General features: G+C 63.8%; 54 protein-coding genes (2 of these 54 running past the window's edge). 36 read left to right on the forward strand and 18 right to left on the reverse strand.

Features of this window, described 5'->3' with window-relative positions; genetic code table 11:
* Together LOY22_RS05400 and LOY22_RS05405 are read right to left on the reverse strand one after the other, a co-directional pair.
* Window positions 1–368 carry the 5' portion of a murein L,D-transpeptidase family protein gene (locus tag LOY22_RS05400; protein WP_045196533.1) on the reverse strand. 190 nt of this gene lie to the left of the window's left edge, so only the first 368 of its 558 coding nucleotides appear in the window; its start codon is at window positions 366–368; its stop codon lies off the left edge, out of view.
* 21 nt (window positions 369–389) lie between these two features.
* On the reverse strand, window positions 390–944 hold the full coding sequence (locus tag LOY22_RS05405; RefSeq protein WP_045196535.1) for an NUDIX hydrolase: 555 nt from the start codon (window positions 942–944) through the stop codon (window positions 390–392).
* Window positions 945–1,078: 134 nt separating this feature from the next.
* On the opposite strand from LOY22_RS05405, the gene LOY22_RS05410 reads away from it, so the two are divergent.
* The 5 genes from LOY22_RS05410 to purT all read left to right on the forward strand — a co-directional run bounded on the left by LOY22_RS05410 (window position 1,079) and on the right by purT (window position 4,250).
* Window positions 1,079–1,678, forward strand: a complete 600-nt coding sequence (locus tag LOY22_RS05410; protein WP_010220257.1) for a CoA pyrophosphatase — start codon at window positions 1,079–1,081, stop codon at window positions 1,676–1,678.
* A 43-nt stretch (window positions 1,679–1,721) separates the two neighbouring features.
* A complete protein-coding gene (locus LOY22_RS05415; RefSeq protein ID WP_045196537.1) occupies window positions 1,722–2,246 on the forward strand; it encodes a gamma carbonic anhydrase family protein in 525 nt (174 codons plus the stop codon).
* Complete coding sequence (locus tag LOY22_RS05420) at window positions 2,246–2,449, forward strand: DUF1289 domain-containing protein (RefSeq protein WP_045196539.1); 204 nt, start codon at window positions 2,246–2,248, stop codon at window positions 2,447–2,449. Before LOY22_RS05415 ends, LOY22_RS05420 begins: the two co-directional genes overlap by 1 nt.
* A 63-nt stretch (window positions 2,450–2,512) precedes the next feature.
* The gene (locus tag LOY22_RS05425; protein WP_093386864.1) at window positions 2,513–2,980 is read left to right on the forward strand and encodes a VUT family protein; all 468 of its coding nucleotides are present in this window, start codon (window positions 2,513–2,515) and stop codon (window positions 2,978–2,980) included.
* Window positions 2,981–3,068: 88 nt separating this feature from the next.
* Window positions 3,069–4,250, forward strand: a complete 1,182-nt coding sequence (gene purT / locus LOY22_RS05430) for a formate-dependent phosphoribosylglycinamide formyltransferase (RefSeq protein WP_258596748.1) — start codon at window positions 3,069–3,071, stop codon at window positions 4,248–4,250.
* Between the two features lie 59 nt (window positions 4,251–4,309).
* Here the strand turns inward: purT and LOY22_RS05435 are convergent, their stop codons facing one another.
* From LOY22_RS05435 to LOY22_RS05445, 3 genes are all read right to left on the reverse strand, one after another.
* The gene (locus LOY22_RS05435; protein WP_093386854.1) at window positions 4,310–5,614 is read right to left on the reverse strand and encodes an MFS transporter; all 1,305 of its coding nucleotides are present in this window, start codon (window positions 5,612–5,614) and stop codon (window positions 4,310–4,312) included.
* A gap of 267 nt (window positions 5,615–5,881) precedes the next feature.
* Entirely contained in the window at window positions 5,882–7,096 is a 1,215-nt protein-coding gene (locus LOY22_RS05440; RefSeq protein WP_093386849.1) for a transporter associated domain-containing protein, read from the reverse strand.
* A gap of 13 nt (window positions 7,097–7,109) precedes the next feature.
* Window positions 7,110–7,922: an inner membrane protein YpjD gene (locus LOY22_RS05445; RefSeq protein WP_408980936.1), complete on the reverse strand. Its 813-nt coding sequence runs from the start codon at window positions 7,920–7,922 to the stop codon at window positions 7,110–7,112.
* A gap of 196 nt (window positions 7,923–8,118) precedes the next feature.
* Here LOY22_RS05445 and ffh point away from each other — a divergent pair, with 196 nt between their 5' ends.
* From ffh to LOY22_RS05475, 6 genes are all read left to right on the forward strand, one after another.
* Window positions 8,119–9,495: a signal recognition particle protein gene (gene ffh, locus LOY22_RS05450; protein ID WP_038996825.1), complete on the forward strand. Its 1,377-nt coding sequence runs from the start codon at window positions 8,119–8,121 to the stop codon at window positions 9,493–9,495.
* Between the two features lie 238 nt (window positions 9,496–9,733).
* Complete coding sequence (gene rpsP / locus LOY22_RS05455; protein ID WP_028942918.1) at window positions 9,734–9,985, forward strand: 30S ribosomal protein S16; 252 nt, start codon at window positions 9,734–9,736, stop codon at window positions 9,983–9,985.
* 5 nt (window positions 9,986–9,990) lie between these two features.
* Window positions 9,991–10,527: a ribosome maturation factor RimM gene (rimM, locus tag LOY22_RS05460; protein ID WP_093386845.1), complete on the forward strand. Its 537-nt coding sequence runs from the start codon at window positions 9,991–9,993 to the stop codon at window positions 10,525–10,527.
* A gap of 3 nt (window positions 10,528–10,530) precedes the next feature.
* Entirely contained in the window at window positions 10,531–11,283 is a 753-nt protein-coding gene (gene trmD, locus LOY22_RS05465) for a tRNA (guanosine(37)-N1)-methyltransferase TrmD (RefSeq protein ID WP_045196554.1), read from the forward strand.
* A 43-nt stretch (window positions 11,284–11,326) separates the two neighbouring features.
* The gene (gene rplS, locus LOY22_RS05470; RefSeq protein ID WP_038996821.1) at window positions 11,327–11,677 is read left to right on the forward strand and encodes a 50S ribosomal protein L19; all 351 of its coding nucleotides are present in this window, start codon (window positions 11,327–11,329) and stop codon (window positions 11,675–11,677) included.
* 95 nt (window positions 11,678–11,772) lie between these two features.
* On the forward strand, window positions 11,773–12,180 hold the full coding sequence (locus tag LOY22_RS05475; RefSeq protein ID WP_045196557.1) for an acyl-CoA thioesterase: 408 nt from the start codon (window positions 11,773–11,775) through the stop codon (window positions 12,178–12,180).
* 74 nt (window positions 12,181–12,254) lie between these two features.
* Here the strand turns inward: LOY22_RS05475 and LOY22_RS05480 are convergent, their stop codons facing one another.
* On the reverse strand, window positions 12,255–14,051 hold the full coding sequence (locus tag LOY22_RS05480) for a sodium:proton antiporter (protein WP_093386840.1): 1,797 nt from the start codon (window positions 14,049–14,051) through the stop codon (window positions 12,255–12,257).
* Between the two features lie 76 nt (window positions 14,052–14,127).
* Here LOY22_RS05480 and xerD point away from each other — a divergent pair, with 76 nt between their 5' ends.
* From xerD to LOY22_RS05510, 6 genes are all read left to right on the forward strand, one after another.
* A complete protein-coding gene (xerD, locus tag LOY22_RS05485) occupies window positions 14,128–15,024 on the forward strand; it encodes a site-specific tyrosine recombinase XerD (RefSeq protein WP_258596750.1) in 897 nt (298 codons plus the stop codon).
* Between the two features lie 150 nt (window positions 15,025–15,174).
* Window positions 15,175–15,903, forward strand: a complete 729-nt coding sequence (gene dsbC, locus LOY22_RS05490; RefSeq protein ID WP_045193700.1) for a bifunctional protein-disulfide isomerase/oxidoreductase DsbC — start codon at window positions 15,175–15,177, stop codon at window positions 15,901–15,903.
* A 79-nt stretch (window positions 15,904–15,982) separates the two neighbouring features.
* Complete coding sequence (locus LOY22_RS05495) at window positions 15,983–17,287, forward strand: homoserine dehydrogenase (protein ID WP_258596751.1); 1,305 nt, start codon at window positions 15,983–15,985, stop codon at window positions 17,285–17,287.
* A 105-nt stretch (window positions 17,288–17,392) separates the two neighbouring features.
* Entirely contained in the window at window positions 17,393–18,802 is a 1,410-nt protein-coding gene (gene thrC, locus LOY22_RS05500; RefSeq protein WP_045193698.1) for a threonine synthase, read from the forward strand.
* An 89-nt stretch (window positions 18,803–18,891) separates the two neighbouring features.
* Window positions 18,892–22,488 carry a transporter substrate-binding domain-containing protein gene (locus LOY22_RS05505; protein WP_408980937.1) on the forward strand — a complete coding sequence of 1,199 codons (3,597 nt, stop codon included), beginning with the start codon at window positions 18,892–18,894 and terminating at the stop codon, window positions 22,486–22,488.
* Between the two features lie 84 nt (window positions 22,489–22,572).
* Entirely contained in the window at window positions 22,573–23,793 is a 1,221-nt protein-coding gene (locus LOY22_RS05510; protein WP_258596754.1) for an EAL domain-containing protein, read from the forward strand.
* Window positions 23,794–23,800: 7 nt separating this feature from the next.
* Here LOY22_RS05510 and LOY22_RS05515 read toward each other — a convergent pair whose 3' ends face one another.
* A complete protein-coding gene (locus tag LOY22_RS05515; protein WP_045193697.1) occupies window positions 23,801–24,463 on the reverse strand; it encodes a response regulator transcription factor in 663 nt (220 codons plus the stop codon).
* Between the two features lie 138 nt (window positions 24,464–24,601).
* Here LOY22_RS05515 and LOY22_RS05520 point away from each other — a divergent pair, with 138 nt between their 5' ends.
* Window positions 24,602–24,898, forward strand: a complete 297-nt coding sequence (locus LOY22_RS05520; RefSeq protein ID WP_093386810.1) for a DUF3509 domain-containing protein — start codon at window positions 24,602–24,604, stop codon at window positions 24,896–24,898.
* 159 nt (window positions 24,899–25,057) lie between these two features.
* Here LOY22_RS05520 and LOY22_RS05525 read toward each other — a convergent pair whose 3' ends face one another.
* Together LOY22_RS05525 and LOY22_RS05530 are read right to left on the reverse strand one after the other, a co-directional pair.
* Window positions 25,058–25,945 (reverse strand): TIGR02285 family protein, encoded by an 888-nt coding sequence (locus tag LOY22_RS05525; protein ID WP_093386805.1) that lies wholly within the window; start codon window positions 25,943–25,945, stop codon window positions 25,058–25,060.
* 44 nt (window positions 25,946–25,989) lie between these two features.
* Window positions 25,990–27,189 carry a CaiB/BaiF CoA-transferase family protein gene (locus LOY22_RS05530; RefSeq protein ID WP_093386800.1) on the reverse strand — a complete coding sequence of 400 codons (1,200 nt, stop codon included), beginning with the start codon at window positions 27,187–27,189 and terminating at the stop codon, window positions 25,990–25,992.
* Window positions 27,190–27,319: 130 nt separating this feature from the next.
* On the opposite strand from LOY22_RS05530, the gene LOY22_RS05535 reads away from it, so the two are divergent.
* The 3 genes from LOY22_RS05535 (at window position 27,320) to LOY22_RS05545 (ending at window position 30,847) form a co-directional block, all read left to right on the forward strand.
* A complete protein-coding gene (locus LOY22_RS05535; protein ID WP_045193694.1) occupies window positions 27,320–27,859 on the forward strand; it encodes a YaeQ family protein in 540 nt (179 codons plus the stop codon).
* A 54-nt stretch (window positions 27,860–27,913) separates the two neighbouring features.
* Window positions 27,914–29,623: a single-stranded-DNA-specific exonuclease RecJ gene (recJ, locus tag LOY22_RS05540; protein WP_093386795.1), complete on the forward strand. Its 1,710-nt coding sequence runs from the start codon at window positions 27,914–27,916 to the stop codon at window positions 29,621–29,623.
* A gap of 117 nt (window positions 29,624–29,740) precedes the next feature.
* Entirely contained in the window at window positions 29,741–30,847 is a 1,107-nt protein-coding gene (locus LOY22_RS05545; protein ID WP_258596763.1) for an NADH:flavin oxidoreductase/NADH oxidase, read from the forward strand.
* A gap of 85 nt (window positions 30,848–30,932) precedes the next feature.
* Here LOY22_RS05545 and LOY22_RS05550 read toward each other — a convergent pair whose 3' ends face one another.
* The 8 genes from LOY22_RS05550 to ydcS all read right to left on the reverse strand — a co-directional run bounded on the left by LOY22_RS05550 (window position 30,933) and on the right by ydcS (window position 38,921).
* Window positions 30,933–31,265: a type II toxin-antitoxin system HicB family antitoxin gene (locus LOY22_RS05550; protein WP_093386790.1), complete on the reverse strand. Its 333-nt coding sequence runs from the start codon at window positions 31,263–31,265 to the stop codon at window positions 30,933–30,935.
* The gene (locus LOY22_RS05555) at window positions 31,262–31,516 is read right to left on the reverse strand and encodes a type II toxin-antitoxin system HicA family toxin (protein WP_093386785.1); all 255 of its coding nucleotides are present in this window, start codon (window positions 31,514–31,516) and stop codon (window positions 31,262–31,264) included. Before LOY22_RS05555 ends, LOY22_RS05550 begins: the two co-directional genes overlap by 4 nt.
* An 85-nt stretch (window positions 31,517–31,601) precedes the next feature.
* A complete protein-coding gene (locus tag LOY22_RS05560; protein WP_258596766.1) occupies window positions 31,602–33,464 on the reverse strand; it encodes an FAD/NAD(P)-binding protein in 1,863 nt (620 codons plus the stop codon).
* A gap of 13 nt (window positions 33,465–33,477) precedes the next feature.
* Window positions 33,478–34,902 (reverse strand): gamma-aminobutyraldehyde dehydrogenase, encoded by a 1,425-nt coding sequence (locus tag LOY22_RS05565; RefSeq protein ID WP_045193689.1) that lies wholly within the window; start codon window positions 34,900–34,902, stop codon window positions 33,478–33,480.
* 18 nt (window positions 34,903–34,920) lie between these two features.
* A complete protein-coding gene (locus LOY22_RS05570; RefSeq protein WP_045193687.1) occupies window positions 34,921–35,727 on the reverse strand; it encodes an ABC transporter permease in 807 nt (268 codons plus the stop codon).
* On the reverse strand, window positions 35,717–36,655 hold the full coding sequence (locus LOY22_RS05575; protein WP_258596768.1) for an ABC transporter permease: 939 nt from the start codon (window positions 36,653–36,655) through the stop codon (window positions 35,717–35,719). Before LOY22_RS05575 ends, LOY22_RS05570 begins: the two co-directional genes overlap by 11 nt.
* A gap of 1 nt (window position 36,656) precedes the next feature.
* Window positions 36,657–37,697: an ABC transporter ATP-binding protein gene (locus LOY22_RS05580; protein ID WP_093386765.1), complete on the reverse strand. Its 1,041-nt coding sequence runs from the start codon at window positions 37,695–37,697 to the stop codon at window positions 36,657–36,659.
* Between the two features lie 72 nt (window positions 37,698–37,769).
* Complete coding sequence (gene ydcS, locus LOY22_RS05585; protein WP_045193682.1) at window positions 37,770–38,921, reverse strand: putative ABC transporter substrate-binding protein YdcS; 1,152 nt, start codon at window positions 38,919–38,921, stop codon at window positions 37,770–37,772.
* A 152-nt stretch (window positions 38,922–39,073) separates the two neighbouring features.
* Between ydcS and LOY22_RS05590 the strand changes: the two genes are divergently transcribed.
* The 15 genes from LOY22_RS05590 to LOY22_RS05660 all read left to right on the forward strand — a co-directional run bounded on the left by LOY22_RS05590 (window position 39,074) and on the right by LOY22_RS05660 (window position 55,112).
* Window positions 39,074–39,793 (forward strand): tellurite resistance TerB family protein, encoded by a 720-nt coding sequence (locus LOY22_RS05590; protein WP_093386762.1) that lies wholly within the window; start codon window positions 39,074–39,076, stop codon window positions 39,791–39,793.
* A 130-nt stretch (window positions 39,794–39,923) separates the two neighbouring features.
* Window positions 39,924–41,546, forward strand: coding sequence for a methyl-accepting chemotaxis protein (locus LOY22_RS05595; RefSeq protein WP_045193679.1), 1,623 nt, complete (start codon window positions 39,924–39,926; stop codon window positions 41,544–41,546).
* Window positions 41,547–41,553: 7 nt separating this feature from the next.
* Window positions 41,554–42,084 (forward strand): chemotaxis protein CheW, encoded by a 531-nt coding sequence (locus tag LOY22_RS05600; RefSeq protein WP_045193678.1) that lies wholly within the window; start codon window positions 41,554–41,556, stop codon window positions 42,082–42,084.
* Complete coding sequence (locus LOY22_RS05605; protein ID WP_093386751.1) at window positions 42,081–43,355, forward strand: protein-glutamate O-methyltransferase CheR; 1,275 nt, start codon at window positions 42,081–42,083, stop codon at window positions 43,353–43,355. Before LOY22_RS05600 ends, LOY22_RS05605 begins: the two co-directional genes overlap by 4 nt.
* The gene (locus LOY22_RS05610) at window positions 43,352–44,017 is read left to right on the forward strand and encodes a chemotaxis protein CheW (RefSeq protein ID WP_045193675.1); all 666 of its coding nucleotides are present in this window, start codon (window positions 43,352–43,354) and stop codon (window positions 44,015–44,017) included. The genes LOY22_RS05605 and LOY22_RS05610 overlap by 4 nt, the downstream gene beginning before the upstream one ends.
* Window positions 44,014–46,299 (forward strand): hybrid sensor histidine kinase/response regulator, encoded by a 2,286-nt coding sequence (locus LOY22_RS05615; RefSeq protein ID WP_213602237.1) that lies wholly within the window; start codon window positions 44,014–44,016, stop codon window positions 46,297–46,299. Before LOY22_RS05610 ends, LOY22_RS05615 begins: the two co-directional genes overlap by 4 nt.
* Window positions 46,296–47,309, forward strand: a complete 1,014-nt coding sequence (locus LOY22_RS05620; protein WP_258596774.1) for a chemotaxis response regulator protein-glutamate methylesterase — start codon at window positions 46,296–46,298, stop codon at window positions 47,307–47,309. The genes LOY22_RS05615 and LOY22_RS05620 overlap by 4 nt, the downstream gene beginning before the upstream one ends.
* Before the next feature lie 51 nt (window positions 47,310–47,360).
* Window positions 47,361–48,365, forward strand: coding sequence for a PleD family two-component system response regulator (locus tag LOY22_RS05625; RefSeq protein WP_045193671.1), 1,005 nt, complete (start codon window positions 47,361–47,363; stop codon window positions 48,363–48,365).
* 153 nt (window positions 48,366–48,518) lie between these two features.
* Window positions 48,519–49,614 (forward strand): peptide chain release factor 2 gene (gene prfB, locus LOY22_RS05630; RefSeq protein WP_143013309.1). Its coding sequence is split into 2 segments (ribosomal slippage): window positions 48,519–48,590 and window positions 48,592–49,614, totalling 1,095 coding nucleotides; the frame shifts between segments, so codons are not numbered across the junction.
* 93 nt (window positions 49,615–49,707) lie between these two features.
* Window positions 49,708–51,210, forward strand: coding sequence for a lysine--tRNA ligase (gene lysS / locus LOY22_RS05635; protein ID WP_045193670.1), 1,503 nt, complete (start codon window positions 49,708–49,710; stop codon window positions 51,208–51,210).
* 100 nt (window positions 51,211–51,310) lie between these two features.
* Window positions 51,311–52,015 (forward strand): TetR/AcrR family transcriptional regulator, encoded by a 705-nt coding sequence (locus LOY22_RS05640; protein ID WP_045193669.1) that lies wholly within the window; start codon window positions 51,311–51,313, stop codon window positions 52,013–52,015.
* 28 nt (window positions 52,016–52,043) lie between these two features.
* Entirely contained in the window at window positions 52,044–52,589 is a 546-nt protein-coding gene (locus tag LOY22_RS05645; protein ID WP_045193668.1) for a hypothetical protein, read from the forward strand.
* Window positions 52,590–52,613: 24 nt separating this feature from the next.
* Entirely contained in the window at window positions 52,614–53,891 is a 1,278-nt protein-coding gene (locus LOY22_RS05650) for a flavohemoglobin expression-modulating QEGLA motif protein (protein ID WP_045193667.1), read from the forward strand.
* Window positions 53,863–54,786 carry an alpha/beta hydrolase gene (locus LOY22_RS05655; RefSeq protein WP_093386731.1) on the forward strand — a complete coding sequence of 308 codons (924 nt, stop codon included), beginning with the start codon at window positions 53,863–53,865 and terminating at the stop codon, window positions 54,784–54,786. The genes LOY22_RS05650 and LOY22_RS05655 overlap by 29 nt, the downstream gene beginning before the upstream one ends.
* Entirely contained in the window at window positions 54,783–55,112 is a 330-nt protein-coding gene (locus LOY22_RS05660) for a hypothetical protein (protein WP_093386728.1), read from the forward strand. The genes LOY22_RS05655 and LOY22_RS05660 overlap by 4 nt, the downstream gene beginning before the upstream one ends.
* A 107-nt stretch (window positions 55,113–55,219) precedes the next feature.
* Here the strand turns inward: LOY22_RS05660 and LOY22_RS05665 are convergent, their stop codons facing one another.
* Window positions 55,220–55,758 carry the 3' portion of an OmpA family protein gene (locus tag LOY22_RS05665; protein ID WP_045193663.1) on the reverse strand. 250 nt of this gene lie beyond the right edge of the window, so only the last 539 of its 789 coding nucleotides appear in the window; its start codon lies beyond the right edge, outside the window; it ends in the stop codon at window positions 55,220–55,222.

Consider the following 55,758-nt stretch of genomic DNA (forward strand, 5'->3'; position numbering starts at 1 on the left):
CGGGCGGCGTCGGTGATATTCGGGTAGGACACGTGCATGGCCAGGTTGTAGCGGTCGCTCTGCTTGCGCCAGTCGATCCAGTAGAAGCCTTCGGGGGTGCGCTTGTCGCCTTCGCGCAGCTTGGCGCCCTTGGGTTGCTTGCCCAGGGAGATGCGGTAGGTTTTCAGCGGCGTGCCGGCGCTGATCAGCTGTAAACGACGTTCGGACTTGATCACCAGGATCTTGTCGATCAGCGCAGGCTTGGGCGCTTGCGGTTGCAGTGGCGAAGGCGCGGTCTGGTCGACCGGCCGGGTGATGATGGTTTCGGTGAAACCCGCCTGGGACATCGAAGCCACACTGAGGCAGAAAAGGGCAAGCAACCAGCGCATGAAACGATATCCCTGAAAAAGCTAGGTGTTGGGTGACGAGACGAGCATGGGTGACAGGCATTCATTGCCGATCGGAAAGCGCTGCTCGATGCGGTCACGATAATAGCATTCTAGGGTACGACTGACGGTGCGGAAAGCCAGCTCGTCCCACGGGATTTCACTTTCGTCGAAAAGCCGCACTTCCAGGCTCTCGACGCCGACGGCAAAGTCCAGGTCGGCAAGCTCGGCGCGAAAGAACACGTGCACCTGGTTGATGTGCGGCAGGTCGAACAGTTGGTAGAGGCTCATGCCGCCTACGCGGGCGCAGGCTTCTTCATCGGTTTCCCGGCGCGCGGCCTGTTCGATGGTTTCGCCGTTCTCCATGAACCCGGCGGGCAAGGTCCAGTAGCCCCGGCGCGGTTCGATGGCGCGGCGGCACAACAGCACCCGGCTGCCCCAGGTCGGCAGCACCCCGGCGACAATGTTGGGGTTCTGGTAATGAATGGTCTGGCAGTGATCGCAGACATAGCGCAGGCGGGTATCGCCCTCGGGAATACGCTGAATCACCTGATTGCCGCACGCACTGCAGAATTTCATGCTTTTATTCCTGTTAGGTGCGCCTATCTTGGCGCCACTGTCCCTGCGGCCGCAAGCCGGATCGTCGCCGGGACTTGGGCGGCCCGCGGCTTTGGTGCATCATGCACGACAGGCTTTGGAATCGAGAGAGAGCAATGCTGGACGAGCTACTTCGCCGCGTGAGCAGTCATACGCCGAGTACCCTGGAGACGGACCGACGTTTTCCCGAGGCCGCTGTGTTATTGCCCATCACCCGCAGCGAAGAGCCGGAGCTGGTGTTGACCCTGCGCGCCAAGGGCTTGTCGACCCACGGCGGCGAGGTGGCCTTCCCCGGTGGTCGCCGCGATCCGGAAGACCCCGACCTGATCTTCACCGCCCTGCGTGAAGCCGAAGAAGAAATCGGCCTGCCGCCGGGCCTGGTGGAGATCATCGGCCCGTTGAGCCCGCTGATCTCGCTGCATGGGCTGAAAGTGACGCCTTTCGTCGGCCTGATTCCGGATTTTGTCGAATACCAGGCCAACGACGCCGAGATCGCTGCGGTGTTCACCGTGCCGCTGGAGTTCTTTCGCCAGGACCCGCGTGACCATACCCACCGTATCGATTATCAGGGCCGCAGTTGGTACGTGCCCAGCTACCGCTATGGCGAGTACAAGATCTGGGGGCTGTCGGCGATCATGATCGTCGAGCTGGTCAACTTGCTTTACGATGCCAACATCAGCCTGCATCAGCCGCCTGAACGCTTTACCCCCATTTGAGCGGGACCACCCGCTAGCCACGCCGCACCGTGAGGATCCACGCATGAAATACCGTCTGGGCGACCTGCGGGTCGAAACCCATCCGCGCAGCTGGGTTGCGCCGACTGCCACGCTGATCGGCAAGGTACGCCTGCAGGCCGGCGCCAACGTCTGGTTCGGCGCGGTGTTGCGCGGCGATAACGAGCTGATCGACATTGGCGAGAACAGCAACGTCCAGGACGGCACGGTGATGCACACCGACATGGGCTCGCCGCTGACCCTGGGCAAGGGCGTGACCGTCGGCCACAACGCCATGCTTCACGGCTGCACGGTCGGCGACCACAGCCTGGTCGGCATCAACGCGGTGATCCTCAACGGTGCGCGGATCGGCAAGTACTGCATCATCGGCGCCAACGCGCTGATCCCCGAAGGCAAGGAAATACCTGACGGCTCGCTGGTGATGGGCTCGCCGGGCAAGGTGGTGCGCGAACTGACCGAGGCGCAAAAGAAGATGCTCGAGGCCAGTGCCGCCCACTACGTGCACAACGCCGAGCGTTATGCCCGCGACCTGGCCCCGCAGGAGGATTGATGAGCACGCCTGAACGCCCGGTGGCCTCGCCCTGCGTGCAGATCTGCGCGCTGGATGACGCCGATATCTGCACCGGCTGCCAACGCAGCGCCGCTGAAATCACCCGCTGGGGGCGGATGGACAACAGCGAGCGGCGCCAGGTGCTCAAGCTGTGCCACGAGCGCGCGGTCGCGGCCGGGCTGATCTTCAGCGTCGGCGCATGATCCGCCGCTTGGCCGCCGGCAAGCGCTGCAGTACCCTGTAGCGCTTACCCAGCGGTCGATCCCATGTTCTTTCTGATTGCCTATATCAGCAGCGTAGTGCTGATCAACTACGCCTTCTCCAGTGCCCCGCACCTGGACGTCATCTGGTCCGCCTGGGGCGGGCTGGTGTTCATCCTGCGCGACATGGTCCAGACCCGCTTCGGCCACGGCGCGCTGCTGGCCATGCTGGCGGCCCTGGTGCTGTCCTACATCACCTCGGAGCCGGCCATCGCCCTGGCCAGCGCCACTGCCTTCGCGGTGTCCGAGCTGATCGACTGGCTGGTGTTCACCATCACCAAGCGGCCGCTGCACGATCGCCTGTGGCTGAGTTCGGCGCTGAGCATCCCGATCGACACCTTTATCTTCTTCGGCATGATCGGCGCCCTGACCCCGGCCGTGGTCGGCACCGCCATGGCCTCGAAATTCGCCGGGGTTACCGTGGTCTGGCTGGCCATGGCCTGGCGCGCGCGCAAGCGGGTGGTCACCGGCTGAGCACGGTTCATGTAAAATGGCGCTCCTTTTCACCGGGTTGCACCGAGTACGGGGCGGCCCAGGATGTTCTTCCCTCTGAGGACCTGAAATGACCCGTATCGGAACCCCATTGTCGCCGACCGCGACCCGCGTACTGCTCTGTGGCTGCGGCGAGCTGGGCAAGGAAGTGGTGATCGAGCTGCAACGCCTGGGTGTTGAAGTGATTGCCGTGGACCGTTACGCCAATGCCCCGGCCATGCAGGTGGCCCATCGCAGCCACGTGATCAACATGCTCGACGGCGCCGCCCTGCGGGCAGTGATCGAGGCCGAGAAGCCGCACTACATCGTCCCGGAAATCGAAGCCATTGCCACCGCGACCCTGGTCGAGCTGGAAAACGAAGGTTTCACCGTGGTGCCGACCGCCCGCGCCGCGCAATTGACCATGAACCGCGAAGGCATCCGTCGCCTGGCCGCCGAAGAGCTCGACCTGCCGACCTCGCCGTACCATTTCGCCGACACCTTCGAGGAATACGCCAAGGCCGTCGACGACCTCGGCTTCCCGTGCGTGGTCAAGCCGGTGATGAGTTCGTCGGGCAAGGGCCAGAGCCTGCCGCGCAGCACTGACGACGTGCAAAAGGCCTGGGACTATGCCCAGGAAGGCGGGCGTGCCGGCAAGGGCCGGGTGATCATCGAAGGCTTTATTGATTTCGACTACGAAATCACCCTGCTGACCGTTCGTCATGTCGGCGGCACCACCTTCTGCGCGCCGGTCGGCCACCGTCAGGAGAAGGGCGATTACCAGGAGTCCTGGCAGCCGCAGGCGATGAGCCCGGTGGCCCTGGCTGAATCCGAGCGGGTGGCCAAAGCGGTGACCGAGGCGCTGGGCGGCCGCGGCCTGTTCGGTGTCGAGCTGTTCGTCAAAGGCGACCAGGTGTGGTTCAGCGAAGTCTCGCCACGCCCGCATGACACCGGCCTGGTGACCCTGATCTCCCAGGACCTGTCGCAGTTCGCCCTGCATGCGCGGGCGATCCTGGGCTTGCCGATCCCGCTGATCCGTCAGTTCGGCCCGTCGGCGTCGGCGGTGATCCTGGTGGAAGGCCAGTCGCAGCAGACCGCCTTCGCCAACCTCGGCGCTGCCCTGAGCGAGCCGGATACCGCCATTCGCCTGTTCGGCAAGCCTGAGGTCAACGGCCAGCGGCGTATGGGCGTATGCCTGGCTCGCGACGAGTCGATCGAAGCCGCCCGGGCCAAGGCCACCCGTGCTTCGCAGGCGGTCAAGGTAGAGTTCTAAGCAATCGCGGGGCAAGCCCGCTCCTACACCGGTAGGAGCGGGCTTGCCCCGCGATGATTCTACAGCTCCGAGTGGCGCGTCTCTTTCAGGCACAACACCGCAATCAGGCTCAGCACAGCTGCCGCCGAGACATAGCCGCCGACCCAGCTCAAACCGCCCATGGCCACCAGCTTCTGGGCAAAGAACGGTGCAGCCGAGGCGCCGACGATCCCGCCTAGGTTGTAGGCTGCCGACGCCCCGGTGTAACGCACGTGAGTGGGGAACAGCTCAGGCAGCAAGGCGCCCATCGGCGCAAAGGTCACGCCCATCAAAAACAGCTCGATGGCCAGGAACAATGCCACCCCCGTGGTCGAACCCGAGGTCAGCAGCGGCTCCATGGTAAAGCCCGAGGCAATGGCCAGCACAGCGCCGACAATCAGCACCGGCTTGCGCCCGTAACGGTCGCTGAGCCAGGCCGACAGTGGCGTGGCCAGGGCCATGAACAGCACCGCGAAGCACAGCAGGCCGAGGAAGGTCTCGCGACTGTAACCCAAGGTCGAGACGCCATAGCTGAGCGAGAACACCGTCGAGATGTAAAACAGCGCATAGCACACCACCATGGCCGCCGCGCCCAGCAGGGTGGGGGCCCAGTACTGGGCGAAGAGCTCGACCACCGGCATCTTCACCCGCTCGTGGCGAGCCACGGCCTTGGCGAAGACCGGGGTTTCTTCGAGCTTCAGGCGCACATACAGGCCGACCATCACCAGCACGGCGCTGAGCAGGAACGGAATGCGCCAGCCCCAACTGCGGAATTGCTCATCGGTCAGCAGCATGGCCAGGGTCAGGAACAGGCCGTTGGCCGCCAGAAAACCGATCGAAGGGCCTAGCTGCGGGAACATGCCGAACCAGGCGCGCTTGCCCTTGGGCGCGTTCTCGGTGGCCAGCAACGCCGCGCCGCCCCATTCACCGCCAAGTCCAAGACCCTGGCCGAAGCGCAACACGCAAAGCAGGATCGGCGCCCAGGCGCCAATGCTGTCGTAGCCAGGCAGCACGCCAATCAAGGTGGTACACACACCCATCAGCAGCAAGGATGCGACCAGGGTCGATTTACGGCCGATACGGTCGCCAAAGTGACCGAACAGCGCCGAACCCAGGGGCCGGGCCAGGAAGGCGATGCCGAAAGTAAGGAACGCCGAGAGCATCTGCGCGGTGCCGGAGGTCTGCGGGAAGAACACCGGGCCGATCACCAGCGCCGCCGCAGTGGCGTACACGTAGAAGTCGTAGAACTCGATGGCGGTGCCGATGAAGCTGGCGGTGGCAACCCGTGCCGGCGAGTTGCCGGGGCTGGCCTGGGCGGTTTCGGGGTAGGTGCTGCTGGTGGTCATGCGATTATCCCTGTCAGTCGAGAGCTCCATGGGCATCGCCGCCGGCCGGGTACGAACAGGCAGGCACGGGCGTGCGCCGAAGCGAATTGTTATGGTCGCGTGACGAAACATACGCCCGTTGGGGATGGGGGCGGGCGCGGGCAAGGCTCGGGGTGTGAGCCAGTACCGCTGGTGCGCGCAATGTTCAGTCAGGCTGACTGGCCGTGTGACGCCGGTGCGGGTAGCGGGCGAGACGGCTGGGGCTGGGTAAGCGTGTGGCCAGTATAGCTAGCGCTTGAGCGTCCAGACCAGTATGCGGCTGGCACAATTGTCCTCGGTTTCGAGGATTTCCAGGCGATAACGGCCGATTTTCAGGCACACGGCGCTTGCCGGGATGCTTTCCAGGGCTTCGGTGACCAGGCCGTTGAGGGTCTTCGGCCCGTCGCTGGGCAGGTGCCAGCCCAGGGTGCGGTTGAGCTCGCGGATCGACACGTTGCCTTCGATGACAAAGCGCCCGTCGGCCTGGGGGTGGATATGCGGGTTGTCGAGGCTGTGTTCGTCTTCGAACTCGCCGACGATTTCTTCGAGGATGTCTTCCAGGGTAACGATGCCCAGTACTTCACCGTATTCGTCGACCACCACGCCCAGGCGCCGCTGCTGTTTGTGGAAATTCAGCAATTGCAGCTGCAACGGGGTGCTTTCCGGCACGAAATAGGGTTCGTAGCAGGCCGCCTGCAGGGTTTCGCGGGTCAGTTCGGCCTTGGGCAGCAGGTGGCTGATCAGCTTGGTATTGAGGATCGCCTCCACCTGGTTGATATCGCTGTGGTAGACCGGCAGGCGGGTGTGGCGGCTGATGATCAACTGCTCGATGATTGCCTCGATCGGCTCGTCGAGGTTGATGCCGTCGACATCGTTGCGCGGCACGAGGATGTCGTTGACAGTGATTTTGTCCAGCGCCAGCAGGCTTTCCGGCAGGTTCAGGCGCTGGTCGGCATCCGGCTCGTCGGCGGCGTAGCTGTCGCTGTCGTCGTTGTCGTGCAGCGCTACCGCATGGCTTTGCACCCGGAACGGGCGCAGCAGCACCCGCGCGCAGCCATCGAGCAGCCAGGCTACCGGCTGCAGCAGTTTGAGCGGCACTTTGAGCAAGCTGTTGCCCAGGCCGATGAAGGCCTGCGGATTGCGCCTGGCCAGCTGTCGCGGCAGGTATTCGGCAACGATCAAAAGTACGGCGGCGGCGCCCAGGCCGGCCAGCCAGAAACCGTGCTCGCCGCTGTAGCGCTGGCCCATCAGGCAGGCCAGGGCCAATACCAGCAGCTTGCCCAGGGTCGAGCACAGCACCAGGGCCTGAGGGGTTACGGCAAGTTCGGGGTGCTCGCCGGTCTGCGGGTTGCGCCGGCCACCGTTGAGTTGCTGCTGGGCGGCGTCCACTGCGGTGAACAGCGCCGACCACAGCAGTGCCAGTGCCAATACGCCGAGTAGCGGTCCTAACGGCAGAGCGTCCATTTACCTGTGCCCGTCAGATATGCAGGATGAATTCGCGTACCAGCTTGCTGCCGAAATAGGCCAGCATCAGCAGGCAGAAGCCGGCCAGGGTCCAGCGGATCGCCTTGTGCCCGCGCCAGCCGAGGCGGGTGCGGCCCCACAGCAATACGCTGAAGACGACCCAGGCCAGGCACGCCAGCAGGGTTTTATGCACCAGGTGCTGGGCGAACAGGTTGTCGAGGAACAGCCAGCCGGACAGCAGTGACAGCGACAGCAGGCCCCAGCCGGCCCAGAGGAAGCCGAACAGCAGGCTTTCCATGGTTTGCAGCGGCGGGAAGTTCTTGATCAGCCCGGAGGGGTGCTTGTGCTTGAGCTGGTGATCCTGCAACAGCAGCAGCAGGGACTGCACCACGGCGATGGTGAACATGCCATAGGCCAGGATCGACAGCAGGATATGCGCGAGGATGCCCGGCTCTTCGTTGATCAGCGGCACCGTGCCCGACGGCGCGAACTGGGCGATCAGCGCCGTGGCCATGCCCAGCGGGAACAGCAACAGCAGCAGGTTCTCCACCGGGATGCGCAGGCAGGCCAGCAGGGTCAGGGCGATCACCGCGGTGGCGATCAGGCTGGCGGCGCTAAAGAAGTCCAGGCTCAGGCCCAGGGGCGTGAGCAGTTGCCAGAACAGCGCAGTGCCCTGGGCAATGACCGCCAGCGCGCCAAGCAGGCCGAGCAGGCGTTTGTCGGCCTTGGTGCCCTGGGCCAGGCGTGAGCCTTGATAGAAGGTCGCGGCGGCATACAGGCAGGCGGCGATGAGATTGGGTAGCAAGCTGGGTGACAAGGGGAGCATAAGTCCTGTTAGGCAAGCCCGAAAGGGACTGAGTTTGGCATAGATCGCGCCCGCCTAGGAAGACTGCCAGCCGACGGCATGGTGTGCGCTGGGCCAAGTCTTCGTTATAATCGCCGGCCTGCCCCTGCCCAAGGCCGGCCGAATACGCCAGAGGCAGCTGATAAACCTCGGTTCTACAGAGCCCGAAAGGATCACCATGTTTGAAAACCTGACCGACCGTCTGTCACAGACGCTGCGCCATGTCACCGGCAAGGCCAAGCTGACCGAAGACAACATCAAAGACACCCTGCGTGAAGTGCGCATGGCGTTGCTCGAGGCTGACGTCGCCCTGCCGGTGGTCAAGGATTTCGTCAACAAGGTCAAGGAGCGTGCGGTCGGCACCGAGGTGTCGCGCAGCCTGACCCCGGGCCAGGCGTTCGTGAAGATCGTCCAGGCCGAGCTTGAAGGCCTGATGGGCGCCGCCAACGAAGACCTGGCGCTCAACGCCGCACCGCCTGCGGTAGTGCTGATGGCCGGTCTGCAGGGCGCGGGCAAGACCACCACTGCCGGCAAGCTGGCGCGCTTCCTCAAAGAGCGCAAGAAAAAGACCGTGATGGTGGTCTCGGCCGACGTCTACCGTCCGGCGGCGATCAAGCAGCTGGAAACCCTGGCGGGCGACATCGGCGTGACCTTCTTCCCGTCGGATATCAGCCAGAAGCCGGTGGCCATCGCTGAGGCGGCGATCCGCGAAGCCAAGCTCAAGTTCATCGACGTGGTCATCGTCGACACCGCCGGCCGTCTGCACATCGACGCCGAAATGATGACCGAGATCAAGGACCTGCACGCTGCGGTCAAGCCGATCGAGACGTTGTTCGTGGTCGACGCCATGACCGGCCAGGACGCCGCCAATACGGCCAAGGCGTTCGGCGATGCGCTGCCGCTGACCGGGGTGATCCTCACCAAGGTCGACGGTGACGCCCGTGGCGGTGCCGCGCTGTCGGTGCGCGCCATTACCGGCAAGCCGATCAAGTTCATCGGTATGGGCGAGAAGAGCGACGCGCTCGAGCCGTTCCACCCCGACCGTATCGCTTCGCGCATCCTGGGCATGGGCGACGTGCTCAGCCTGATCGAGCAGGCCGAACAGACCCTCGACAAGGACAAGGCCGACAAACTGGCCAAGAAGCTGAAGAAGGGCAAGGGCTTCGACCTCGAAGACTTCCGCGACCAGCTGCAACAAATGAAGAACATGGGTGGCCTGGGCGGCCTGATGGACAAGCTGCCGAGCATCGGCGGTGTCAACCTGGCCCAGATGGGCAGCGCCCAGGGCGCCGCCGAGAAGCAGTTCAAGCAGATGGAAGCGATCATCAACTCGATGACCCCGGCCGAGCGCCGCGACCCTGAGCTGATCAGCGGTTCGCGCAAACGCCGTATCGCCCTTGGTTCCGGCACCCAGGTGCAGGACATCGGCCGTCTGATCAAGCAGCACAAGCAGATGCAGAAGATGATGAAGAAGTTTTCTGCCAAAGGCGGCATGGCCAAGATGATGCGCGGCCTGGGTGGCATGATGCCCGGCGGCGGCATGCCCAAACTGTAACCCTATTCGCATCGGCGGCCTGGAAACGGGCCGACGATCGGACTCCCGCCCCGGCGGGAACAACGCAGCCTTTATATAGAGGCTGTACGAAGCGCAGATCTGCAGGCTGTCCTTTTTACCTGGCGTAAAAAGGCATTTGCAAAAGTCCGTGTATTCCTTGAGAATATGCGGCCTTTCGGGCACCCGTGTGCCCGCTGTGCATTATGATTTGCAGCACCGACTACAGGAACGATGTTCAATGCTAACCATCCGTCTTGCCCGTGGTGGCTCTAAAAAGCGCCCATTCTACACCCTGACCGTGACCGACTCGCGTAACCCGGTTACCGGTTCGCACATCGAGCAGGTTGGTTTCTTCAACCCTATCGCTCGTGGCCAGGAAGTTCGCCTGTCCGTTAAACAAGACCGCGTTGCTCACTGGCTGAGCGTTGGCGCACAGCCATCCGAGCGCGTTGCAAAACTGCTGAAAGATGCTGCTAAGGCTGCTGCCTGAATAGTATGAGCGCGACGCCAGAAAAAGCTGATGACCTGATCGTCGTTGGCAAGATTTTTTCGGTTCACGGCGTTCGCGGCGAGGTAAAGGTCTTTTCCTTTACCGATCCGATTGAAAACCTGTTGGATTACCGTAACTGGACGCTTCGGCACGAAGGGAAGGTAAAACAGGTCGAGCTGGTCAGTGGCCGTTCCACTCAAAAGGACCTGGTCGCCAAGCTCAAAGGCCTCGACGATCGTGATGAAGCCCGTCTTCTGAGCGGTTATGAGATTTGTATCTCGCGTAGCCTTTTGCCCAACCTGTCTGCCGACGAGTACTACTGGTACCAGTTGGTGGGTCTGAAAGTCATCAATCAGGACGAACAGCTGTTCGGCACGATTGATCACCTGTTGGAGACCGGCGCGAACGATGTAATGGTGGTCAAGCCCTGCGCGGGCAGCCTGGATGATCGAGAACGCCTGTTGCCCTATACCGAGCAATGCGTGTTGAAGATCGACCTGGTTGCAGGCGAAATGAGGGTCGAATGGGACGCGGACTTCTAAGCAATGGCCAGCCTGCGCGTAGACGTCATCACGCTGTTCCCCGAGATGTTCTCGGCCATCAGTGAGTACGGCATTACCAGCCGCGCGGTGAAACAGGGGTTGTTGCAACTGACCTGCTGGAACCCGCGGGACTACACCACAGATCGTCACCATACGGTAGATGATCGGCCGTTTGGCGGTGGTCCGGGCATGGTGATGAAGATCAAGCCTCTGGAAGACGCCCTGGTGAATGCCAGGCAGGCAACCGGAGAGGCGGCAAAGGTGATTTACCTGAGCCCACAAGGCCGCAAGCTGACTCAGTCGGCGGTCAAAGACCTGGCGAAGCACGAATCGTTGATTCTGATAGCCGGTCGATATGAAGGCATCGACGAGCGCTTTATTGAAGCTCATGTCGATGAAGAGTGGTCGATTGGAGACTATGTCCTGTCTGGCGGCGAGCTGCCGGCGATGGTCCTGATCGATGCGGTTACACGACTGCTGCCTGGAGCTTTAGGGCATGCGGACTCGGCGCAGGAAGATTCCTTCACCGATGGTCTGCTTGATTGCCCGCACTACACCCGACCTGAGGTGTATGCGGATCAGCGTGTTCCCGACGTGTTGCTTAGTGGCAACCATGCACACATCCGGCGATGGCGTTTACAGCAGTCCCTTGGGCGGACCTATGAACGACGCGTCGATCTTCTGGAAAGTCGCTCACTTTCTGGAGAAGAGAAGAAGCTGCTGGCGGAATACCTCCGTGAGCGGGACGATAGTTAACGTATCGATGGTAAATCCAGCTGATTTACCTTAGGAGCACAGCATGACCAACAAAATCATTCTTGCACTCGAAGCAGAGCAGATGACCAAAGAGATCCCGACCTTTGCCCCGGGCGACACCATCGTCGTTCAGGTGAAAGTGAAGGAAGGCGATCGTTCGCGTCTGCAGGCTTTCGAAGGCGTTGTCATCGCCAAGCGTAACCGTGGTGTGAACAGTGCTTTCACTGTTCGCAAGATCTCCAACGGTGTTGGCGTTGAGCGTACTTTCCAGACCTACAGCCCGCAAATCGACAGCCTGGCCGTGAAACGTCGTGGTGACGTGCGTAAAGCCAAGCTGTACTACCTGCGCGACCTGTCCGGTAAAGCCGCTCGCATCAAGGAAAAACTGTCCTGAGGACAGCTTGACCGGTGGCTACGGCCACCATGCGAAAAAAGCAGCCTTCGGGCTGCTTTTTTGTTGTCTGAAATTTATCGTCCAATGTGAAGCCCATGACCTCCAGAGAGCAGGAAATCGAGCGGCGCACCGAACTGTCGGTGACCCGCGTGACCAAGGCGGTATTCCCGTCCACCACCAACCACCACAACACCCTGTTCGGCGGCACCGCGCTGGCCTGGATGGACGAAGTCTCGTTCATTGCTGCCACGCGTTTCTGCCGCTTGCCGCTGGTAACGGTGTCGACCGACCGTATCGACTTCAAGCACCCGATTGCCGCCGGCTCCATCGTCGAGCTGGTCGGGCGGGTGGCGACAGTGGGTAACACCAGCCTCAAGGTCGAGGTTGAAGTGTTTGTCGAAAGCATGAGCTGCGACAGTCGCGAAAAGGCCATCCATGGCCTGTTCAGCTTTGTCGCCATCGATGAAGACAAGCGCCCGGTGCCGGTATTGCCCGGGTTCTGACCCTCCTGTAGGAGCGGGCTTGCCCCGCGATAATGTGTAGACTTCACCGGCCTTATCGCGGGGCAAGCCCGCTCCTACTGCGGCTGAATCAACGCCACCAGTGTCCACCCAGGCCCGGGCTTGAGCAGGCTGTCGGGCCCGAACACATGCACCCAGCCACTGCCATCGCGGGCAAACAACGGGTTGGCCCGCTCGCCATGCAGCGCCTGGTAGTCCGCCCAGCCGAATGCCTCGGTCAGGTGCGTGCTGTACAGCTCGGCGCCATTGTTCAGTAATCCGGCCAACTGCCCGTAGGTCAGCGGCTGGCTTCCCAGTGTCTGCCCGCGGTGCTCATCGCTGGCGCGGTGCTTGTCGCTGCGCTTGGCCTCAAGGCCACTGGCCAGGACAAACAGCCGCTGCGGGCCAAAGTCGTGGCGAAAGCGCGTGCAGGCCAGGGTGTTGAGCTCACCTGCCGGTGACAACCCGAGCAAATGCCCCAGGCCTACCAGGTCCAGGTGGGCATCGGCATGCTGCGAGGCGGGGTGGCCGAAGTAGGTTGGCAAGCCATCCATGCGTGCCGCGCGGATGTTCTCCCAGCTGGAATCGGCCAGCAGCACCCGGCAATCGAGCTGTTGCAAAGCCTTGGCCACAGCGCGGGCCGGCGGGTTGGCGCCGACGATCAAAAAACCGCTGGGGGCAGGTTCGGCAACCTTGAGCAGGCGTGCCAAGGGCCGCGAAGTGGCGCTCTGCAGCACCACGGTGCCGATGATCACCGCGAAGGTCAATGGCACCAGCAGCAGTGCGCCTTCATGCCCGGCTTCATCCAGGCGGATGGCAAAGATCGCCGACACCGCGGCGGCAACGATGCCGCGCGGGGCGATCCAGGCCAGCAGGGCGCGTTCGCGCCAGTTCAATTGCGAGCCGAAGGTCGACAGCGCGACGTTAAGCGGCCGGGCCACGAACTGAATGATCAGCAGCAGGGCCAGCACCGCCGGGCCCAGGCCGATCAGGGCATTGAGGTCCAGGCGCGCGGCCAGGAGGATGAACAGCCCGGAGATCAGCAGCACGCTGAGGTTCTCCTTGAAGTGCAAAATCTGTCGGACATCCACGCCCTTCATGTTGGCCAGCCACATGCCCATGAGGGTGACCGCCAGCAGGCCCGACTCATGCATCACCTGGTTGGCACCAATGAAAATCCCCAGCACCGCCGCCAGCGACGCCAGGTTGTGCAAATACTCCGGCAGCCATTGGTGACGCATCACCTGGCCGAGCAGCCAGCCGCCGGCCACGCCGAACGCGCTGCCGCAGACAATCACCCCGGCAAAGGTCACCAGGCTATGGCTCAGGCCGTCGCCGGCGGCGCTGGCGATGATGAAGCTGTAGACCACCACCGCCAGCAGCGCGCCAATCGGGTCGATAACGATGCCTTCCCAGCGCAGGATGTTGGCGATCGTTGCCTTGGGCCGTACCACCCGCAGCATCGGCACGATCACCGTCGGCCCGGTCACCAGGGTCAGGGTGCCGAACAAGGTTGCCAGCAGCCAGTCGAAGCCCAGCAGCCAGTGGGTGGCCAGGGTGATTACCAGCCAGGTCGACAGCGCGCCGAGGGTGACCATGCGCTGCACCACGCTGCCGATGTCTTTCCATTGCGACAGGTGCAGGGTCAGGCTGCCTTCGAACAGGATCAGCGCCACCGCCAGCGACACCAGCGGCATCAGCAATGGGCCGAACAGTTCCTGCGGGTCGAGCCAGCCGAGCAACGGGCCGGCGAGAATGCCGCTGAGCAGCAGGAAAAGGATCGCCGGCAGCTTCAGGCGCCAGGCCAGCCATTGGCAGCAAAGCGCTGCCAGACCTATCCCGCCAAATGCCAGCAATATCTGTTGTTCGTTCATTCGGGCTCCCTATGCCGGCAGTGTTATGGAAGACTAGCGGCAATTCGTCGTTTTCGTCGCTTGCCGCAGAGTTGTCATGCCCGCTATTGAACATCCGCTTATCGATCAGTTCCTGGACGCCCTGTGGCTGGAGAAGGGCCTGGCCGACAACACCCGCGATTCCTACCGCAGCGACCTGGCGCTGTTCAACGGCTGGCTCACGGAGCAGGGCGTCGAGCTGCCCGATGCCGGGCGCGAACTGATCCTCGATCACCTGGCCTGGCGCCTGGAGCAGGGCTACAAGCCACGCTCGACCGCGCGTTTTCTCTCCGGGGTGCGAGGCTTCTATCGCTACCTGTTGCGGGAAAAACTGATCGGCATTGACCCGACCCTGCAGGTGGAAATGCCGCAACTGGGGCGGCCATTGCCCAAATCCCTGTCGGAAGCTGACGTCGAAGCCTTGCTGCAGGCACCGGACCTGAGCGAGCCGATCGGCCAGCGCGACCGCGCCATGCTTGAAGTGCTGTATGCCTGTGGCTTGCGTGTCACCGAACTGGTCAGCCTGACCCTCGATCAGGTCAACCTGCGCCAGGGCGTGCTGCGGGTGATGGGCAAGGGTAGTAAGGAGCGCCTGGTGCCCATGGGTGAAGAGGCGGTGGTGTGGATTGAGCGCTACCTGCTTGACGGCCGTAACGAACTGCTCGGCGGGCGTCCCAGCGATGTATTGTTCCCCAGCCTGCGCGGCGAGCAGATGACCCGTCAGACCTTCTGGCACCGCATCAAGCACCAGGCGCTGGTGGCCGGTATCGACAAGAGCCTGTCGCCGCACACCCTGCGCCATGCCTTCGCCACTCACCTGCTCAACCACGGCGCCGACTTGCGCGTGGTGCAGATGCTGCTCGGCCACAGCGACCTGTCGACCACCCAGATCTACACCCATGTGGCCCGCGCGCGGCTGCAGGAACTGCATGCCCGGCATCACCCGCGCGGCTGAGCGCTGATCGAACATTGCGTGCATCGCCCGCAGTCGGTCTGTGCTGGCATCTGTGGTAGGCTTGTGCGGTTTGCATCAAGGGCCGTGTAATCGCCGTGGTTTAAGCACGTGCGTCCAGCTTCCGGCCCCCGTCCGCCCTCAGGAGTTCCCATGCGCGTGACCCAGATTTTCGCCGCCGCCGCCCTGGCGCTGGTCAGCACCTTTGCCGCTGCCGCCGACAACGCCGAGCAGGCGATCCGCAAGACCCTGCAGTCCCTGGAACTGGGCGTGCCGGTCGATAGCGTTGCCAGTAGCCCGCTCAACGGCCTGTATGAAGTCAAGCTTGAAGGCGGCCGCGTGCTGTACGCCAGCGCGGATGGCCAGTTCGTCATGCAGGGCTACCTGTTCCAGATCCAGGACGGCAAGCCGGTCAACCTGACCGAGAAGACCGAACGGCAGGCCATCGCCAAGACCATCAATGCCATTCCAGCGGCCGAGATGGTGGTTTATCCTGCCAAGGGCGAAACCAAGTCGCACATCACCGTGTTTACCGACACCACCTGCCCGTACTGCCACAAGCTGCACGCCGAAGTGCCTGAGCTCAACCGTCGCGGTATCGAAGTGCGCTACGTCGCCTTCCCGCGTCAGGGCCTGGGTTCGCCGGGTGACGAGCAGTTGCAGGCGGTCTGGTGCTCGAGCGACCGCAAGGCGGCGCTGGACAAGATGATCGACGGCAAGGAAATCAAGGCCGCCAAGTGCGCCAACCCGGTCGGCAAGCAGTTCGCCCTGGGCCAGTCGATCGGCGTCAACGGCACGCCGGCCATCGTCCTGGAAAACGGCCAGGTGATTCCGGGCTACCAGCCGGCGCCGCAAGTGGCCAAGCTGGCCCTGGCCAAGTAATTCAATCGCAAGCCGTTGCCTTGGGGTGACGGCAGTTTCACGATCGGCTGCCAGCCGGTCGTTTCATGGGGAGTTCACAGTGAAACCGGTCAAAGTAGGCATCTGTGGGTTGGGGACCGTCGGTGGCGGTACCTTCAATGTACTTCAGCGTAACGCCGAGGAGATCGCCCGCCGTGCCGGGCGTGGTATTGAAGTGGCACAGGTTGCCATGCGTTCGCCAAACCCGAATTGCCAGATTACCGGTACCCCCATTACCGCTGATGTGTTCGAGGTCGCAACGAACCCGGAAATCGACATTGTCATCGAGCTGATCGGCGGCTACACCATTGCCCGCGAGCTGGTGCTCAAGGCCATCGACAACGGCAAGCACGTGGTCACCGCCAACAAGGCGCTGATTGCCGTGCACGGCAACGAGATCTTCGCCAAGGCCCGTGAGAAGGGCGTTATCGTCGCCTTCGAAGCGGCTGTGGCCGGTGGCATCCCGGTGATCAAGGCGATCCGTGAAGGCCTGTCGGCCAACCGTATCAACTGGGTGGCCGGGATCATCAACGGTACCGGCAACTTCATCCTCACCGAAATGCGTGAAAAAGGCCGTGCGTTCCCCGACGTGCTGGCCGAAGCCCAGGCCCTGGGTTACGCCGAAGCCGACCCGACCTTCGACGTCGAAGGCATCGATGCCGCGCACAAGCTGACCATCCTGGCGTCCATCGCCTTTGGTATCCCGCTGCAGTTCGACAAGGCCTACACCGAAGGCATCACTCAGCTGACCACCGCTGACGTCAACTACGCCGAAGCGCTGGGTTATCGCATCAAACACCTGGGCGTGGCCCGCAGCACTGCCAACGGTATCGAGCTGCGTGTGCACCCGACGCTGATCCCGGCCGACCGCCTGATCGCCAACGTCAACGGCGTGATGAACGCCGTGATGGTCAACGGTGATGCTGCCGGTTCGACCCTGTTCTACGGTGCTGGCGCCGGCATGGAGCCTACCGCTTCGTCGGTGATTGCCGACCTGGTCGATGTGGTTCGCGCCATGACTTCTGATCCGGAGAACCGCGTACCGCACCTGGCCTTCCAGCCTGACTCGCTGTCGGCCCACCCGATCCTGCCGATCGAAGCCTGCGAAAGCGCCTACTACCTGCGCATCCAGGCCAAGGATCACCCGGGCGTGCTGGCCCAGGTGGCGAGCATCCTTTCCGAGCGCGGCATCAATATCGAATCGATCATGCAGAAGGAAGTCGAGGAACAGGACGGCCTGGTGCCCATGATCCTGCTCACTCACCGAGTGATCGAGCAACGCATGAACGACGCCATCACCGCCCTGGAAGCCTTGCAGGATGTGGTCGGCAACGTCGTGCGTATCCGCGTCGAACAACTCAACTGACAACTGCGGCAAGCGGCAAGCGGCAGGCGGCAAGATCACAGCGGGACTGCGGTGACTTGCAGCTTGAAGCTTGAAGCTTGAAGCTCAAACCGAAGGTTTGCAAAAATGCGCTACATCAGTACCCGCGGCCAGGCACCGGCCCTGAACTTTGAAGACGTGCTGCTGGCCGGTCTTGCCAGCGACGGCGGCCTGTACGTGCCGGAAAACCTGCCGCGTTTCACTCAGGAAGAAATCGCTTCCTGGGCCGGCCTGCCCTACCACGAGCTGGCCTTCCGGGTGATGCGCCCGTTCGTCACCGGCAGCATCGCCGATGCCGATTTCAAGAAGATTCTCGAAGAAACCTACGGCGAGTTCGCCCATGCCGCGGTTGCACCGCTGCGTCAGCTGAACAGCAACGAATGGGTGCTGGAGCTGTTCCATGGCCCAACCCTGGCGTTCAAGGACTTCGCCCTGCAACTGCTCGGCCGCCTGCTTGATCATGTGCTGGCCAAGCGTGGCGAGCGCGTGGTGATCATCGGCGCCACCAGTGGTGATACCGGTTCCGCCGCCATCGAAGGCTGCCGCCGTTGCGACAACGTCGATATCTTCATCCTCCACCCGCACCAGCGCGTGTCGGAAGTTCAGCGCCGGCAGATGACCACCATCTTCGGCGAGAACATCCACAACATCGCCATCGAAGGCAACTTCGACGACTGCCAGGAAATGGTCAAGGCCAGTTTCGCTGACCAGGGCTTCCTCAAGGGCACCCGCCTGGTGGCAGTGAACTCGATCAACTGGGCGCGGATCATGGCCCAGATCGTTTACTACTTCCATGCAGCCCTGCAGTTGGGCGGCCCGGCGCGTTCAGTGGCGTTCTCGGTTCCGACCGGCAACTTCGGCGACATCTTCGCCGGCTACCTGGCGCGCAACATGGGCCTGCCGATCAGCCAGCTGATCGTCGCCACCAACCGCAACGACATCCTGCACCGCTTCATGAGTGGCAACCAGTACGTCAAGGAAACCTTGCACGCAACCCTGTCGCCGTCCATGGACATCATGGTTTCGTCGAACTTCGAACGCCTGCTGTTCGACCTGCACGGTCGCAATGGCGCGGCTATCGCCGGGCTGATGGACAACTTCAAGCAGGGCGGCGGTTTCAGCGTCGAACAGGATCGCTGGACCGAAGCGCGCAAGCTGTTCGATTCGTTGGCGGTCGATGATGCGCAAACCTGCGAAACCATCGCCGACGTCTTTGCCCAGACCGGTGAGGTGCTCGACCCGCACACCGCGATCGGCGTCAAGGCCGCACGCGAGTGCCGCCGCAGCCTGGACACGCCGATGGTGGTGCTGGGCACTGCGCACCCGGTCAAGTTCCCGGAAGCGGTGGAGAAGGCCGGTGTCGGCAAGGCTCTGGAACTGCCGGCGCACCTGACTGACCTGTTCGCCCGCGAAGAGAAGTGCACGGTACTGGCCAATGACCTGAAAGCCGTTCAGGCCTTCGTCAGCCAGCACGGTAATCGCGGCAAACCGCTCTGATCGACTGATCGGCACAACAAAGCCCGTCTCTGACGGGCTTTTTTATTTCTACACTGGCAATGGTTTGCAGCAACGGATCAAGGGTATCAATGAGCACCGGACATCGACGCACAACAGGGCTGTTGCTGGCCTGCCTGTTCTGGCTGGGTATCGGGCCCTGGGCCCAGGCCGCCCAGAGCCTGCCCTTTACCCTGGTACCGCCGTTCACCGAGCTTGGGCCGATGCCATTGACCGCGGCCCAGCAACAATGGCTGGGCCCGGCGCGGGTGTTGCGGGTCGGTATCTCGTTTGCCGACTACGAGCCGGTGGACATCACCATCGACCGCAACCGCTACCAGGGCATCAGCGCCGACTACCTGAGCCTGGTTGCCGAACGCCTGGGGGTGAAAACCCAGGTGCTGGCCTTCGCCAAGCGCGAGGAGGCGATCGAGGCCTTGCGCCATGGCGACATCGATGTCCTGACCAGCGCCAACGGCTTTGAACGCAGCGTGGCGGGCCTGGCGTTCTCCGACGATTACATTCCGGACCGCTCCATGGTCGTGGTGCGTGGCGGCGCGCCGGTGCCGCCAAAGTCGCTGGCGGGGAAGAAAGTGGTCCTGCTCGACGGTTATGCCGACACCCGGGTCATGCACCAGGTTTATCCCGACAGCCAGGTGCTGCTGGCGCCCAACCTCAGCAGTGCCCTGGAGGCGCTCAATCAGGGTGAAGTGGATGCGTTTGTCGGCAACGAGATCATCATCCGTGCCTTCAACGCGCTGCGTCCGTACCTGGGCCTGCAGGTGGTCGGCCCCAGCGCCTTGCCGCCGATTGGCTTCGCCTTTGCCGTGCGTGCCGAAGACCGGCTACTGCAGGAGATGTTCAACCAGGCGCTGGCCAGTATCGAGGAGTCGGTGCGCCGCGAAATTCTTGGCCGCTGGACCTCCGGCCTGGGCTCGGACGTGGCTCATCACCGGGTCGAGCTGAGCGTCGCCGAGCGCCGCTGGATCGCCAGCCATCCGCGGGTGACCGTGGTTGGTAGCCAGTATCCGCCTTACCTGTTCCGCACTCGCCAGGGCGCCTGGGTGGGGCTTAACAGCGATGTGCTGGCGACCATTGCGCAGATGACGGGCCTGCAGTTTGACTATGCGCCGTCCGAATCGATTGCCCAGAGCCTGGAGCTGCTCAGGAGCGGGCAGGCCGACTTGAGCACAACCCTCAGTGAAACCGCGGAGCGCCGCGAGTTTCTCGGGTTCACTCATTCCATTGGCGGGCAGAGCTGGGTGTTCATCGTTCGTGCGCCGCAACTGGGCCTGGCGTCGCTGGACGAACTGGCCGGGCAGACCCTGGCACTGCCGGCGCAGCATGCGCTGGAGAGCACCCTTCGCGAGGATCACCCGGGTATTCGCCTGTTGTTGGTGGACTCGCTGGAGCAAGCCCGGGAAAAGGTCCGCAACGGCGAAGCCCTGGCCACCATCGACAGCGAAATCGGCGCCTACAGCGTGATCGGCAACGACCCGGTGCTCAAGGTCGGGCGTGGAGTCGAGGGCAAGTGGGCACCGGACCGGTTCTCGGTACGGCGTAGCGCTCCGGAGCTGGAAAGCATCCTCAACAAGGCCCTGGAAGCCTTCCCGGTCGCCGAGTTGCGTGCCGTGCGCATGAAGTGGCTGGGCGCGCTGGCGCCGCCAGCGCCGGCCTGGCAGCGGATTGCGCCGTGGATCTACTGGACCGTGGCGGCGGCGGTACTGTTCGGGCTGGTGTCGCTGGTCTGGAGCAGTCGCTTGCGCGCGCAGATCAACCAGCGGCAGAAGGCCGAGCAAGCCCTCAACGACCAGTTGGCGTTCAAGCGCGCACTGCTCGACGGAATCCCCAACCCGATCTACGTGCGCGACCTGGAAGGGCGGCTGATCACCTGCAACAAAAGCTACGAACAGGCCTTCTCGATGCGCCTGGAAGATGTCAAGGGCCGGCGGCTGACAGACATCGATGTCATTCCCGAGGCGCTGGCCAGGCAACTGCATGCCGATTACCTGAGCCTGCTCGAAGATCCGCAACCGGTGTTCGCGGACCGCTGTATCGAGTTTGAGGGCCAGCGCACCGATGCCTACCAGTGGACCGTGCCGTTCTACAGTGCCGACGGGCAGCTGCAAGGCCTGCTGGGGGGCTGGATCGACATCACCGAGCGCAAGCAACTGGAGGTGGCGCTGGTCGAAGCCCGGCAGCAGGCCGAGCAGGCCAACCAGGCCAAAAGTACCTTTCTGGCGACCATGAGCCACGAGATTCGCACGCCCATGGCGGTGATCATCGGCCTGCTCGAACTTGAGCGGGAAACCACCCTGGACCGCGGCGAGCAGCCGTCCCGGCGGCTGGAAACCGCCCATCAATCAGCCCGTGAGCTGATTGCGCTGATCGGTGACAGCCTCGACCTTGCCCGGATCGAGGCCGGCAGCCTGCAGCTCGAGCCCCAGGCCCGGGCACTGGCGCCATTTCTCAAGGCTATCGTCGAGCAGTTCCAGGCCCAGGCCCTGGCTCAGGGCCTGGACTTGCGCCTGCAAATTGCCAGCGAAGCAGAAGGGGTGTACTGGTTCGACCCGCTGCGCTTGCGCCAGGTGCTGACCAACCTGATGGGCAACGCCCTGAAATTCACCCACCTGGGCCTGGTAGAGCTTCAGGTCAGCCGCACGGGCTGCGACAGTTTGCAGGGCATTGGCTTGCGCCTGTGTGTGCGTGACACCGGCATCGGTATCAGCAAGCAACAGCAGAGCGCGCTGTTCCAGCCCTTCGCTCAGGCAGGCGCGGGTGCCGAATATGGCGGCTCGGGCCTGGGCCTGAGCATTTGCCGGCAGTTGGTCGAGTTGATGGGCGGCAACATTGCCCTGCGTAGCGTGCCGGGCAAAGGTACCGAGGTCAGTGTCGAGCTGACCCTCGAAGCGCTGGCTGCCGAGCCTGTAGCGCCAGCGCCGACGCGTGGGCTGGCGGGCGGGCCGGCGCGGCGGATTCTGGTGGTTGATGACCTTTCGGCCAGCCGCTTGGTGCTCAGCCAGCAACTGGAATTCCTTGGCCATGAGGTGCTGGCTGTGGAGAACGGCCAGAGTGCTTTGCAGGCCTGGCAGGACGGCGATTTCGACCTGGTGCTCAGCGATTGCAACATGCCGGTGATGAACGGTTATGCGCTGGCCCGTGGCATCCGCCGCCTGGAACGCGACAGCCAGCGCCCAGCGATCGCCATCGTTGGCTGCACCGCCAACGCTATGAAAGAGGAGCGCGCCCGCTGCCTGGAGGCCGGCATGGATGAATGTCTGGTCAAGCCGGTTGCGCTGGCCCAGCTTGTCGCGGTGATCGACAGGCTGGCCGCGCGGCCCAGCTTCAGGATGGATACCCTGCAGAAGATGACCCAGGCCAACAATGCGGTACTGCGGCGCATGCTTGAGGAGTTGCGCAAAAACCTGCGGGAAGAGTCCGCTTTGCTCGCCTCTGCCGTCCAGACCCAAGGCTGGGAAGCCATTGGCGTGGCATTGCACCGCCTCAAGGGCGTCGCCTGCCTGATTGATGCGCTGCCCCTGGCGCAGGCGTGCGCGCAACTGGAAAAGGCCAGCCAGGTGCGCTCGACGCAGGCTGCCGACCCGGGATGGGCAGCATTGCAGGCGGCAATCGACCAGTTGAATCAGGACATTGAACAAGAGCTGTGGAAAATGTCACCTCAACTTTAGGACATGTCCTATGGGCGTCCTAGGTCAATTTTCCTAGAGTTGCACAGTGCTGTCGTTCAGATCGGCTACTGCGGGGAAATTTTCATGCGCTCACTGAAGGTTTTGATTCTCGAGGATCATCCTTTCCAACTGATGGCCTTGCATCAGATGCTCAATGCCAATGGCGTCTTCGATGTGCTGACGGCAGAGTCGGTCGACGGCGCACGGCAGACGCTGTCCCGGCGCGGACGGGTCGATATCGCCATCTGCGACCTGCACATGGACGGCCAGGACGGCCTGGAACTGATCCGTCACCTGGCTGACAGCGGCCTGGCGGCGGCCTTGATTATCCTCAGCAGCGCCGAACGTGGCGTGCTCGATAGCGTCGCCGACCTGGCCCGGCAATTGGGCTTGCGGGTGCTCGGCAGCCTGCAGAAGCCGGCTTGCAGCGTGTCGCTGCACAAGTTGCTGCGCCGCTACCTCGACGAGCCCGGCGATTCGCCCCAGGCGCTCGCCGCACCGGCCCATGCCGAGCTGTTGGCCATGTCGCCCGCCGAGTTGGCGCAGAGCCAGGCGCAGTGGCAGGCCCATTACCAGCCCAAGGTGGGTTTCGACGGTGCCCTGGTCGGGGTGGAGGCGTTGGTACGTTGGCAACACCCAAGCCTTGGCTTGCTTAGCCCGGCGCAGTTCTTCCCCTTGATTGAAGGCGCCGGGTTGCTGGAGGCACTCAGCTGGCACGTACTCGACCAGGCCCTGGCATTCAGTGCCCAGGCCAGGCTCGCCAGTGGCCAGCCATTACCCGTGGCGGTCAACATCGCCCCGCTGATGCTCACCCGCGATGATTTCGCCGCGCAGGTCGTCGCGGCCCTCAAGCGCCATGACGTGCCGGCCAGCGCCCTGACCCTGGAAGTCATCGAAACCCATGGCTGCCAGCTCGACAGCAACCAGCTCGAAGGGCTGCTGCACCTGCGCATCCAGGGCTGCCAACTGTCGATCGATGATTTCGGCATGGGTGTGTCCAATCTGCAGCGCCTGCTCGAACTGCCATTCAGCGAGTTGAAACTGCCCAGCGAGTTTGTCCGGGGCATGGCCGATGATGGCCGTAAGGCGGCGGTGGTGGCGGGGGCGCTGATCATGGCCCGGCGCATGGACCTGAACGTGGTGGTCGAGGGCGTCGAGACGGTGGATGACCTGATGGCGATCAAGGCCCTGGGCAGCCCGATCATGCAGGGCTATTTCATTGCCCGGCCGATGGCGGGGCCGGACCTGCGCCGGTGGATGCTCGAGCGTGAGCCGGCCGAGGCCAGGCTGCGGCGCAGGGCGTGAACAGCCTTCAGCCCAGGCCGTGCTCCTGCAAATAGAGGTACAGCGCGGCGTCATTGGCCAGGCCCAGCTTGCGCATGGCACTGACCTTCTGGCTGCTCACTGTCTGCTTGCTGCGGTTGAGCAGGGTGGCGATCTGGCCGACCGTGTGGCCGCCGGCGAGCAGGCGGGCGACTTCCAGCTCGCGCGGCGACAACGCCGTCTGGTCGCGGGCCAGGTCTTCACGCACGGCGCCGTCCTGTAACAGCAACTGCTGCACCGAATCGGCCAGGTAAATCTTGCCGCTGCGCAGGCGGGCGATGGCCTGGGGCAATTCGTCGGCCAGGCTGGCCTTGCTCAGCAGGCCATTGACGCCCAGGGCCAGCATGGCCCGGAACAGCCCGGCATTGTTGAGCATGGTCACCACCAGCAGCGGCAACTGCGGATGGTGCCGGCGCAGTTGTTCGAGCAGCTTCAAGCCATCGTTCTGCTGCTCCAGCGGCATCATGAAGTCGGTCACCAGCACGTCGCATTCCAGGCTTTGCAGCAGGGTCGTGAGCTCCAGCGGGCCGCCGGCTTCGCCCACTACGCGAATGCCCGGAAGCTGCTCGAGCACGGCGCGCAGGCCGATACGAAAGATCGGGTGGTCATCGGCCAGGATGATGCGCAGTTCACTGGGGGCAGGGGCTGTCACAGGCAGGCTCCGCTCAACGTGCTGGATTTCAATCTGTCATTTTTGCCGGGCATGCTGGGTAAAGGAAATCGCACTGAGAGAACTTTTCCGGCTGCCTCAGGGTCAGTGAAAGACCCCTTCTCGACAGGTAGGTGAACAATGAATGAGATGGAATGTATCAGATTGTTGCTTGGTCAAGCATTGGCACCGTACCGGGTCAGGCTGGTGCGCCTGAGCACCGGCTGTGATTTCGACCTGCGCCTGACCGACGAAACCAACCGCAGCGTGCTGCAGCGCACGGTCAAGCCCAGCCAGTTGCAGGACCAGCGCCTGCTGGTCGACCTGGTCGATGGCCTGCAGCGTGACCTGCTGATTGTAGAGGGCCGCCTGCAGCCTTGCGTCATCGCGGCGCAGCGCCATCTGCAGCAAGGCCGCTCGATCAGCGCCGGGGTGTGACGGAACCTTTGCCGGGCAAGGCAATCAGACCTAACAAGGACAGCTGATCGGGATTTTGCTCCGATGTCGTGAAGCTGTCGTGCGAAGCCCTATGGGCTTTTGTTTAGCCCCGGGCGGCCTCCCCACCGTTCGGGGTTTCTTTTTACCTGCGATCGGGCCTCAGGGGTGCTCGCCAAACAGGTGCAGGCTGTCGTGCAGGTACTGTTCGCGCATTTGCGGCGCCAGCCACTGGGCGTACAGGTCGGGCAAGGTGTCGTTGCGCAGCGGCAGTAGCAATTTGTTGATATGGCTGATGGCTTCGCGCCCCAGCGGCGTGTCGGAGCAGCCGACCCGCAGCAACTGGTACTGCTCGACTCCCTGGATCGGGTAGAAGGCATAGTCGTCGCTGGGCCAGCCTTGCTGTTGCAGCAGGTAGCGCACTTCCGGCCAGTAGCCGAGCACCAGTTGCAGGCGGTCATGCTGCTGCATTTGCAGCAGGCTGGTCACTGCGTCATTGCCGTAGTGGCGGCTGAGGGTAGTGTCGGGCAGGGTCTTGAGCAGTTCATCAACCGCCGGGCTGTAGCTGCGCTGGGCCACCACACCCAGCTTGAGCGCGGTACTGCCGAGCAGCGTCTGCAGGTCGACCTGCTGGTTGTGCAGGTAGGGGTCAAGCAGGTGCTGGTCCTTGCGCCGGACCACCAGGCCGCTGCTGAGCACGCCCAGGCTGGGGATCGAGAAATGCACATAGCGCGCTCGCTCCGGGGTCCACAGCAGGGTCGGGTCGCAGGTGAAGGTGGGCGCCTGGAGCATCTGGATGCCGCGGGCGCGGTTGACCCGGACGATGCTGTGATCGTATTCGGGCATCTGTTCGATCAGCAGCGGCAGCAAGCGGTCGATCACCCCCTGGCCCTTGCCGGTACCTTCGAAAATGGTCAGCGGCGGCAAGTCGCGCAACAACCAGAACAAACGCTCCTTGGCCGAGGCCGGAGCGGGCAGGCCCAGGCAAAGCAACAGACCTAGCAACAGCGGCAATCCACGACGCATGCTCGCTTGCCAGTGATGGGTCATGTCCAGGTCTCCACCGTTGCCACGCAACTTGAGTAGTGCCGTGTTCAGACTGCGCCTTGCGTGCGTAGCCGGGCAATCGCAGCTGTGTCATAACCCAGCCCGGCCAGTACCTGCTCGGTGTGGGCTCCAAGCTCCGGCCCGACCCATTCGCTGGAGCCGGGGGTGTCCGAGAGCTTGGGGACGATTCCCGGCATCTTGAACGGCGTGCCGTCGGGCAGCTTGGCTTGCAGGAACATCTCGCGGGCGAGAAACTGCGGGTCGCTGAACATATCTTCGGCACTGTAGATGCGGCTGGCCGGTACCTGGGCCTCATTGAGCACCTGCATCAGCGCATCCAGTGGCAAAGTCCGCGCCCAGCGGTCGATCACCCCGTACAACTCATCGCGGCGCAGGTCGCGGCCGTCATTGCTGGCGAGCGCCGGATCGTCGGCCAGGTCATTGCGGCCGATGGCCTGCATGAAGCGCTTGAAGATCGCATCGCCATTGGCGCCGATCTGCACGTGCTTGCCATCGGCGCTGGTGTGGATGGAGGAGGGGGTGATGCCGGGCATGATGTTGCCGGTACGCTCGCGGATAAAGCCGAACACGTCGAACTCCGGCACCATGCTTTCCATCATGGCGAAGATCGCTTCGTACAAGGCGACATCCACCACCTGGCCCTGGCCGCCGTTGACTTCGCGATGGCGCAGGGCCATCAACGCCCCGATCACGCCCCACAAGGCCGCAATCGAGTCACCGATGGAGATGCCGGTACGCACCGGCGGGCGGTCCTCGAAACCGGTGATGTAGCGCAGCCCGCCCATGGATTCGCCGACGGCGCCGAACCCCGGCTGGTCTTTCATCGGCCCGGTCTGGCCGAAGCCGGACAGGCGCACCATCACCAGCTTCGGGTTGAGGGCGTGCAGCACGTCCCAGCCCAGGCCGAGTTTTTCCAGCACCCCGGGGCGGAAGTTCTCGATCAGGATGTCGGCTTCGGCCAGCAGCTTCTTGAGAATATCCAGCCCTTCGGCATGCTTGAGGTTGAGCGTGAGCGACTGCTTGTTGCGGGCCTGGACGAACCACCACAGCGACGTGCCTTCGTACAGCTTGCGCCACTTGCGCAGCGGGTCGCCGCCATCGGGCGACTCGACCTTGATTACCTCGGCGCCGAATTCGGCGCAGATGCGCGAAGCGAACGGGCCGGCAATCAGGGTGCCGAGTTCGATGACTTTGAGGCCGGCGAGAGGTTTGCTGGGCGTAGGCATGAGGCGTCCGTGGCAGCGGGTCAGGGCCCCCGTTTTTATCATAGCTGGGCGCGCCCAGATACTGCTGCGGCGCAAGGAACATGCGGATCGGTTAGACTGGGCGACTTTCCTTGCCGCAAGAAGCCCGTCCATGGCCCAGCCATCCACCACCTACAAGTTTGAACTGAACCTCACCGACCTTGACCGCGGTGTGTACGAAAGCGTCAAGCAGACCATCGCCCGTCACCCGTCGGAAACCGAAGAGCGCATGGCCGTGCGTCTGCTGGCCTACGCCCTGTGGTACAACGAGCAACTGTCTTTTGGCCGAGGTCTGTCGGACGTGGACGAAGCGGCGGTGTGGGAAAAAAGCCTGGACGACCGCATCCTGCACTGGATCGAAGTCGGCCAGCCCGATGCCGATCGTCTGACCTGGTGCTCGCGTCGCACCGAGCGCACCAGCCTGCTGGCCTATGGCAGCTTGCGCGTGTGGGAAACCAAGGTGCTGCCGGCGGTCAAGAACCTGAAAAACCTCAACATCGCCGCCGTGCCCCAGGAAGTACTGGAAACCCTGGCCAAGGACATGCCGCGGGCGATCAAGTGGGACGTGATGATCAGCGAAGGCACGGTGTTCGTCACCGACGATCGCGGCCAGCACGAAGTCCAGCTGCAATGGCTGATGGGCGAGCGCTGATCGCGCGTCCTTTCAAGCCGAACATCCCTGATTGACGAGAAGCCCCAACGCCCCATGCGTATCGATCCCCGCCCGTTGCCGTCCACGTTGCCCTTTCTCGGCGACCTGCCACCCTTGCTGACCCGCCTGTATGCCGCCCGTGGCGTGCAATCGGCAGCCGAGCTGGATAAGAGCCTGGCGCGCCTGCTGCCTTACCAGCAGCTCAAGGGCATCGAGGCGGCAGTCGACCTGCTGGTGACGGCACTGGCAGAACGCCAGCGCATCCTTATCGTCGGCGACTTCGATGCCGACGGCGCCACCGCCAGCACCGTCGGCCTGCTCGGCCTGCGTCTGCTGGGTGCTGCCCATGTTGATTACCTGGTGCCCAACCGCTTCGAGTACGGCTATGGCCTGACTCCGGAGATTGTCGAAGTGGCCTTGCAGCGCCAGCCGCAATTGCTGATCACCGTCGACAACGGCATTTCCAGCGTCGAAGGCGTGGCCGCCGCCAAAGCTGCGGGATTGAAGGTCCTGGTGACCGATCACCACCTGCCTGGCCATGAGCTGCCGGCGGCCGACGCCATCGTCAATCCCAACCAGCCGGGCTGCGAGTTCCCCAGCAAGGCGCTGGCCGGGGTCGGGGTGATTTTCTATGTGCTGATGGCCTTGCGCGCGCGGTTGCGCAGCCTCGGTCACTACGACAACGCGCCGCAACCGAACATTGGCGAGCTGCTTGATCTGGTGGCCCTGGGCAGCGTCGCTGACGTGGTGCCGCTGGATGCCAACAACCGCATCCTGGTGCACCAGGGCCTGGAACGCATCCGTGCCGGACGGGCGCGGCCGGGGCTCAAGGCCATTCTTGAAGTGGCCCGCCGCGATCATGCGCGTATCACCTCCACCGACCTTGGCTTTATTCTTGGCCCACGGCTCAATGCGGCCGGGCGCCTGGACGACATGAGCCTGGGCATCGAGTGCCTGCTCAGTGACGATGCCAACCTGGCCCGGGAAATGGCCGGCCAGCTCGACGAACTGAACCAGGACCGCAAATCCATCGAGCAGGGCATGCAGCGCGAAGCCCTGGCCCAGCTCAAGGACCTGCCGCTGGAATCGATGCCGTTCGGCCTGTGCCTGTTCGAGCCGGACTGGCACCAGGGCGTGATCGGCATCCTTGCCTCGCGCCTGAAAGAGCGTTACCACCGCCCGACCATCGCCTTTGCCGATGCCGGCGACGGCATGCTCAAGGGCTCGGCGCGCTCGGTGCCGGGCTTTCATATTCGCGATGCACTGGATGCCGTGGCGGCGCGCCATCCGCAGTTGATCAGCAAGTTCGGCGGCCACGCCATGGCCGCCGGCCTGTCGCTGCCGGCTGATAACTTTCCGGCCTTTGCCCAGGCCTTCGACGAAGAAACCCGTCGCCAGCTGCGTGAAGAAGACCTCACCGGCCGCTTGCTGTCGGACGGCACCCTGGCGGTCGAGGAGTTCCACCTGGAGCTGGCCCGGGCTTTGCGCAATGCCGGGCCGTGGGGCCAGCACTTCCCCGAGCCGCTGTTCCACGGGGTGTTCCAGCTGGTCGAGCAACGGATCGTCGGTGAGCGGCACCTGAAGGTGGTGCTCAAGAGCGAATGCGGTTCGCTCAAGCTCGATGGCATCGCCTTTGGCGTCGACCGGGAAGTCTGGCCCAACCCCACCGTGCGCTGGGTCGAGCTGGCCTACAAGCTCGACGTCAACGAGTTTCGCGGCCAGGAAAGCGTGCAACTGATGATCGCGCATATCGAGCCGCGCTGATCTCACGGGGCAAAGTGGTCTAGGCTTCGAATGATGGGTCGAAGAACCTGCGGGGAAGATTCTGTAGTCGGCCGGTCAACTACCTGGAGCCTTACCACTTGATTTGAGAGGTGCCCCATGAGCCTGCTGCTTGAGCCGTATACCCTGCGCCAGCTGATCCTGCCCAACCGCATTGCCGTCTCACCCATGTGCCAGTATTCCAGTATCGACGGCCTGGCCAATGACTGGCACCTGGTGCACCTGGGCAGCCGCGCGGTGGGTGGTGCCGGGCTGATTTTCACCGAAGCCACTGCCGTGACTGCCGACGGGCGCATTACCGCGCAAGACCTGGGCTTGTGGGACGACGCGCAGATCCCGGGGCTGCAACGCATCACCCGTTTCATCACCGCCCAGGGCGCGGTGCCCGGCATTCAGCTGGCCCATGCCGGGCGCAAGGCCAGCACCCATCGGCCGTGGCTGGGCAAGCATGGCAGCGTCAAGGTCGACGATGGCGGCTGGGTGCCAGTGGGGCCCTCGAAAATTGCCTTCGACCCGGAGCACACAGCCCCCAGCGAACTGAACGAAGCGCAGATCGGCGAGATCATCCAGGCCTTTGTCGCCGCTGCCCGGCGCGCCCTTGAGGCCGGTTTCAAGGTGGTCGAAGTGCATGCCGCCCATGGCTACCTGTTGCACCAGTTCCTGTCGCCATTGAGCAACCAGCGCCGCGACCAGTACGGCAGCTGCTTTGAAAACCGCATTCGCCTGACCCTGCAAGTGACCGAAGCGGTGCGCGAGGTGTGGCCGGCCGAGTTGCCGGTGTTCGTGCGGCTATCGGCCACTGATTGGGTCGAGGATGGCTGGAACCCGGATGAGACCGTGGAGCTGGCCAAGCGCCTGCGCAAACTGGGCGTGGACCTGATCGACGTGTCCTCTGGCGGCACCTCGGTAAAAGCCGAGATCCCGACCGGGCCGGGCTATCAGACCCAGTTCGCGGCCAAAGTGCGGGAAGAGGCGGGGATCGCCACCGGGACGGTGGGCATGATCACCGACCCGATGCAGGCTGAAACCATCTTGCGTACCGCGCAGGCCGATATCATCTTCCTCGCCCGCGAATTGCTGCGCGACCCGTACTGGCCGCTGCATGCCGACGACGACCTGGGCGGCAACAAGGCGGTGTGGCCGGCGCAGTATCAACGGGCTACCAGTCGCGAGCAGCCGATACATGAGTCTGATTTACGCGATTGACTGAATGGCGAGCGCTTCGCGCTCGATCGCAGGCAAGCCAGCTCCCACAGGTTCGGCGTACATAAACCCTCTGTGGGAGCGGGCCTTAGGCATGTGCGGCCTGGCTCAACACATCGCTGACCCACTGGTTGATGCTTTTGTCTGCCAACTCAGCTTTTTGCGCGACGCTGGCATGCAGCGTCGGCTCAAGGCGCAAGCTCAATTTCCCCGAGTAAGCTTTCTGTGGTTCACGTCCCAGGCGCGCGCAGGTATCAAGGTAGTCATCCACGGCTTCTTCGAAGGCGCTGCGCAACTGCGGGACCGATTGCGCGTGAAAGCCGATCACATCGCGTATACCGGCGACATGGCCGATCAGCAATTGGTCTTCATCGCTGTATTCAATACGGGCGGCGTAGCCCTTGTAGTTCATGACATTCATGGGGTCACTCCTGCCTGTTCCAGAAAGTACCGCGCATCGCGGATCTGATAAGGCTTGGCATCTTTATCCGGATGAGGGCGATGGAACGTCGCGATCACACCATTGAGTTCAAAGCGCACGCGTGAACCTCTGCCTTCGATTACCCGGGCTCCCGCACCGACCAACAAAGATTCGATGCGAGCCCATTCCAGATTGCCGGGTATCGGTTTGCTGAAGATTGACTTCAGCGTACTGCGCTGATGATTATTCATGGTATCAGATTATGATACCGTCTGCGATGCAGCAATGGGATGTCCGTAGGGCGAAGCCTTTATGGATGAAGGAGGTTTCCTGGATTTAGCCCAGTTCCCCCACCGCACGCCACGCCTCATCAATCGCCGCATGGGCATAGGCGCTCCAGGCCGCGTCCGAGTTGGCGATGCTGACCTTGCCCACGGGCTGGCGCGCCAGCTCCATCCACTGCTCGATCTGCGCCGGGTCGTCGTAGAGGGTATTGGTGGAGCAGGCATAACCATGGGGCCAGCGGTTGACCGTGATCGCCAGGATGTCCTTGTTGTGGTCAAAGCCACCAGGACCCAGCATGCGTTGCAACTGCTCGCGCAGCTGGCTTTCCAGTACCTCGAATGAGGTGCCGTACAGGCGCCCGCGTCCGGCACGGGCCTGGTCGCGGCTGTTCATGCCGCTGTCGGGGCTGGTCGGGACAAACACCATGTGCAGGCCGATGGGCTGCGCCGGGTCGCGTGGATGTTCGTAGCCGCCGAGGCTCACCGGGTAGTCGAGCTTGATCCGGCTGTAGGGCTGGGTGGCGGCGTAGATCTCGTGCACGCCAAGCTTCTGGAACGCTTGCCAGTTGCGCACGATGACCTTGGTGTACACCAGCGGGAACTTGACGTTCTGGCTCAGGGCGTGGGCCTGTTCGACCGACAGGTCGCGCAGCAGGTAGGGGATCATCATGTTGTAGCAGGCCAGGATGCAGTGCTTGGCGCGCACCTTGGCCAGTTGCCCGGCGCGGCTGTAGCCGACATCGACTCCACCCGCGACGTTGCGCACGCTCACCGCCGTGCTGTTCAGGCGCAGGCGCAGCGGTTGCCCGGCGCGGTCGAGCTGGCTGTAGTCGAAATTGGCGAGGACGATGTCTTCCATGCTCTGGCCCGGCGCCACCGATGGCACCAGGCTGCGGACCAGCAGGCGTGCCACTGACGCATTACCGTCGGGGAAGTGGTAGATGTAGGGCTCTTCCATCTCCGCCTTGGCTTCCTCGCTGAGCGGCGCCAGGTTCATCGCGGCAAAGCCCGGGAAGCCGACAGAGTAGGCGTCGGCAGCGGCGACGGCATCGATGCCCACGGCCATGAAGTCGTTGGTGCGGCCCTGGAAGTACTTGACCGCCCTGGCCGACAGGCCGACGTCCTTGAGCAGGAAGTCGCGGTAGCTGGTGCGCTCCAGATAGGCCGTCTTGTCCTCCAGCGACTTGCCGGCCAGGTAGTCGCGCGGCGCCTGGTGCAGGTCGATCAGCGCCTTGCGGTCGCTTGCGGGCAGGGGGAAGTCATTGATGAAATCGGCAATCGGGCGGGCGTTGAGCTGGCTCGGGGCGATGTCGTCGGCGACCATCGGCGTCGGGTCGCCAGTGACCAGCTTGTCTTCGCCGAAGGTTTCCTGGTCGAAGAACACCGCGCGCGACAGGCCCAGGTCGGGGTAGAAGCTGCGGTCAAAGGCGGTCTCGAAACGCTTGATATCGACGCCAAGCTTTTGCAGCAGGCCGTTGACCTCCTTGCTGTACAGATGGTTGGGCGACTGCAAGGCTTCACTGCCGCCATAACCGAGGATCATCCGCCCACCGGCGCTGAACTCGTTGCGCTTGGCGTGGCCGCCGAAATCGTCGTGGTTCTCGAGGATCAGGATCTTCGCGGCGGGATGTTTCTCGCGATAGAAGAACGCCGCCGCCAGGCCGCTGATGCCGCCGCCGACCACCACCAGGTCGTATTCCTCGCTGATCGGCAGGGCGTCGGTGGCGAAGGTCTTTTTCTCCCAGCCCATCTGGTGCGCAACTTCGAAGGCGCCGACATGGCTGCCACGCAAACCGGTCAAGGCCGGTGGGTAATAGCGCCCGCTGGGGGCCGCCTGAAGCAGTTGCAGCGGGGTCAGGCCCGCTGCGACGCCGATGGCGACTCCGTTGATGAAGTCGCGTCGGGTGATTTCCATGGGTGTCCTTACCTTAATGTTTGAACATCACATGCCGGACGCAGGTGTAGTCCTCCAGCCCGTACATGGACATATCCTTGCCATAGCCAGACAGTTTCTGACCGCCATGGGGCATTTCGCTGACCAGCATAAAGTGCGTGTTGACCCAGGTACAGCCGTACTGCAGGCGCGCCGAAACGCGATGGGCACGGCCGACGTCGGCGGTCCACAGCGACGACGCCAGGCCGTAGTCGGAATCGTTGGCCCAGGCCAGGGCCTGCGCTTCATCGTCGAAACGGGTTACCGAGACCACCGGCCCGAACACCTCGCGGCGGACGATCTCGTCATCCTGCTGGGCATCGGCCAGCACCGTAGGTTCGAAAAAGAAACCGTCACCGGCCACCGCCTTGCCACCGGTGACCAGGCGAATATGCGGCTGGGCAATCGCCCGTTCGACCATGGCCGCCACCCGGTCGCGGTGCTGGGCGGTGATCAGCGGGCCGAGCTCGGTGTCCGGGTCGTTCTGCAGGCCATGCTTGATGCTGGCCACGGCCTTGCCGAGCTTTTCGACGAATTGCTCGTAGATGCCGCTTTGGGCATAGATGCGGCAGGCGGCGGTGCAGTCCTGGCCAGCATTGTAGAAGCCGAAGGTGCGGATGCCGTCGACCGCGGCGTCGATATCGGCATCATCAAAAATGATCACCGGGGCCTTGCCGCCCAGTTCCATGTGCATGCGCTTCACGCTGTCGGCGGTGCTGGCGATGATGTTGGCGCCGGTTGGGATCGAGCCGGTCAGCGACACCATGCGCACTTTCGGGTGGGTCACCAGCGGCGTGCCGACGCTCGGCCCGCGACCGAAAAGAATGTTCAGCACGCCGGCCGGCAACAGCTCGCTGGCAAGTTCTGCCAGGCGCAGCGCAGTCAGCGGCGTTTGCTCCGACGGCTTGAGCACCACGGTGTTGCCGGCGGCCAGCGCCGGGGCGATCTTCCAGGCAACCATCATCAGTGGGTAGTTCCACGGCGCGATCGAGGCGACCACGCCCAGCGGGTCGCGACGGGTCATCGAGGTATGCCCCGGCAGGTATTCACCGGCAGCCGAGCCGCCCAGACAGCGGCTGGCACCGGCAAAAAAGCGGAACACATCGGCGATCGCCGGGATCTCGTCATTGAGCGCAGCGGCATAGGGCTTGCCGCAGTTGTCCGACTCCAGGCGGGCCAGCTCTTCGCCGTGGGCCTCGATGGCGTCGGCAAGTTTGAGCAGCAACAGCGAACGCTCTTTGGGCGTGGTCTGCGACCAGCTGTCGAAGGCACGGTCGGCGGCGCGCACGGCAGCATCGACCTGGGCCTCGCTGGCCTCGTTGACTTCCACCAGCACGCTGCCCAGCGCCGGGTTGAGCACCGCGTAGCCTGCGCCTTCGCCGTCCACCAGTTGGCCGTTGATTAACAGTCGGGTTTGCATGGTCCAGTCCTCCAGGAGTTACTTGCCGCTGCCGGCTACGCTTTCGCCGCCGCGGGTCAGGTAATAGGCGCCGAGGATCGGCAGCATGGTCACCAGCATCACCAACATGGCCACTACGTTGGTGACCGGCACATCGCGCGGCCGGCTTAACTGGTTGAGCAGCCAGATTGGCAGGGTGCGCTCGTGGCCAGCGGTGAAGGTGGTGACGATGATTTCATCGAACGACAAGGCAAAGGCCAGCATGCCGCCGGCCAGCAGTGCCGAGCCGAGGTTGGGCAAAACGATGTAGCGAAAGGTCTGCCAGCCGTCGGCGCCCAGGTCCATCGACGCCTCGATCAGGCTCTGCGAGGTGCGCCGCAGGCGGGCGATGACGTTGTTGTAGACGATCACCACGCAAAAGGTCGCGTGGCCGACGACGATGGTGAAAATGCCCGGCTCGATCCCCAGGGTCTTGAATGCCGAGAGCAGGGCGATGCCGGTGATGATCCCGGGCAGGGCGATGGGCAAAATCAGCATCAGCGAGATGCTCTCCTTGCCGAAAAAGCTGCGCCGGTACAGCGCCGCCGAGGCCAGGGTGCCGAGCACCAGGGCGATCAGCGTCGCCAGGCAGGCGACCTGCAGCGACAGTTTGATCGACTCCAGCACGTCCGGGCGCGCAAACGCCACGCTGAACCACTTCAGGGTCAAGCCCTGGGGCGGAAAGCTGAAGGCGGCGTCCTCGGTGTTGAAGGCATAGAGGAAGATGATCAGGATCGGGAAGTGCAGGAACACCAGCCCGCCCCAGGCCGCCAGGCGCAGGCCGATCGAGGCGCGTTCAGAGTGCATCGAAGGCCCCCAGGCGTTTGACTATGGTCAGGTACACGGCAATCAGCACGATCGGCACCAGGGTAAAGGCGGCGGCCATGGGCATGTTGCCGATGGCGCCCTGCTGGGCATAGACCATGCTGCCAATGAAGTAGCCGGGCGGGCCGACCAGTTGCGGGACGATAAAGTCGCCCAGGGTCAGCGAGAAGGTGAAGATCGAGCCTGCGGCTATGCCAGGTACCGACAGCGGCAGGATTACCTGCATGAAGGTCTGCCGCGGCCGCGCGCCAAGGTCTGCCGAGGCTTGCAGCAGTGATGGCGGCAGGCGTTCCAGTGAAGCCTGGATCGGCAGGATCATGAACGGCAGCCAGATGTACACGAACACCAGGAAGCGCCCCAGGTGCGAGGTCGACAGGGTGCTGCCGCCGACCCCGGGAATACCGAGGATGAACTGCAGCACCGGCCCCAGGTTGAGTTGCTGGACGAACCACTGGGCCACGCCGCCCTTGGCCAGCAGCAGGGTCCAGGCGTAGGCCTTGACGATGTAGCTGGCCCACATCGGCATCATCACCGCGATATAAAAGAACGCTTTGGTCTTGCCGCTGGTGTAGCGGGCCATGTAGTAGGCGATGGGGAAGGCCAGCACGGCGCTAGCCAGCGACACGGCGATGGCCATGCCCAGGGTGCGCAGGATGATGTCGAAGTTCGATGGGTTGAACAGCGCAGCGAAGTTGCCCAGGGTCAGGTCAGGGGTGACCGCCATGGTGAAGTCGTCGAAGGTGTAGAAACCCTGCCACAGCAGGCTCAGCAGCGACCCCAGGTAGATCGCGCCAAACCACAGCAGCGGCGGCACCAGCAGCAGCGCCAGGTACAGGTTGGGGCGCCGGTAGAGCAGGGTCGAGAAGCGCCGCATGACGCCCGGCGCGCGGTTTGCCAGAGCCTGGGTCATTTCAGTGGCCCTCGCCGGGCACGGTTTCCTGCAACGCCGTCATCGCCTCGCGGGCCCAGCGTGCCTGCAGGCGCTGGCCTGGCTGCCAGGGCGCGGCGTGTTCCTGCCACTGGTTGTTGGCCTGGCTGATGCTCAGCAACTGGCCGTTGTCCAGCTGCAGCTCGTAGCGGGTGGCGCTGCCCTGGTACTGGATATCGTGGAGCAGGCCGCTGACCTGGATTTCGTTGCTGGCCGCTGGCTGGTCGCCAAGGCGGATGTGTTCCGGGCGGATCGAGAACGGCAGCTGGCTGCCATTGAGCTGCTGCGCCAATGCGCCGCGCAGCACATTCGAGGTGCCGACGAACTCGGCGACGAAAGTGGTCGCCGGCTTCATGTACAGGTTGCGTGGAGTGTCGACCTGCTCGATGCGGCCGCGGTTGAACACCGCGACGCGGTCCGACATCGACAGCGCCTCGGTCTGGTCATGGGTGACAAAGATGAAGGTGATGCCCAATTGGCGCTGCAGCTTTTTCAGCTCGCCCTGCATTTGCTCGCGCAGTTTCAGGTCCAGCGCTCCCAGCGGTTCATCGAGCAGCAGCACCCGCGGGCGATTGACCAGCGCCCGCGCCAGGGCCACGCGCTGGCGCTGGCCGCCAGACAGTTGCACCGGCTTGCGCTGGCCATAGCCGCCCAGGGCAACCATGACCAGGGCCTCTTCGGCGCGGGCATGGCGTTCGGCCTTGGCCACGCCCTTGACCTTGAGGCCATAGGCGACGTTGTCGCGCACGTTCATGTGCGGGAACAGCGCGTAGTCCTGGAACACCGTGTTGACGTCGCGCTGGTAGGGCGGCAACCCCGCCGCCTCTTCACCGTGGATGCGGATCGACCCGGCACTGGGTTGCTCGAAGCCTGCAATCAGGCGCAGGCAGGTGGTCTTGCCCGACCCCGAGGGGCCGAGCATCGAGAAGAACTCACCGTCGTGGATGTCGATCGACACCTGGTCAACCGCCCTGACCTCGCCAAAGGTGCGCGAGACATTGGTGAACTGCACTGCAAGGGTCATGGTGCGAAGCTCCAGCAAGAGGGAGCAAGCCCGCGTCTTCAGGTGGGAACGGGCTTGCCCCGCGACAGGGCCCTAACGGCCGCCCATGATCGCAATATAGTCCTGGGTCCAGCGGCTATAGGGCACGAACTTGCCCCCTTCGGCCTGCGGGGTCTTCCAGAAGGCGATCTTGTCGAACTGGTCGAAACCATTGGTCTTGCAGCCCTCGGCGCCGAGCAGTTCGCTGCCGCTGCAGGCCGCCGGCACCGCGGGCAGCGAGCCGAACCAGGCCGCTACGTCGCCCTGGACCTTGGGCTGCAGCGACCAGTCCATCCACTTGTAGGCGCAGTTGGGGTGCTTGGCCTCGCTGTGCAGCATGGTGGTGTCGGCCCAGCCGGTGGCGCCTTCCTTGGGAATGGTCGAGGCCACCGGCTGTTTGTCGGCTTGCAGGCCGTTGACCATGTAGCCCCAGGAACTGGAGGCGACCACGCCCTCGTTCTTGACGTCACTCATCTGCACCGTGGCATCGTGCCAGTAACGGTGGATCAGCGGATGTTGCTGGCGCAGCAGGTCGAGCACCGCTTGGTACTGGGTTTCGTTCAGTTCATAGGGGTTGTGGATACCCAGTTCAGGTTTGGCCGACTTCAGGTACAGCGCCGCATCGGCGATGTAGATCGGCCCGTCGTAGGCCTGCACCCGGCCCTTGTTGGGCTTGCCGTCGGGCAGCTCCTGCGGCTCGAAAACCACGCTCCAGCTGGTCGGCGCCTGCTTGAACACCTCGGTGTTGTACAGCAGCACGTTCGGACCCCATTGGTAGGGCGTGCCGTACACCTGTTGGTTGACCACGTACCAGGCGCCGTCCTTGAGCCGCGGGTCGAGGTTCTTCCAGTTGGGGATCAGCGCGGTGTTGATCGGCTGCACGCGCTTGCCGGCGATCAGGCGCAGCGAGGCGTCACCGGAGGCGGTGACCAGGTCGTAACCGCCCTTGGTCATCAGGCTGACCATCTCGTCGGAGGTGGCGGCGGTCTTGACGCTGACCTTGCAGCCGGTGTCCTTCTCGAAGCCGGTCACCCAGTCGTAGGCCTTGTCGCTTTCACCGCGCTCGATGTAACCCGGCCAGGCGACGATATCCAGCTGGCCTTCGCCGGCGCCCACGGCTTTCAGGGGTTCGGCGGCCTGCAGGCTGGCGCTGGCCAGCAGGGCGGTGCTCAGGGCGCAGAGCGTGGCGGTCTTGTGCACGAACATGGTGTTCCCTCTTGTTGGAATTATCTCGGGGCGGTGAAAGTGCAGGTATAGCTGGTTTAAGCGTAGGCAACATCTGGAAGCAAATGCATTCAGCTTCGCTTCAGCCTGCGGCAGTACTCTTTGGGCTTCTTTCCTCCCCATGGAGATGCCCCATGAACACCCGCGGCTTGCTTGATCAACTGCTCAAATCCGGCCAGGACCTGCTGCAGAACCAGGGCGGCAAAAGCCCTGCCGGCAAATCCGGCGGCCTTGGCGACCTGCTCGGCGGCAAGGGCGGTGGTGGCCTGGGCAGCCTGCTCTCCGGTGCCGGCGGCGGTGCTCTGGCGGCAGGGGCGATGGGCTTGCTGATGGGCAACAAAAAGGCTCGCAAGTACGGCGGCAAGGCCCTGACCTACGGCGGCCTGGCGGCCCTCGGGGTGATCGCCTACAAGGCCTACGGCAACTGGCAGGCCAAGCAGGGCACTGCGGTGCAGGGTGAGCCGCAAACCCTCGACCGCCTGCCGCCGGCCCAGGTCGAGCAGCACAGCCAGGCGATCCTCAAGGCGCTGGTGGCAGCGGCCAAGTCCGATGGCCATGTCGATGACCGCGAGCGGGCGCTGATCGAGGGCGAATTCGTCAAGCTGTCCAGCGACCAGGAACTGCAACACTGGCTGCACGCCGAGCTGAACAAACCGCTGGACCCGGCCGACGTCGCCCGCGCCGCCAGCACCCCGGAAATGGCCGCCGAAATGTACATCGCCAGTGTCATGCTGGTGGACGAGGAGCATTTCATGGAGCGTGCCTACCTGGACGAACTGGCGCGCCAGCTCAAGCTTGACCCGGCGCTCAAGAGCGAGCTGGAAAACCAGGTAAAACTTGCTGCCAGTCAATGAAACCGGGCTAATGGCCAGTATCTAGCCCGTTTGGCCCGATCCAGCCGTTAAGTCAGCCGCAAAAGCGCGCAGCCGCTGGGCTATACTCTGCCCATTTTTCCTGCTCGCGTAGAACACTTGAGGGCTGACTGTGAAAAACTGGACCTTGCGCCAACGGATCCTGGCGAGCTTCGCCGTGATTATCGCCATCATGTCGCTGATGGTGGTCGCTGCCTATTCGCGACTGGTGGCCATAGAGTCCGGCGAGGAAGCGGTGCGAACCGACAGCATCCCCGGGGTCTACTACAGCTCCATGATTCGCAGTGCCTGGGTCGACAGCTATGTACTGACCCAGCAGCTGGTGGGCCTGAGTGACCATCGCGAGCTCACCTCGGCCGACATGGAGCTGTACAAGGGCTTTGAAGAGCGCCTCAAACAGCACATGGCCAGCTACCAGGCGACCATTCGCGAGAAGGACGACCAGGCCAGCTTCGACCAGTTCGGCCAGCTCGAAGCGGGCTACCTGAAAGCGGTGGATAGCGTCCTGGAGGCCTACCGCAAGAAGGATTACCCCGAAGCCCAGCGCCTGCTCGCCGAGGTGCTGACCCCGGCCTGGGTCGATGGCCGCAAGCACCTGAACGGGGTGATCGAGCGCAACCGTCATTCGGCCGAATCCGCCACCGACTCCATCGTCAGCGCCGTGGCCACGGCCAAGTTCAGCATGATCGTCTCGCTGTTGCTGGCGATTGTCGCGGCAACCATCTGCGGGCTGGTGCTGATGCGTGCCATCACCGCGCCGATGCAGCGTATCGTCCATGCCCTGGACAAGCTCAGCGGCGGCGACCTCAGCGTGCGCCTGAACCTGGACCGCAAGGATGAGTTCGGCGCGGTGGAAACCGGCTTCAACGAAATGATGGGCGAACTGACCAACCTGGTGTCCCAGGCCCAGCGCTCCTCGGTGCAGGTCACCACTTCGGTGACCGAGATTGCCGCCACCTCCAAGCAGCAACAGGCCACCGCCACCGAGACCGCCGCCACCACCACCGAAATCGGCGCGACTTCGCGGGAAATCGCCGCGACTTCCCGCGACCTGGTGCGGACCATGACCGAAGTGACCTCGGCCGCCGACCAGGCCTCGATCCTGGCCGGCTCCGGCCAGCAGGGCCTGGCGCGCATGGAAGAGACCATGCACCAGGTGATGGGCGCGGCCGATCTGGTCAACAACAAGCTGGCGATCCTCAACGAGAAGGCCGGCAACATCAACCAGGTGGTGGTGACCATCGTCAAGGTCGCCGACCAGACCAACCTGCTGTCGCTCAACGCCGCCATCGAGGCGGAAAAAGCCGGTGAATACGGCCGCGGTTTCGCCGTGGTCGCCACTGAAGTGCGGCGCCTGGCCGACCAGACTGCCGTGGCCACCTACGACATCGAGCAGATGGTTCGCGAGATCCAGTCGGCGGTGTCGGCCGGGGTCATGGGCATGGACAAGTTCTCCGAAGAAGTGCGCCGCGGCATGTTCGAGGTGCAGCAGGTCGGCGAGCAACTGACCCAGATCATTCACCAGGTCCAGGCCCTGGCGCCGCGGGTGTTGATGGTCAATGAAGGCATGCAGGCCCAGGCCACCGGCGCCGAACAGATCAACCACGCCCTGGCGCAGTTGGGCGATGCCAGCAGCCAGACGGTCGAATCGTTGCGCCAGGCCAGCTTTGCCATTGACGAACTGAGCCAGGTGGCCACCGGCCTGCGTGGCGGCGTGTCGCGGTTCAAAGTCTGACCTGCCGATGAACGACCTTCAGCCTCGCCGCAACCAGGATGCGGCCTCCCACGGCACCCTGTACCTGGTGTTTCGCATCGGCGACCAGCGCTTTGCCCTGGACGCCCATGAGGTCGCCGAAGTGCTGCCGCGCCTGCCGCTCAAGCCCATTGCCCAGACCCCGGCCTGGGTGGCCGGGGTGCTGGCGCATCGTGGCGCGCTGGTACCGGTGATCGACGTCGGCGCCTTGAGCTTCGGTTTGCCGGCGCCGGTGCGCACCAGCACGCGCCTGGTCCTGGTGCACTACCGTGCCGACCCGTTGCGCCCGCACTTGCGGCTGGGGCTGATCCTCGAACAGGCCACCGATACCCTGCGTTGCGACCCCGCCGAGTTCCAGCCCTATGGCCTGGACAACCAGCAGGCGCCTTACCTGGGGCCGGTGCGCGAGGATGCCCACGGTTTGCTGCAGTGCATCGGTGTACAGGACCTGCTCAGCGCCGAGGTGCGCCAGCTGTTGTTCCCGCCTGAGCTGGCGGCGAGCGACGAGGGCCTGGCATGAGTGGCGAACAGCGCTTCTTTCGCTTTTTGCAGGATCGGATCGGCCTGGATGTCGCCTCGGTCGGCGCAGCGATGGTCGAGCGCGCCTTGCGTCAGCGCTGCGCCACCCTCGAAGCCCGCGACCTGGATGACTACTGGCTGCGCCTGCAGCAGTCGAGCCAGGAGCAGCAGGCGCTGATCGAGGCGGTGATCGTCCCGGAAACCTGGTTCTTCCGTTATCCGGAGTCGTTCAACGCCCTGGTGACCCTGGCGCGCAAGCGCCTGGCCGAGCTCGGTGGCATGCGCCCGCTGCGCATCCTCAGCCTGCCGTGCTCGACCGGCGAAGAGCCGTATTCGATTGCCATGGCCCTGCTCGACGGCGGCTTTGCCGGGCACAGCTTTCGCGTCGACGCTATGGACATCAGCCCCAATTCGATTGATCGCGCCGAACAGGCGCTGTACGGGCGCAACTCGTTCCGTGGCTCGCACCTGGACTTTCGCGAGCGGCACTTCAGCGACAGCGACGAAGGCCAGCGCCTCGACGAGCGGGTTCGCCAGCAGGTCAAGCTGCAGGTCGGCAATGTCCTGGATCCGGCGCTCAAGGCCCGGGAGGGCAGTTACGATTTCGTGTTCTGCCGCAACCTGCTGATCTATTTCGACGTCCCCACCCAGCAGCGGGTGTTCGAGGTGCTCAAAAGCCTGATCCATGAGCAAGGTGTGCTGTTCATCGGCCCGGCCGAAGGCAGCCTGCTGGCACGCATGGGCATGCGCCCGGTGGGCATTGCCCAATCCTTTGCCTACGTACGCCAGGCTGAAATGCAGCCGGCGCCGCCGAGCAAGCCGTTGGCGATCCCTTTGCCGTTGACAGTGCCGGTGACGGCGGCCAGCGTGCCGCGCCCGGCGTCGGCGCCGCTGACAGTCCGCAAGCTCAAGCCGATTGCGCCGCCGCCGGCGAAGCCCGCCGCGCAGGATGCGGCCAGCCAATTGCTGGCGCAGATCGCCCAGTTGGCCAATGCCGGCAGCAGCACCGAGGCCCAGGCCGCGTGTACCCGCTACCTGCAGCAGTATCCGCCCACTGCCCAGGTGTTCTACTGGCTGGGCTTGCTCAGTGATACCGCCGGCGACAGCGGCGAAGCCCTGAGCCATTACCGCAAGGCGCTGTACCTTGACCCCCAGCATCCGGAGGCACTGGTGCACCTGGCCGCGCTGCTGGCTTCGCAAGGTGATGTCGCAGGCGCCCGGCGCCTGCAGGAACGGGCCGCACGGCGCGCTGACCGGGAGTCTGAGCAATGATGGGTGACAACGACGTGCAACTGGTCGCCAGTGACGCCGCCAGCATCGACGATTGCTGGAACCGTATCGGCGTACACGGCGACAAGAGCTGCCCGCTGCTTGATGAACATATTCACTGCCGCAACTGCGACGTCTATGCCGCTGCAGCGACGCGCCTGCTGGACCGCTATTCGTTGTCTCAGGAAGCCCACGAGCAGAGCGAGGCGCCTGAGCAAGCCAGCAGTGGCCGCTCATTGCTGCTGTTTCGCCTGGGCGAGGAGTGGCTGGCGCTGGCCACCCGCTGCCTGGTCGAGGTTGCGCCGCTGCAGCAGGTGCATTCCCTGCCACACCAGCGCTCGCGGGTGCTGCATGGCGTGGCCAATGTACGTGGCGCGCTGGTGCCCTGCCTGTCGCTGGGCGACCTGCTCGGCCTTGAAACCCAGGGTTCGGCGCCAACCTCGGCGCGGATCATGCCGCGCATGCTGATCATCGCCGCTGCCGGCGGCTCGGTGGTGGTCCAGGTCGATGAAGTGGACGGCATCCATGCTCTGGACCCCGTCCGTCTGGGGGCCGAGCAGGGCGAAACGCGTTTTACCGCAGCGGTGCTGCAATGGCGTGGACGCAGTGTTCGCGTGCTGGATGAAGACCAAGTGCTGTCTGCCGTGAACCGGAGCCTGTCATGACCCCAGAGCAAATGCGCGACGCCTCGTTGCTCGAGCTGTTCAGCCTGGAGGCCGAAGCCCAGACCCAGGTGCTCAGTGCCGGGCTGCTGGCGCTGGAGCGCAACCCGACCCAGGCCGACCAGCTTGAAGCGTGCATGCGCGCAGCCCATTCGCTCAAGGGCGCGGCGCGGATTGTCGGCGTCGATGCCGGGGTCAGCGTCGCCCATGTCATGGAAGACTGCCTGGTCGGCGCCCAGGAAGGCCGCTTGCTGCTGCGCCCGGAGCACATCGATGCGCTGTTGCAGGGCACCGACCTGCTGATGCGCATCGCCACGCCGGGCGATGCCAGTATCGACGCCGCGGTGCAGACCTTTCTGGTGCAGATGGCCGCGTTGCTCGACCCTGGTGCACCAGCAGCGCCTGCGATCGCAGCGCCGCCATTGCCGGAACCCGAGCCCGAACCCGAACCACTGGCGGCCGAGCTGCCAAGCGTTGACCCCGAGCCCGAGGTCGAAGCCGCGCCGGTGCGCAGCGGCAAACGCACGACCGAGGGCGGTGAGCGGGTCTTGCGGGTCACGGCTGAGCGCCTGAACAGCCTGCTCGACCTGTCGAGCAAATCGCTGGTCGAAACCCAGCGGCTCAAGCCTTACCTGGCCACCCTGCAGCGCCTCAAGCGCATGCACGGGCAAAGCATCCGCGCCCTCGATGGCCTCAAGCAGCAACTGGAAAGCAGCGGCCAGAGCGCCGAAGTCCAGGACGCTTTGGCCCAGGCCCAGCGTCTGCTCGGTGAGACCCAGCAAATTCTGTTGCAGCAAGCCTCCGATCTCGATGAGTTCGGCTGGCAGGCCAGCCAGCGCGCGCAGCTGCTGTACGACACTGCACTGGCCTGTCGCATGCGTCCGTTTGCCGATGTGCTGACCGGGCAAAGCCGCATGGTCCGTGACCTTGGTCGTTCGCTGGGCAAGCAGGTGCGCCTGGACATCGACGGCGAGAAAACTCAGGTCGACCGCGACGTACTGGAAAAGCTCGAAGCGCCCTTGACTCACCTGCTGCGCAATGCCGTCGATCACGGTATCGAATCGCCCGAGCGGCGCCTGGTGGCCGGCAAGCCCCTGGAAGGGCAGATCCGCCTGCGTGCCTCGCACCAGGCCGGCCTGCTGGTGCTTGAGATCAGCGACGATGGCGGCGGCGTCGACTTGGCGCACTTGCGCCAGAGCATCGTCGAGCGCCAGTTGTCACCGGCCGAAACCGTGGCGCAGATGAGCGAGGCCGAGCTGCTGACCTTCCTGTTTTTGCCCGGTTTCAGCCTGCGTGACCGGGTTACCGAGGTGTCCGGGCGCGGTGTCGGCCTGGACGCCGTGCAGCACATGGTTCGCCAGTTGCGCGGCTCGATCGAGCTGACCCAGACCAGCGGCCAGGGCAGTTGCTTTCACCTCGAAGTGCCGCTGACCCTGTCGGTGGTGCGCAGCCTGGTGGTCGAGGTTGGCGCCGAAGCCTATGCCTTCCCGCTGGCACATATCGAACGCACCCTGGAGCTGCCGGCCGAGGCCATCGTGCAGATCGAGGGCCGCCAGCATTTCTGGCATGAGGGCCGGCATATCGGCCTGGTCGCGGCCAGCCAGTTGCTCAACCGTCCGCCAAGCCAGGGCGAAGGGCAGAGCATCAAGGTGGTGGTGATTCGCGAGCGCGACATGCTCTACGGCGTGGCAGTCGAGCGCCTGATCGGCGAACGGGTGCTGGTGGTGATGCCGCTGGACGCGCGCCTGGGCAAGGTCCAGGATATTTCCGCCGGGGCTTTGCTCGACGACGGCGCGGTGGTGCTGATCATCGATGTCGAAGACCTGCTGCGTTCGGTGGAAAAACTCCTCAGCACCGGCCGCCTGGAGCGTATCGAGCGCGGCCAGCGCAGCGTGCGCGAGGCGGCGCGCAAGCGCGTGCTGGTGGTCGACGACTCGCTGACCGTGCGCGAACTGCAGCGCAAGCTGCTGAGCAACAAGGGCTATGAAGTGGCCGTTGCGGTCGACGGCATGGACGGCTGGAACGCCTTGCGCAGCGAAGACTTCGACCTGCTGATCACCGACATCGACATGCCGCGCATGGACGGTATCGAACTGGTCACGCTGCTGCGGCGCGACAGCCGCCTGCAATCGCTGCCGGTGATGGTGGTGTCGTACAAAGACCGCGAAGAAGATCGTCGCCGTGGACTGGACGCCGGGGCCGACTACTATTTGGCAAAGGCCAGTTTTCACGATGATGCCTTGCTCGACGCCGTCGTCGAGCTGATCGGGGGAGCGCAGGGATGAAAATCGCCATCGTCAACGACATGCCCATGGCCGTGGAGGCCTTGCGCCGGGCGTTGGCATTCGAACCGGCCCATCAGGTGATCTGGGTCGCCAGCAATGGCGCCGATGCGGTCAAGCTGTGTGCCGAGCAGTTACCGGACCTGATCCTCATGGATTTGATCATGCCGGTCATGGATGGCGTCGAGGCCACCCGGCGGATCATGGCCGAGACGCCGTGCGCCATCGTGATCGTCACCGTCGACCGCCAGCAGAACGTCCACCGGGTGTTTGAGGCCATGGGCCATGGCGCCCTCGACGTAGTCGATACTCCGGCCCTTGGCGCCGGCGATCCGCGTGAGGCGGCAGCGCCGCTGCTGCGCAAGATCCTCAATATCGGCTGGCTGATCGGCCAGCAGCGCAGCACCCCGACCCGGGCCATGGCCGCGCCGGTGCGAGAAGCCGCGCAGCGCCAGGGCCTGGTTGCCATTGGCTCTTCGGCGGGCGGTCCGGCGGCCCTGGAAGTGCTGCTCAAGGGCTTGCCGCGCAGTTTTCCGGCGGCCATCGTGCTGGTCCAGCACGTTGACCAGGTGTTCGCCGCCGGCATGGCCGAATGGCTCAGCAGCGCCTCGGGCCTGGCGGTGCGCCTGGCCAGCGAAGGCGAGCCGCCGCAACCGGGGGAGGTGCTGCTGGCCGGCACCAACCACCACATTCGCCTGCTCAAGAACGGCAACCTGGCCTATACCGCTGAGCCGGTAAACGAAATCTACCGGCCCTCGATCGACGTATTTTTTGAAAGCGTGGCCCGCTACTGGCGCGGCGACGCGGTCGGCGTACTGCTCACCGGCATGGGGCGCGATGGCGCCCAGGGCCTGAAGCTGATGCGCCAACAGGGCTTTCTGACCATCGCCCAGGATCAGCAGAGCAGCGCGGTGTACGGCATGCCCAAGGCAGCCGCCGCGATAGACGCCGCCGTCGAAATTCGCCCTCTGGAGCGAATCGCCGCGCGATTGATGGAAATTTTTCCAAAATGACGATATGTATTGAGCCACGCCGGCTGGCCGGCAGTGACCAGGTGACAGCGCATGAATGATTTACCGCTCGACGGTTTTCCGACCATGAATGAAAATTCGGCAATGGTCCTCTTGGTCGACGATCAGGCAATGATCGGCGAAGCGGTGCGGCGTGGCCTGGCTCACGAAGAGAACATCGATTTCCACTTCTGCGCCGACCCGCACCAGGCGGTGGCCCAGGCTGTGCGCATCAAGCCCACGGTGATTCTCCAGGACCTGATCATGCCCGGCCTTGACGGCCTGACCCTAGTGCGCGAATACCGCAACAACCCGGCCACCCAGGACATCCCGATCATCGTCCTGTCGACCAAGGAGGACCCGCTGGTCAAGAGCGCCGCCTTTGCCGCCGGGGCCAACGACTACCTGGTGAAGCTGCCGGACAACATCGAGCTGGTGGCGCGTATCCGCTACCACTCGCGCTCCTACCTGACCCTGCTGCAGCGCGACGAGGCCTACCGCGCCCTGCGCGTCAGCCAGCAGCAGTTGCTCGACACCAACCTGGTGCTGCAGCGGCTGATGAACTCCGACGGCCTCACGGGGCTTTCCAACCGTCGCCACTTCGACGAGTACCTGGAGCTGGAATGGCGCCGGGCCATGCGCGAACAGGCGCAGCTGTCGTTGCTGATGATCGATGTCGACTATTTCAAGTCGTTCAACGACACCTTCGGCCACCTGGCCGGTGACGAAGCGCTGCGCAAGGTCGCCGAAGCCATTCGCGCCTCCTGCGCCCGCCCCAGCGACCTGCCGGCCCGTTACGGTGGCGAGGAATTCGCCCTGGTGCTGCCCAACACCTCGCCGGGTGGCGCCCGCCTGGTGGCGGAAAAACTGCGCCAGACCGTGGCGGCGATGAACATCGCCCACACCATGCCCAACGCCGACTCGGTGCTCACCGTGAGTATCGGCCTGGCGACCCTCACCCCGGGTATCGGCAGCCATTGCCGGCAACTGATTTCGGCAGCGGACAAAGGCCTGTACCTGGCCAAGAACAACGGCCGTAACCAGGTCGGGGTGGATTGACGGCAGCTACAAGGGGCAAGCTTCAAGCGGCAAGAAAAACTGCAGCGCCGGGCATTTCTCCGGCCTCTTGTCGCTTGTAGCTTGCCGCTTGAAGCTGTAACTCCGCTATACTCTCCGGCTTTTCTACAGAATACGCACGAGAGCTGCCCGCCCATGGAAATCCAACCGATCCTGAACACCATCAAGGACCTCACCGAGCGCTCCGAGTCCATTCGGGGGTATCTTTGACTACGATCAAAAGCATGACCGCCTGATCGAAGTCAACCGCGAGCTCGAAGACCCGAACGTCTGGAACAAGCCCGAGTACGCTCAGGCCCTGGGCCGCGAACGTGCCATGCTGGCGCAGGTCGTCGAGACCCTGGACAAGATGTCCGGTGGCCTGGCCGACTGCCAGGACCTGCTCGACATGGCCGTCGAGGAAAATGACGAAGGCGCCGCGAGCGACGTCGTGACCGAGCTGCAAGGTCTGGAAGAAAGCCTGGCACAGCTTGAGTTCCGTCGCATGTTCAGCGGCGAGATGGACATGAACAACGCCTACCTGGACATCCAGGCCGGCTCCGGTGGTACCGAAGCGCAGGACTGGGCCAACATCCTCCTGCGCATGTACCTGCGCTGGGCCGACAAGCGCGGTTTCGACGCCACCATCATCGAGCTTTCCGAGGGTGAAGTCGCCGGCATCAAGGGTGCCACCGTGCACATCAAGGGCGAGTACGCCTTCGGCTGGCTGCGTACCGAGATCGGCGTGCACCGCCTGGTGCGCAAGAGCCCGTTCGACTCCGGCGCCCGTCGCCACACCTCGTTCTCGGCGGTGTTCGTGTCGCCCGAGATCGACGACAAGGTCGAAATCGACATCAACCCGTCCGACCTGCGCGTCGACACCTACCGCTCCTCGGGCGCCGGTGGCCAGCACGTAAACACCACCGACTCGGCAGTACGTATCACCCACGTGCCGACCAACACCGTGGTGGCCTGCCAGAACGAACGCTCCCAGCACGCCAACAAGGACACCGCCATGAAAATGCTGCGGGCCAAGTTGTACGAGCTGGAAATGCAGAAGCGCAACGCCGCCTCGCAGGCATTGGAAGACAGCAAGTCGGACATCGGCTGGGGCCACCAGATCCGTTCGTACGTGCTGGATGACTCGCGTATCAAGGACCTGCGTACCGGCGTCGAGCGCAGCGACTGCCAGAAGGTGCTGGACGGCGACCTCGACCAGTACCTGGAAGCGAGCCTCAAGCAGGGGCTGTAAGCCGCACACCACCGCCGCGATGCCCGGCCGCCCGCCGGCATCGCGTGCCCTGCCCGAAAAGGGCAACGAATACCTGATGGAAAGAATGACGACATGAGCGACCTGAAGACCGAATCGCAAGACCTGCAACAGGAAGAAAACAACCTGATCGCGCTGCGCAAGGAAAAACTTGCTGCCGAGCGCGCCAAGGGTAACGCCTTCCCCAACGACTTCCGCCGTGACAGCTACTGCAACGACCTGCAGAAACAGTATGTCGACAAGACCAAGGAAGAGCTGGAAGCTGCAGCGATTCCGGTCAAGGTTGCCGGGCGCATCATGCTCAACCGTGGCTCGTTCATGGTGATCCAGGACATGACCGGGCGCATCCAGGTCTACGTCAACCGCAAGACCCTGCCGGAAGAAACCCTGGCCGCGGTCAAGACCTGGGACCTGGGCGACATCATCGCCGCCGAAGGTACCCTGGCGCGCTCCGGCAAGGGCGACCTGTACGTCGAAATGACCAGCGTGCGCCTGCTGACCAAGTCGCTGCGCCCGCTGCCGGACAAGCACCACGGCCTGACCGACACCGAGCAGCGCTACCGCCAGCGCTACGTCGACCTGATGGTCAACGATGAAACCCGCCACACCTTCCGCGTTCGCTCGCAGGTCATCGCCCACATCCGCAACTTCCTGATGGCCCGCGACTTCCTCGAAGTCGAGACGCCAATGCTGCAGACCATTCCTGGTGGCGCCGCAGCCAAGCCGTTCGAAACCCACCACAATGCCCTGGACATGCAGATGTTCCTGCGCATCGCCCCGGAGCTGTACCTCAAGCGCCTGGTGGTCGGTGGTTTCGAGAAGGTCTTCGAGATCAACCGCAACTTCCGTAACGAAGGCGTTTCGACCCGGCACAACCCCGAGTTCACCATGCTCGAGTTCTACCAGGCCCACGCCGACTACGAAGACAACATGGACCTCACCGAGGAGCTGTTCCGCGAACTGGCCCAGCTGGTTCTGGGCAGCACCGACGTGCCGTATGGCGACAAGGTGTTCCACTTCGGCGAGCCGTTCGTGCGCCTGTCGGTGTTCGACTCGATCCTCAAGTACAACCCCGAGATCAGCGCCGCCGACCTGCAGGACATCGACAAGGCCCGTGAGATCGCCAAGAAAGCCGGCGCCAAGGTGCTCGGCTTCGAAGGCCTGGGCAAGCTGCAGGTGATGATTTTCGAAGAGCTGGTCGAGCACAAGCTCGAGCAGCCGCACTTCATCACCCAGTACCCGTTCGAAGTCTCGCCGCTGGCCCGTCGCAACGACGACAACCCGAACGTCACCGACCGCTTCGAGCTGTTCATCGGTGGCCGTGAAATCGCCAACGCCTACTCCGAGCTCAACGATGCCGAAGACCAGGCCGAGCGTTTCATGGCCCAGGTGGCCGAGAAAGACGCCGGTGACGACGAAGCCATGCACTACGATGCCGACTTCGTCCGTGCCTTGGAATACGGCATGCCGCCAACCGCCGGTGAAGGCATCGGCATCGACCGTCTGGTGATGCTGCTGACCAACTCGCCATCGATTCGCGACGTCATCCTGTTCCCGCACATGCGCCCACAGGCCTGAGCGAACTGAACAAGCCGCCTTCCGGGGCGGCTTTTTCATGCCTGGAAGAAATTCATCGATCGGATCCAACGTTTGGGGTAGACCAGCAGTGACTCCTGCAATGACTCAACAAGGCGCCGCCTGCGTGGCTACAGCGGTGGCCGAAAGCGTGCAGTACCAGGGCCGCAAGGCCAGCCGCGAAGGCAGCGAGCAGCGCCGCCAGCAGATCCTCGACGCGGCCATGCGCATCGTCGTGCGTGACGGCGTGCGCGGCGTGCGCCACCGCGCGGTGGCAGCCGAGGCCGGCGTGCCGCTGTCGGCGACCACCTATTACTTCAAGGACATCGAAGACCTGCTCACCGACACCTTCGCCCAGTATGTCGAACGCAGCGCGGCCTACATGGCCAAGCTCTGGGAGAACACCGAGGTGGTGCTGCGCCAGTTGCTCTCCCAGGGCGATGGCAGCCCGCAGTGGCGGGCGCGCCTGGCCGATGAAGTAGCGAAGATGACCACCGACTATGTGCAGCGCCAATTGCATAACCGCCGCGACTTTCTGATGGCCGAGCAGGCCTTTCGCCAGGAGGCGCTGCTGTGCCCGCGCCTGGCCGAGCTGGTCAAGCTGCACGAGCAGATTCTGCTGCGCGGCGCCGTGCAGATGCTGCAGGTGGTAGGCTCGTGTCAGCCACAACAGGATGCCCTGGTGTTGACGGCGATTATCGAGCAGATGGAATATCAGGGCCTGCTCGACGCTGAACAAGCCCAGGCTGAAGCGCCGATGCTCGCTATTCTTACCCGGTACCTGCATCTGGTCTTGGCGTCGGTGTAAGGCGCGAACCTATTTCAAGGAGAGGTTGATGAAAGCCAGAACCCTGCTGTTGGCATTGTCGTTCTTGCTGCTTGGCGGTTGTCTGGTCACCTTCAACGAGCCGATTCCGGGCAACAAACCTGCACCCAAGGCCCTGCTCGGCACCTGGACCAGCAAGGACGCCTGGGGCGAGCCGCTGACCCTGCAGATCAGCCGCAGCGGTGGCAACGCCTACAAGGCAGTGGCCATCGGCAAGAACAAGAAGCGCGACGAGTACGCCTTCACCGTGTCCCAGCACGGCAACCGCTGGTACCTCTCGGCCGGCGTGCCCAAGCGTCTGGGCGGCAACTTCCTGATTGGCGGTTTTGAAGTGCTCGATAACAAGGAACTGGTGGTCTACAACCTTGATGTCGAGCAGGTCAACCAGGCTGTGCAGAAGAAAGAACTCAGCGGCCGCAGCATCGAGGTGCCCGAAGAAAACGGCGAAGGGGTTCTAATCGACAGCCCGGCCGAGCGCGTCCTGGCTTACCTGGACGACCCGGCCAACTCCGACCTGTTCATCGAAGTGGCGCGCTTCAAGCGGGCCGGCAAGTAATCAGCGCAATTCAAGGAGTGTAGGGTGGACGAGTACCAGCAGACGATACGTGCCCTGTCTGATCGCATTGTCCTGGCGCAAACGCCCATTCGCGTGCTTGATGCGGTGAAGTGGGACGACAATATCCGCCAGGGTTTCCTCAAGGCCAAGGGCAAGGAGCTGCCAGCGGTAGACCGCGCCTACTACCAGGGCCGGCCGCTGTCGTTCGACTCGGCGGCAGTCAAGCTCGAGTTCCAGAACATCGAGCGCGACATCACCCGCCAGCTTGGCCAGTTCAACCCGGTCGGGCAGATCATGCGGCGCATGTGCAAGGAATACCGCATGGTGGTGCGCATGCTCGAAGCGCGCGGCACCGAGGATTTCGGCCTGATCTCCCAGGAACTGTACGGCGCCGCCTCCGATGCCTTCCATGCCGGTGACCCGACCCTGGCCGACCTCGGCCTGATGCTCTCGGACTACCTGAACAACATCGACGGCCGTGGCGACCTCAAGGACGAGCCGAAGAACCTCACCGCCAAGCAGGCTGTGGAGATGCTCCAGGGCCGCCTGAACAAGGTGTTCAACGAGGCCGAAGACACCATCCGCGTGTTCGAGTCCGACGGTATCGTCGCCGACGCCGCCGCTGGCGCCGACTACATCAAGATCCGCGCCGACGCCATGTTCAACAGCCGCGATGTGCGCGCGCTGGAGGTTCACGAAGGCCTGGTGCACGTCGGCACCACCCTCAACGGTCTCAACCAGCCGATCTGCACCTTCCTGGCCAAGGGCCCGCCCTCGTCGACCGTGACCCAGGAAGGCCTGGCGATCCTCATGGAAGTGATCGCCTTCGCCTCCTACCCCAGCCGTCTGCGCAAGCTGACCAACCGCACCCGCGCCATCCATATGGTCGAGGAGGGCGCCGACTTCATGCAGGTGTATGAGTTTTTCCGCGCCCAGGGTTTCGAGATGGCCGAAAGCTACGGCAACGCCAGCCGGGTGTTCCGCGGCTCGGTGCCCAATGGTTTGCCGTTTACCAAGGACTTGTCCTATCTCAAGGGCTTTATCATGGTTTACAACTATATTCAGTTGGCCGTGCGCAAGGGCAAGCTCGAACAGATCCCCTTGTTGTTCTGCGGCAAGACCACCCTTGAAGACATGCGCACCTTGCGCCAACTGGTCGATGAAGGCCTGGTGGAACCGCCCAAGTACCTGCCTGAGCAGTTTCGCGACCTCAACGCGCTGTCGGCCTGGATGTGTTTCTCCAACTTCCTCAACCACCTGAGCCTGGACCGGATTGAAGCCGATTACTCGAACATTCTCTGAAGCATGGCGCAGGCATCTGAGCCTGCTGCTGGTGCTGCTGAGTCTGGGCGGCTGCAGTTCGCTGTTGTTCTATCCCGAGCCTGGCCAGCCGTTCACCCCCGAGAAAGCCAAACTCGCGTACCGCGACGTGACCCTGACCGCCGCTGACGGCACCCGCCTGCATGGCTGGTGGCTGCCGGCCAAGGCCGGTGTCGAGGTCAAGGGCACGGTGCTGCACCTGCATGGCAATGGCGGCAACCTGGCCTGGCATCTGGGCGGCAGCTGGTGGTTGCCGGAGCAGGGTTATCAGGTGCTGTTGCTCGACTACCGCGGCTACGGCCTGTCGGAGGGCAAGCCCGGGCTGCCGGAGGTCTACCAGGACATCGCCGCGGCGCTGGCCTGGCTGGACCGGGCCCCCGAGGTGCAGGGCAAACCGCAGATCCTGCTGGGCCAGAGCCTGGGCGGCTCAATGGCTATCCATTACCTGGCCGAGCATCCGCGCCAGGCCGAGCGCTTCAAGGCCATGGTCTTCGATGGCGTACCGGCCAGCTACCGTCAGGTCGGGCGCTTTGCCCTGAGCAATTCGTGGTTGACCTGGCCGCTGCAGGTGCCTTTGTCGTGGCTGGTGCCCGATGGCGACAGTGCGATCCATTCGATCGCGCAGATCAAGACCCCGCCCAAGCTGTTCTTCCACAGCATCGACGACCCCATCGTGCCGCTGGTCAACGGCCTGCAGTTGTATCAGGCTGCGCCGCCCCCGAGGGTGTTGCAGCTGACCCGTGGCGGGCATGTGCAGACCTTTGCCGACAAGACCTGGCGCCAGGTCATGTTGCGCTTTCTGGACGACCCGAAGCATTTCAACGGGCTGCGGCGCCTGGCCGAAGTCCCCAACTACCCTGACGAGAAGTCGCAATGAGTGAAGAACGCAACGCCATCCCGCTGATCATTACCGGAGTCTGCAGCATCATCGGTACCGTCGCGGCCCTGTGGTACTACGGTTACCTGCATTTCGCCAAGCCCGAGGATGCCTTGCTGCTGTCCGACTTCACCATGCTCAAGACCATCCCTGGCGAGGACTACAAGATCTCCCTGCAGCCGGCCAGCCAGGTGGCGCAGTGCGTCGATGGCGTGCTGGTGTTGTTCGATACCGCGCAAAAAGGCCTGACGGGTGTGCTGGTCAACAACAAGAAGCAGGCGGTGCGTTGCCTGGGTCAGGAAACCCCACAAGAAGTGAAAGAGTAATTGCGGGAGCGGCGGTGCGGCGATCCGACTTGACCCGCGATGAAGGCCCGCAAGCCAAACAAAAATCCCGCCAGACGCGGCGGGATTTTTTTACTGCACAGCTAGCTTCAGTTCAGCTGGCTGACCGAACGCGGCGCCACCGGCTGGTTGTCGTTGGAAATGGTCACTTCCACCCGACGGTTCTGCGCGCGACCCGAGTTGCTGGTGTTGTCGGCCACCGGATACTCCTTGCCGTAGCCCTGGGCGACGATGCGCGCCGGATCTACACCGGCACGTACCAGCGCCATGCGCACGGCCGCGGCGCGGCGCTCGGACAGCGACTGGTTGTAGTTGGCGCTGCCCTTGCTGTCGGTGTAGCCCTCGACGATCACCTTGCGGTCAGGGTTCTCCTGGAGGAACTGCGCCAGCTTGGTGATGTTCGGGTAGGCGCTGCTCTTGAGCGTGGCCTTGTCGAAGTCGAACAGCACGTCGCCGAAGGTCACCAGGGTGCCGCGGTCGGTCTGCTTGGCGTTGAGGCTGTCCTGCAGCTTCTTGATCTGCGCATCGCGGGCATCCAGGCGCGCCTGGGCACGCTGGGCGGCAGCGTTTTTCAGGTTGCCTTCGGCAGTGCGCAGGGCAATGGTCTGCTTGGCCACTTCAACCCGCT

The organism is Pseudomonas sp. B21-035 (assembly GCF_024748945.1).
Lineage (GTDB): Bacteria > Pseudomonadota > Gammaproteobacteria > Pseudomonadales > Pseudomonadaceae > Aquipseudomonas.

Bases quoted from the DNA above. Each gene is read 5' to 3' on its own strand.
- LOY22_RS05405 (WP_045196535.1), bottom strand. From the start codon at position 944: ATGAAATTCTGCAGTGCGTGCGGCAATCAGGTGATTCAGCGTATTCCC.
- LOY22_RS05410 (WP_010220257.1), top strand. From the start codon at position 1,079: ATGCTGGACGAGCTACTTCGCCGCGTGAGCAGTCATACGCCGAGTACC.
- LOY22_RS05415 (WP_045196537.1), top strand. From the start codon at position 1,722: ATGAAATACCGTCTGGGCGACCTGCGGGTCGAAACCCATCCGCGCAGC.
- LOY22_RS05420 (WP_045196539.1), top strand. From the start codon at position 2,246: ATGAGCACGCCTGAACGCCCGGTGGCCTCGCCCTGCGTGCAGATCTGC.
- LOY22_RS05425 (WP_093386864.1), top strand. From the start codon at position 2,513: ATGTTCTTTCTGATTGCCTATATCAGCAGCGTAGTGCTGATCAACTAC.
- purT (WP_258596748.1), top strand. From the start codon at position 3,069: ATGACCCGTATCGGAACCCCATTGTCGCCGACCGCGACCCGCGTACTG.
- LOY22_RS05435 (WP_093386854.1), bottom strand. From the start codon at position 5,614: ATGACCACCAGCAGCACCTACCCCGAAACCGCCCAGGCCAGCCCCGGC.
- LOY22_RS05440 (WP_093386849.1), bottom strand. From the start codon at position 7,096: ATGGACGCTCTGCCGTTAGGACCGCTACTCGGCGTATTGGCACTGGCA.
- LOY22_RS05445 (WP_408980936.1), bottom strand. From the start codon at position 7,922: ATGCTCCCCTTGTCACCCAGCTTGCTACCCAATCTCATCGCCGCCTGC.
- ffh (WP_038996825.1), top strand. From the start codon at position 8,119: ATGTTTGAAAACCTGACCGACCGTCTGTCACAGACGCTGCGCCATGTC.
- rpsP (WP_028942918.1), top strand. From the start codon at position 9,734: ATGCTAACCATCCGTCTTGCCCGTGGTGGCTCTAAAAAGCGCCCATTC.
- rimM (WP_093386845.1), top strand. From the start codon at position 9,991: ATGAGCGCGACGCCAGAAAAAGCTGATGACCTGATCGTCGTTGGCAAG.
- trmD (WP_045196554.1), top strand. From the start codon at position 10,531: ATGGCCAGCCTGCGCGTAGACGTCATCACGCTGTTCCCCGAGATGTTC.
- rplS (WP_038996821.1), top strand. From the start codon at position 11,327: ATGACCAACAAAATCATTCTTGCACTCGAAGCAGAGCAGATGACCAAA.
- LOY22_RS05475 (WP_045196557.1), top strand. From the start codon at position 11,773: ATGACCTCCAGAGAGCAGGAAATCGAGCGGCGCACCGAACTGTCGGTG.
- LOY22_RS05480 (WP_093386840.1), bottom strand. From the start codon at position 14,051: ATGAACGAACAACAGATATTGCTGGCATTTGGCGGGATAGGTCTGGCA.
- xerD (WP_258596750.1), top strand. From the start codon at position 14,128: ATGCCCGCTATTGAACATCCGCTTATCGATCAGTTCCTGGACGCCCTG.
- dsbC (WP_045193700.1), top strand. From the start codon at position 15,175: ATGCGCGTGACCCAGATTTTCGCCGCCGCCGCCCTGGCGCTGGTCAGC.
- thrC (WP_045193698.1), top strand. From the start codon at position 17,393: ATGCGCTACATCAGTACCCGCGGCCAGGCACCGGCCCTGAACTTTGAA.
- LOY22_RS05505 (WP_408980937.1), top strand. From the start codon at position 18,892: ATGAGCACCGGACATCGACGCACAACAGGGCTGTTGCTGGCCTGCCTG.
- LOY22_RS05510 (WP_258596754.1), top strand. From the start codon at position 22,573: ATGCGCTCACTGAAGGTTTTGATTCTCGAGGATCATCCTTTCCAACTG.
- LOY22_RS05520 (WP_093386810.1), top strand. From the start codon at position 24,602: ATGAATGAGATGGAATGTATCAGATTGTTGCTTGGTCAAGCATTGGCA.
- LOY22_RS05525 (WP_093386805.1), bottom strand. From the start codon at position 25,945: ATGACCCATCACTGGCAAGCGAGCATGCGTCGTGGATTGCCGCTGTTG.
- LOY22_RS05530 (WP_093386800.1), bottom strand. From the start codon at position 27,189: ATGCCTACGCCCAGCAAACCTCTCGCCGGCCTCAAAGTCATCGAACTC.
- LOY22_RS05535 (WP_045193694.1), top strand. From the start codon at position 27,320: ATGGCCCAGCCATCCACCACCTACAAGTTTGAACTGAACCTCACCGAC.
- recJ (WP_093386795.1), top strand. From the start codon at position 27,914: ATGCGTATCGATCCCCGCCCGTTGCCGTCCACGTTGCCCTTTCTCGGC.
- LOY22_RS05545 (WP_258596763.1), top strand. From the start codon at position 29,741: ATGAGCCTGCTGCTTGAGCCGTATACCCTGCGCCAGCTGATCCTGCCC.
- LOY22_RS05550 (WP_093386790.1), bottom strand. From the start codon at position 31,265: ATGAATGTCATGAACTACAAGGGCTACGCCGCCCGTATTGAATACAGC.
- LOY22_RS05555 (WP_093386785.1), bottom strand. From the start codon at position 31,516: ATGAATAATCATCAGCGCAGTACGCTGAAGTCAATCTTCAGCAAACCG.
- LOY22_RS05560 (WP_258596766.1), bottom strand. From the start codon at position 33,464: ATGGAAATCACCCGACGCGACTTCATCAACGGAGTCGCCATCGGCGTC.
- LOY22_RS05565 (WP_045193689.1), bottom strand. From the start codon at position 34,902: ATGCAAACCCGACTGTTAATCAACGGCCAACTGGTGGACGGCGAAGGC.
- LOY22_RS05570 (WP_045193687.1), bottom strand. From the start codon at position 35,727: ATGCACTCTGAACGCGCCTCGATCGGCCTGCGCCTGGCGGCCTGGGGC.
- LOY22_RS05575 (WP_258596768.1), bottom strand. From the start codon at position 36,655: ATGACCCAGGCTCTGGCAAACCGCGCGCCGGGCGTCATGCGGCGCTTC.
- LOY22_RS05580 (WP_093386765.1), bottom strand. From the start codon at position 37,697: ATGACCCTTGCAGTGCAGTTCACCAATGTCTCGCGCACCTTTGGCGAG.
- ydcS (WP_045193682.1), bottom strand. From the start codon at position 38,921: ATGTTCGTGCACAAGACCGCCACGCTCTGCGCCCTGAGCACCGCCCTG.
- LOY22_RS05590 (WP_093386762.1), top strand. From the start codon at position 39,074: ATGAACACCCGCGGCTTGCTTGATCAACTGCTCAAATCCGGCCAGGAC.
- LOY22_RS05600 (WP_045193678.1), top strand. From the start codon at position 41,554: ATGAACGACCTTCAGCCTCGCCGCAACCAGGATGCGGCCTCCCACGGC.
- LOY22_RS05605 (WP_093386751.1), top strand. From the start codon at position 42,081: ATGAGTGGCGAACAGCGCTTCTTTCGCTTTTTGCAGGATCGGATCGGC.
- LOY22_RS05610 (WP_045193675.1), top strand. From the start codon at position 43,352: ATGATGGGTGACAACGACGTGCAACTGGTCGCCAGTGACGCCGCCAGC.
- LOY22_RS05615 (WP_213602237.1), top strand. From the start codon at position 44,014: ATGACCCCAGAGCAAATGCGCGACGCCTCGTTGCTCGAGCTGTTCAGC.
- LOY22_RS05620 (WP_258596774.1), top strand. From the start codon at position 46,296: ATGAAAATCGCCATCGTCAACGACATGCCCATGGCCGTGGAGGCCTTG.
- LOY22_RS05625 (WP_045193671.1), top strand. From the start codon at position 47,361: ATGAATGATTTACCGCTCGACGGTTTTCCGACCATGAATGAAAATTCG.
- lysS (WP_045193670.1), top strand. From the start codon at position 49,708: ATGAGCGACCTGAAGACCGAATCGCAAGACCTGCAACAGGAAGAAAAC.
- LOY22_RS05640 (WP_045193669.1), top strand. From the start codon at position 51,311: ATGACTCAACAAGGCGCCGCCTGCGTGGCTACAGCGGTGGCCGAAAGC.
- LOY22_RS05645 (WP_045193668.1), top strand. From the start codon at position 52,044: ATGAAAGCCAGAACCCTGCTGTTGGCATTGTCGTTCTTGCTGCTTGGC.
- LOY22_RS05660 (WP_093386728.1), top strand. From the start codon at position 54,783: ATGAGTGAAGAACGCAACGCCATCCCGCTGATCATTACCGGAGTCTGC.